The 41,282-nt window shown below is 53.7% G+C and carries 38 protein-coding genes and 1 tRNA gene; 26 read left to right on the top strand and 13 right to left on the bottom strand.

Annotated features, from left to right (window positions below; all coding sequences use genetic code 11):
- Positions 1-284: 284 nt before the first annotated feature.
- Together sapB and sapA are read right to left on the bottom strand one after the other, a co-directional pair.
- Positions 285-1,250, bottom strand: coding sequence for a putrescine export ABC transporter permease SapB (gene sapB / locus J8X26_RS25225; RefSeq protein ID WP_152325752.1), 966 nt, complete (start codon positions 1,248-1,250; stop codon positions 285-287).
- Positions 1,247-2,911, bottom strand: a complete 1,665-nt coding sequence (gene sapA / locus J8X26_RS25220) for an ABC transporter substrate-binding protein SapA (protein WP_152325753.1) — start codon at positions 2,909-2,911, stop codon at positions 1,247-1,249. The genes sapB and sapA overlap by 4 nt, the downstream gene beginning before the upstream one ends.
- Positions 2,912-3,132: 221 nt before the next feature.
- Here sapA and zigA point away from each other — a divergent pair, with 221 nt between their 5' ends.
- Positions 3,133-4,320 (top strand): zinc metallochaperone GTPase ZigA, encoded by a 1,188-nt coding sequence (gene zigA / locus J8X26_RS25215; RefSeq protein ID WP_208952323.1) that lies wholly within the window; start codon positions 3,133-3,135, stop codon positions 4,318-4,320.
- A 225-nt stretch (positions 4,321-4,545) separates the two neighbouring features.
- On the opposite strand, the gene pspF is transcribed toward zigA, so the two are convergent.
- A complete protein-coding gene (gene pspF / locus J8X26_RS25210; protein WP_208952322.1) occupies positions 4,546-5,550 on the bottom strand; it encodes a phage shock protein operon transcriptional activator in 1,005 nt (334 codons plus the stop codon).
- Between the two features lie 234 nt (positions 5,551-5,784).
- Between pspF and pspA the strand changes: the two genes are divergently transcribed.
- From pspA to J8X26_RS25180, 6 genes are all read left to right on the top strand, one after another.
- Positions 5,785-6,456, top strand: coding sequence for a phage shock protein PspA (gene pspA / locus J8X26_RS25205; RefSeq protein ID WP_152325756.1), 672 nt, complete (start codon positions 5,785-5,787; stop codon positions 6,454-6,456).
- Between the two features lie 80 nt (positions 6,457-6,536).
- Positions 6,537-6,764 carry an envelope stress response membrane protein PspB gene (gene pspB / locus J8X26_RS25200; RefSeq protein WP_152325757.1) on the top strand — a complete coding sequence of 76 codons (228 nt, stop codon included), beginning with the start codon at positions 6,537-6,539 and terminating at the stop codon, positions 6,762-6,764.
- Positions 6,764-7,123, top strand: a complete 360-nt coding sequence (pspC, locus tag J8X26_RS25195) for an envelope stress response membrane protein PspC (protein ID WP_152325758.1) — start codon at positions 6,764-6,766, stop codon at positions 7,121-7,123. The genes pspB and pspC overlap by 1 nt, the downstream gene beginning before the upstream one ends.
- Before the next feature lie 82 nt (positions 7,124-7,205).
- Positions 7,206-7,457, top strand: a complete 252-nt coding sequence (locus tag J8X26_RS25190) for a phage shock protein PspD (protein ID WP_152325759.1) — start codon at positions 7,206-7,208, stop codon at positions 7,455-7,457.
- The gene (locus J8X26_RS25185) at positions 7,432-8,829 is read left to right on the top strand and encodes a YcjX family protein (RefSeq protein WP_208952321.1); all 1,398 of its coding nucleotides are present in this window, start codon (positions 7,432-7,434) and stop codon (positions 8,827-8,829) included. Before J8X26_RS25190 ends, J8X26_RS25185 begins: the two co-directional genes overlap by 26 nt.
- Entirely contained in the window at positions 8,826-9,893 is a 1,068-nt protein-coding gene (locus tag J8X26_RS25180) for a YcjF family protein (RefSeq protein WP_152325761.1), read from the top strand. The genes J8X26_RS25185 and J8X26_RS25180 overlap by 4 nt, the downstream gene beginning before the upstream one ends.
- A gap of 92 nt (positions 9,894-9,985) precedes the next feature.
- On the opposite strand, the gene J8X26_RS25175 is transcribed toward J8X26_RS25180, so the two are convergent.
- Positions 9,986-10,147 (bottom strand): chemotaxis protein, encoded by a 162-nt coding sequence (locus tag J8X26_RS25175; protein WP_244370854.1) that lies wholly within the window; start codon positions 10,145-10,147, stop codon positions 9,986-9,988.
- A gap of 453 nt (positions 10,148-10,600) precedes the next feature.
- Between J8X26_RS25175 and J8X26_RS25170 the strand changes: the two genes are divergently transcribed.
- The 3 genes from J8X26_RS25170 to hemB all read left to right on the top strand — a co-directional run bounded on the left by J8X26_RS25170 (position 10,601) and on the right by hemB (position 15,160).
- Positions 10,601-11,887 (top strand): HlyD family secretion protein, encoded by a 1,287-nt coding sequence (locus tag J8X26_RS25170; protein WP_152325762.1) that lies wholly within the window; start codon positions 10,601-10,603, stop codon positions 11,885-11,887.
- Positions 11,874-13,973, top strand: coding sequence for a peptidase domain-containing ABC transporter (locus J8X26_RS25165; protein WP_152325763.1), 2,100 nt, complete (start codon positions 11,874-11,876; stop codon positions 13,971-13,973). The genes J8X26_RS25170 and J8X26_RS25165 overlap by 14 nt, the downstream gene beginning before the upstream one ends.
- Positions 13,974-14,185: 212 nt before the next feature.
- On the top strand, positions 14,186-15,160 hold the full coding sequence (gene hemB, locus J8X26_RS25160) for a porphobilinogen synthase (protein ID WP_208952320.1): 975 nt from the start codon (positions 14,186-14,188) through the stop codon (positions 15,158-15,160).
- 46 nt (positions 15,161-15,206) lie between these two features.
- On the opposite strand, the gene J8X26_RS25155 is transcribed toward hemB, so the two are convergent.
- The 3 genes from J8X26_RS25155 to dalD all read right to left on the bottom strand — a co-directional run bounded on the left by J8X26_RS25155 (position 15,207) and on the right by dalD (position 19,465).
- Entirely contained in the window at positions 15,207-16,502 is a 1,296-nt protein-coding gene (locus J8X26_RS25155) for an MFS transporter (RefSeq protein WP_208952319.1), read from the bottom strand.
- Positions 16,503-16,593: 91 nt separating this feature from the next.
- On the bottom strand, positions 16,594-18,057 hold the full coding sequence (gene xylB, locus J8X26_RS25150) for a xylulokinase (RefSeq protein WP_208952318.1): 1,464 nt from the start codon (positions 18,055-18,057) through the stop codon (positions 16,594-16,596).
- Between the two features lie 10 nt (positions 18,058-18,067).
- Positions 18,068-19,465 (bottom strand): D-arabinitol 4-dehydrogenase, encoded by a 1,398-nt coding sequence (gene dalD / locus J8X26_RS25145; RefSeq protein WP_208952317.1) that lies wholly within the window; start codon positions 19,463-19,465, stop codon positions 18,068-18,070.
- 207 nt (positions 19,466-19,672) lie between these two features.
- Here dalD and J8X26_RS25140 point away from each other — a divergent pair, with 207 nt between their 5' ends.
- Positions 19,673-20,617 carry a sugar-binding transcriptional regulator gene (locus J8X26_RS25140; RefSeq protein ID WP_208952316.1) on the top strand — a complete coding sequence of 315 codons (945 nt, stop codon included), beginning with the start codon at positions 19,673-19,675 and terminating at the stop codon, positions 20,615-20,617.
- Between the two features lie 2 nt (positions 20,618-20,619).
- On the opposite strand, the gene J8X26_RS25135 is transcribed toward J8X26_RS25140, so the two are convergent.
- On the bottom strand, positions 20,620-20,835 hold the full coding sequence (locus J8X26_RS25135; protein WP_152325768.1) for a YgdI/YgdR family lipoprotein: 216 nt from the start codon (positions 20,833-20,835) through the stop codon (positions 20,620-20,622).
- Positions 20,836-21,268: 433 nt separating this feature from the next.
- Between J8X26_RS25135 and J8X26_RS25130 the strand changes: the two genes are divergently transcribed.
- The 6 genes from J8X26_RS25130 to opgB all read left to right on the top strand — a co-directional run bounded on the left by J8X26_RS25130 (position 21,269) and on the right by opgB (position 29,017).
- Positions 21,269-22,393, top strand: a complete 1,125-nt coding sequence (locus J8X26_RS25130; RefSeq protein WP_208952315.1) for a branched-chain amino acid ABC transporter substrate-binding protein — start codon at positions 21,269-21,271, stop codon at positions 22,391-22,393.
- 79 nt (positions 22,394-22,472) lie between these two features.
- A complete protein-coding gene (locus J8X26_RS25125) occupies positions 22,473-23,387 on the top strand; it encodes a branched-chain amino acid ABC transporter permease LivH (RefSeq protein ID WP_152325770.1) in 915 nt (304 codons plus the stop codon).
- 10 nt (positions 23,388-23,397) lie between these two features.
- Positions 23,398-24,687: a high-affinity branched-chain amino acid ABC transporter permease LivM gene (gene livM / locus J8X26_RS25120; protein WP_152325771.1), complete on the top strand. Its 1,290-nt coding sequence runs from the start codon at positions 23,398-23,400 to the stop codon at positions 24,685-24,687.
- Positions 24,684-25,574 carry an ABC transporter ATP-binding protein gene (locus tag J8X26_RS25115; RefSeq protein WP_208952314.1) on the top strand — a complete coding sequence of 297 codons (891 nt, stop codon included), beginning with the start codon at positions 24,684-24,686 and terminating at the stop codon, positions 25,572-25,574. Before livM ends, J8X26_RS25115 begins: the two co-directional genes overlap by 4 nt.
- Before the next feature lie 8 nt (positions 25,575-25,582).
- On the top strand, positions 25,583-26,287 hold the full coding sequence (locus J8X26_RS25110; RefSeq protein ID WP_244370855.1) for an ABC transporter ATP-binding protein: 705 nt from the start codon (positions 25,583-25,585) through the stop codon (positions 26,285-26,287).
- A 420-nt stretch (positions 26,288-26,707) separates the two neighbouring features.
- The gene (gene opgB / locus J8X26_RS25105) at positions 26,708-29,017 is read left to right on the top strand and encodes a phosphatidylglycerol--membrane-oligosaccharide glycerophosphotransferase (protein ID WP_165056957.1); all 2,310 of its coding nucleotides are present in this window, start codon (positions 26,708-26,710) and stop codon (positions 29,015-29,017) included.
- 131 nt (positions 29,018-29,148) lie between these two features.
- Here the strand turns inward: opgB and J8X26_RS25100 are convergent, their stop codons facing one another.
- Complete coding sequence (locus J8X26_RS25100; RefSeq protein ID WP_165056959.1) at positions 29,149-29,544, bottom strand: hypothetical protein; 396 nt, start codon at positions 29,542-29,544, stop codon at positions 29,149-29,151.
- 154 nt (positions 29,545-29,698) lie between these two features.
- Here J8X26_RS25100 and J8X26_RS25095 point away from each other — a divergent pair, with 154 nt between their 5' ends.
- From J8X26_RS25095 to J8X26_RS25080, 4 genes are all read left to right on the top strand, one after another.
- Entirely contained in the window at positions 29,699-30,508 is an 810-nt protein-coding gene (locus J8X26_RS25095; RefSeq protein ID WP_244370853.1) for a helix-turn-helix transcriptional regulator, read from the top strand.
- A 178-nt stretch (positions 30,509-30,686) separates the two neighbouring features.
- Positions 30,687-31,529 carry a MetQ/NlpA family ABC transporter substrate-binding protein gene (locus J8X26_RS25090; protein WP_152325776.1) on the top strand — a complete coding sequence of 281 codons (843 nt, stop codon included), beginning with the start codon at positions 30,687-30,689 and terminating at the stop codon, positions 31,527-31,529.
- Positions 31,530-31,541: 12 nt separating this feature from the next.
- Entirely contained in the window at positions 31,542-32,696 is a 1,155-nt protein-coding gene (locus J8X26_RS25085; RefSeq protein ID WP_208952312.1) for a methionine ABC transporter ATP-binding protein, read from the top strand.
- Positions 32,677-33,348: a methionine ABC transporter permease gene (locus J8X26_RS25080; RefSeq protein ID WP_208952311.1), complete on the top strand. Its 672-nt coding sequence runs from the start codon at positions 32,677-32,679 to the stop codon at positions 33,346-33,348. Before J8X26_RS25085 ends, J8X26_RS25080 begins: the two co-directional genes overlap by 20 nt.
- Before the next feature lie 51 nt (positions 33,349-33,399).
- Here J8X26_RS25080 and J8X26_RS25075 read toward each other — a convergent pair whose 3' ends face one another.
- Positions 33,400-34,713: an FAD-binding oxidoreductase gene (locus J8X26_RS25075; RefSeq protein WP_208952324.1), complete on the bottom strand. Its 1,314-nt coding sequence runs from the start codon at positions 34,711-34,713 to the stop codon at positions 33,400-33,402.
- A 337-nt stretch (positions 34,714-35,050) separates the two neighbouring features.
- Between J8X26_RS25075 and J8X26_RS25070 the strand changes: the two genes are divergently transcribed.
- On the top strand, positions 35,051-35,203 hold the full coding sequence (locus J8X26_RS25070) for a Hok/Gef family protein (protein ID WP_165056965.1): 153 nt from the start codon (positions 35,051-35,053) through the stop codon (positions 35,201-35,203).
- Between the two features lie 124 nt (positions 35,204-35,327).
- Here the strand turns inward: J8X26_RS25070 and J8X26_RS25065 are convergent.
- Positions 35,328-35,417 (bottom strand) — tRNA-Ser (locus tag J8X26_RS25065).
- Between the two features lie 397 nt (positions 35,418-35,814).
- Between J8X26_RS25065 and J8X26_RS25060 the strand changes: the two genes are divergently transcribed.
- From J8X26_RS25060 to J8X26_RS25045, 4 genes are all read left to right on the top strand, one after another.
- Positions 35,815-37,296 carry a peptide MFS transporter gene (locus J8X26_RS25060; RefSeq protein WP_165056968.1) on the top strand — a complete coding sequence of 494 codons (1,482 nt, stop codon included), beginning with the start codon at positions 35,815-35,817 and terminating at the stop codon, positions 37,294-37,296.
- 125 nt (positions 37,297-37,421) lie between these two features.
- A complete protein-coding gene (gene ghrA, locus J8X26_RS25055) occupies positions 37,422-38,363 on the top strand; it encodes a glyoxylate/hydroxypyruvate reductase GhrA (protein WP_152325780.1) in 942 nt (313 codons plus the stop codon).
- Between the two features lie 67 nt (positions 38,364-38,430).
- The gene (locus tag J8X26_RS25050; protein ID WP_152325781.1) at positions 38,431-39,171 is read left to right on the top strand and encodes a phosphatase; all 741 of its coding nucleotides are present in this window, start codon (positions 38,431-38,433) and stop codon (positions 39,169-39,171) included.
- Positions 39,172-39,231: 60 nt separating this feature from the next.
- Positions 39,232-39,789, top strand: a complete 558-nt coding sequence (locus J8X26_RS25045) for a molecular chaperone (RefSeq protein ID WP_208952310.1) — start codon at positions 39,232-39,234, stop codon at positions 39,787-39,789.
- A gap of 114 nt (positions 39,790-39,903) precedes the next feature.
- Here J8X26_RS25045 and J8X26_RS25040 read toward each other — a convergent pair whose 3' ends face one another.
- Both J8X26_RS25040 and J8X26_RS25035 read right to left on the bottom strand, forming a co-directional pair.
- On the bottom strand, positions 39,904-41,043 hold the full coding sequence (locus tag J8X26_RS25040) for a phage integrase Arm DNA-binding domain-containing protein (RefSeq protein WP_208952309.1): 1,140 nt from the start codon (positions 41,041-41,043) through the stop codon (positions 39,904-39,906).
- A partial coding sequence (locus J8X26_RS25035) for an excisionase (RefSeq protein ID WP_208952308.1) occupies positions 41,018-41,282 on the bottom strand: 265 nt, incomplete at its 5' end. The genes J8X26_RS25040 and J8X26_RS25035, both read right to left, overlap by 26 nt.

The following is a 41,282-nucleotide window of genomic DNA, read 5'->3' as shown; positions in this document are numbered from 1 at the left end:
GAAAGATGTTTTGAGAATTACGAACTCACCGAAGGCGCTATGTGCCGTTTGAAAGTCAGTCAGCAAGCGCATGCCGCCGAACTCGTCTTTGTTTTTCATATGATGATCGCTCATGCAAATATACTGTGTATGTATACAGTATATCCACATGAGGAATTGGTCAAAGAATTATGCTGGATTCACAAATACACTGTGTACATGAATGTGTGTTTTAATGCATGATTTAGGTATGAATATTATTCAATAAATTGATTTAATTGATATTAATTTAAATTCAGCATCACCTATCGAAGGGCATACCATTCCTTATGTTTCAATGGGTTCATCAGGGCACCGAGAATGTCTGAAAGCACGTTGACGACTATCACCAGTGAGCCTACCACCATCACACCGGCGGAAATCGCGGCATAATCTTGCTGGCGGATCGCGTTTATCAGCCAGCGGCCAATGCCCGGCCAGTTAAAGACCACCTCCGTAATCATCGCCAGCGTCAGCATGGTGGAAAATTGCAGACCCAGTTTTGGGATAATCGGCGGCAGCGCATTGTGTAAAACATGACGACGGATAATGGTAAAGCGCGACAGCCCGCGGGTTGCAGCGGCTTTCACGTAGTTTTTCGCCAGGACGTCATCAGTCGAAATCCGCATCAGGCGGATCACTTCAGTGGTCGGCGCAACGGCCAGCGCGGCAATCGGCAAAATCATATGGCGGATGGCGCTGATAATCATCTCGTGGCGATACGGCGAATGTGAAAGCCAGGCATCGACCAGCGTAAGGCCGGTCACGGTTTTCAACTGATACAGCAAATCAAGACGACCAGAAACCGGTAGCCAGCCGAGCTGTAAAGAGAAGAACAACATCAGCAGAACGGCCAGCCAGAAAACAGGGATCGAGAAACCGAGTAGCGCCAGGCTGCTGATCGCCACATCCGGCCATTTTCCGCGCATTACGCCCGCCAGAATCCCCAGAGGGATCCCGACGAACAGCGCCAGCGCAAAGGCCAGAACGCACAGTTCCATGGTGGCCGGGAAGACCGCTTTCAGCTGATAAGTAATGCTTTCGCCGTTGATGCTCGAGACGCCAAAATCAAACTGGCACAGCCCCATGAAATAAAAGCGATAGGCATCCCACAAAGACGCACCGCGCAGCGGTGCATTCGGCGTGAAATAGCTCAGGCTGAACGCTACCAGACTGAGGAAAAACAGCGTGACCAGCAGCAACAAAATGCGGCGTAACGTGAAGATAATCATGGTGCTTTCCTTCCTTCGTCATCACGGAAGACGCCTGCGAATGAAGAGTTGCCGAACGGACTCAGAACCAGCCCTTTGATGTCGTAACGGTAAGCCTGAAGACGCAGCGAGGAAGCCAGCGGCAGCACGGGTAATTCCTGCTCGAGGATTTTCTGAGCTTGCTGATAAAACTCAATGCGCTGCGAAAGCTGCTGCGACAACAGGCCCTGACGCAGCAATTCATCAAACGCCGGATCACACCAGTGAGCATAGTTGGTCTGCGAATGAATCGCTGCACAACTGAGCATCGGGCGGAAGAAACTGTCCGGGTCATTACTGTCCGTGGACCAGCCGGTCAGCGTCAGGTCATGGTTCATCTCCATCAGCTTGGCTTCCTGGAAACGGCCTTCAACCGGCACAATCGTCACTTTAATCCCAACCTGTGCTAAATCCGCCTGAATAAGTTCAGCGGTTTTCAGCGGGCTCGGGTTAAACGACTGCGACGCCGTCGGTACCCACAGATGCAGATTCAGTTTCTCCTGTCCGAGATCTTTGAGGATTTGCCTGGCTTTAGCCGGATTGTATTCCGTCACCTGCGCATTGCTGTCATACGCCCACGAGGCGCGCGGCAAGATTGACGCCGCTGTTTCTGCCGTGCCGTAATAAATTGACTGCATCAGACGCTGGTTATTAATAGAAAGCGCAACGGCCCGACGGATACGTGGATCGTTGAGCGGCGCTTTATTGGTATTAAACGCCAGATAGGCGACGTTCATTCCCGGACGCAGGGAAAGGCGCAGACGCGGATCTTCACGCAAAATCGACAGCTGGCTGGCCGCCGGATACGCCAGAACATCACACTCACCAGTGAGCAATTTAGACAAACGTCCGGTACCGCCGACGCCCATGTCGATCACCACCTGCGCCATGCGCGGCGTGCCTTTCCAGTATTGTCCGTTGCGTTCAAGACGCACGTACTGGCCGGTGCGGTATTCGCCCAACTGGAACGGGCCGGTGCCGACAGGCTGACGGTCTATTTCTTCTTCATTGCCTGATTTCGTCAGACTGGCCGCATATTCAGCGGAAAGTACCGGTGCGTAATGGGTCGCCAGATGCCAGAGGAAAGAGGCATCGGGATTGTTCAGGCGAAACTCGACTGTGTAGTCATCGAGCTTTTTGATGCTCTTCACCGTTTTGGCAAACTGCAAACTGTCGAAATACGGATACTCTTCGCCGTTAACGCCGTGGAAATGATTATTCGGATCAATGATGCGCTGGAAGCTGAACACCACGTCATCGGCGTTCATTTTACGTGAAGGTACAAATCCGCTGGTTTTCTGAAAAGGTACATCTTTGCGCAGATGGAAACGGTAGGTTGCGCCGTCGTCGAGCACTTCCCAGCTTTGCGCCAGTTCAGGGATCAGGCGATAGGTATACGGGTCAACGTCCAGCAGACGGTCGTAAAGCTGTGCAGCGAGCGTATCAATAATCAGCCCGCTGCTGGCTTTTTGCGGATTGAAGGTATTGACCATGCCGTTGACGCAATAGACAAAGCCGCTCTGGCGAATATCTTTGACTGGCGCGCTGGCCACCGTCGGGCTGGCATGTGTTGGAGCAGTCTCAGCAAAAACTGCTGTGGACAAACTGCTCAGTAAAAGCATCCACAAAGTTAGACGACGCATAAAGGCTTCAAAGTTAAGGTGCAATGTCTCAAGTGTACCGTACTCTGCGAGGTACCCCAATCCATTGCACAAAACAGGGTGAAATCCTGCGGCACTTGGCGCAGATTTTATCCGTTCTTCCAGAAAACCCTTGAAATCGCGCTGACATTGTTATGTTATATTATAACAATAATCGCAGGCGAAGTATTTTGCCTGCGCGGTCTTCTGATTCGAGGTTAACTATGTCTTTACTGCCCGTCACCGTGCTTTCCGGCTTTCTGGGCGCGGGGAAAACTACCGTGCTGAACCACATTCTCAACAACCGTGAGGGCATGCGCGTAGCGGTGATCGTCAATGATATGAGCGAAGTAAATATTGATGCGGCACTGGTCGCTAACGAAATTACGCTCGACCGCCAGCAGGAAAAACTGGTGGAAATGAGCAACGGCTGCATCTGCTGCACGTTGCGGGAAGATTTACTGATCTCCGTGCGCGAACTGGCGCAGGCGGGGCGGTTTGATTATCTGCTGATTGAATCGAGCGGGATCTCAGAGCCGCTGCCGGTGGCGGAAACCTTTACGTTTGAAGATGAAAACGGCGAAAGCCTTTCACAATTTGCGCGGTTGGATACGCTGGTCACCGTCGTGGATGGCGTCAATTTTATGCAGCAATATCAGGAAGCCCGCAGCGTTCAGGAGGCGGGTGAAAGTCTGGGCGAGGATGACGCGCGCAGCGTGACTGATCTCCTGATTGACCAGATTGAATTTTGTAACGTCTTACTGGTAAGCAAAACGGATCTGCTCGACAGCCATCAGCAGCGTGAAGTGATTGCGTTACTGAAAAGCCTGAACCCGGAAGCGCAAATCATCCCTATATCACCAGGCAGTTTGCCGCTGGAAAATGTGCTCAATACCGGTCTTTTTGATTTTGCCAAAGCGCAGCAGGCTCCGGGCTGGCTGAAGGAACTGCGTGGTGAACATACGCCGGAAACCGAGGAATACGGCATCAGCAGTTTTGTGTACACCGCGCGCCGGCCGTTTGATCCGGATAAATTTTATCGCGTGGTACACGGCGACTGGGGCGGCGGGACCCTGCTGCGGTCGAAAGGTTTTTTCTGGCTGGCGACGCGTCCGCGTTTCGCCGGGCAGTGGAGCCAGGCGGGCGGGATCGCGCGTTATGGCATGGCGGGGATTTTCTGGCGCGCATTGCCCGAAAATGACTGGCCGCAGGATGAAGAAACCCGCCAGCAAATCATGGAAAAGTGGGTTGAGCCGTTTGGCGATATGCGTCAGGAGTTGGTATTCATCGGCCAGCATCTGGATAAAGAAGAGATTATTCACCGGCTGGATGCATGTCTGCTGAGCGAGCAGCAAATGGCCGAAGGGATCGACAGCTGGATCGCGATGGCCGATCCTTTCCCGGAATGGTAGTCCGTAATGACGATAAGGTTGTTCAAAAAGTAGCCGTAAAAACAGTGTGGTAATGAGAAATATTCTCAACAAAACACTTTACAGACGATACTGAGAACCATTATCATTCTTTTCACCGGACGAGAGGTGCCCCGCCAGGGGCGTTAATCGCGAGGTACGACATTGCTCACATTGCTTCCAGTATTACTTAGCCAGCTCGGGTGCTGGCTTTTTTTTGCCTGTTATTCAGTCACTTTCCTGCGTATTCACCTGTATCCCGTGCTTTTTCAACATTCCGCGTAACTGATGATACGTCACGTTAAGCAGCTCAGCGGCCTTGCGCTGGTTGAAACGCGCCTGCCGCAACGCCTGTTCAATCAGATTTTTTTCCTGACCGGTGACCCACTGTTTTAAATCCAGCGGCAATGCTGGTAACGAAATACTCTCATGCGGTTCCTCCGGTGCGGAATACGCTGCCCGCTGAGCAAACGGATTCAGAATAATGTTATCCAGCGGAAAATCGCTGGTGCCGTGCCGGTACATCGAACGCTCCACGACGTTTTTCAGTTCGCGGATATTGCCCGGCCAGCGATAGCGCATCAGCGTTTCGCGGGCATGTTCGGTAAAACCGGGGAACAGCGGCAGAGAAAGTTCGCGGCACATCTGGATGGCAAAATGCTCAGCCAGCAACATGATGTCCTGCTGGCGCTCACGCAGCGGCGGAAGCTGAACGACGTCAAACGCCAGGCGGTCAAGCAAATCCGCGCGGAATTTTCCGGCGGCGGCCAGTGCCGGAAGATCATCATTCGTCGCACATACCAGCCGCACATCGACCTGTAACGGCTGGCTGCCGCCGACGCGTTCCAGATGTCCGTATTCGATCACGCGTAATAATTTTTCCTGCACCAGCATCGGCGCGGTCGCCAGTTCATCGAGAAACAACGTTCCGCCGTCCGCGCGTTCAAAGCGTCCGAGATGACGTTTCTGCGCGCCGGTAAACGCGCCCGCTTCATGGCCGAACAGTTCGGAATCCAGCAGGTTTTCATTGAGCGCCGCACAGTTGAGCGAAATGAACGGCCCCTGCCAGCGCGGCGACAGATAATGCAGACGGTGCGCAATCAGCTCTTTACCACTGCCGCGTTCACCGGTCACCAGTACCGGCTTATTCAGTTTCGCCAGCTGCGAAACCTGTTCCAGCACCTCAATAAAGGCGTTGGCTTCACCGAGCAAATTGTCTGTGTTATCCGTCATTTGGCATTCCTTGTGTGGTGAAACACACTAACTCTTAGTGAAATTACTCATCTCGAAAAATAAGCATAGCAGAGACGAAGATAAAAAATTCAATTTATTCATGCAGATAATGATTTTAAAAAGTTGGCACGGATCCTGATATAGGTTTATCGCCGCAGTTGAAAAATTTTCCTGCGGATTTGACCGGTAATCATTTGGCCGGAAACCAAACAGAAACAAAGAGGAATTTCGATTATGGGTATTTTTTCTCGCTTCGCTGACATCATTAACGCCAACATCAACACCTTGCTGGATAAAGCAGAAGATCCGCAAAAACTTGTTCGTCTGATGATTCAGGAAATGGAAGACACGCTGGTGGAACTGCGTTCAACCTCCGCCCGTGCGCTGGCAGAAAAGAAACAGCTGATCCGCCGCATTGATCAGGGTGAATCCCAGCAGATTGAATGGCAGGACAAAGCCGAACTGGCCCTGCGTAAAGACAAAGACGATCTGGCGCGTGCTGCGCTGATTGAGAAACAGAAATTGACCGAGCTGGTGGCGACGCTGAAGAACGAAGTGACCGTCGTAGAAGAAACGCTGGATCGCATGAAGTCCGAAATTGGTGAACTGGAAAGCAAACTGACTGAAACCCGTGCCCGCCAGCAGGCGCTGACGTTGCGTCACCAGGCGGCAGCCTCTTCGCGTGACGTTCGTCGTCAGCTCGACAGCGGTAAAATTGATGAAGCGATGGCGCGTTTTGAGCAGTTCGAACGCCGCATTGATCATATGGAAGCAGAAGCGGAAAGCGTCAGTATTGGCAAAAAGAAATCGCTGGATCAGCAGTTTGCTGAGCTGAAAGCCGACGATGAAATCAGTGCGCAAATTGCTGCCCTGAAAGCCAAAATGAACGGTAATCAGGACGCGTAATTTTCCGGTAAACCTGCCTGTCCGCAGGCAGGTTGCGGAGTTCCTGCACCCATAAGACTCATCAGAATTAAGGATAAATAATGAGCTTCCTGTTTTTAGCAATTCCGCTGACTATTTTTGTTTTATTTGTGGCCCCTGTCTGGTTGTGGCTTCACTACAGCAATCGCCAGCAAAATGGCAGTCAGCTCAGTCAGCATGAGATACAAAATCTCACCAGCCTGACGCATGAAGCGCAACGCATGCGCGAACGTATTCAGGCGCTGGAAGAAATTCTCGATGCCGAACATCCCGGCTGGAGGAATTCATAATGGCGAACCGAATGTCTGAACGAAAACTCTACCGCGTGCCGGAAGAGGGCGTGATAAAAGGCGTTCTGGCCGGGCTGGCGCACTATCTGGGCGTACCGGTAAAACTGCTGAGGATTATGGCGGTATTGTCTGTGTTTTTCGGCTTATTCATGTTCACTTTTGTGGCGTACGTGATCCTCAGCTATGTGTTGGATCCGATGCCTGCCAGTGAATTTGAAGGCGAGAATGCGCCTTCTCCGCGTAACCTGCTGGAAGAAGCTGACCGCGAACTGAAAGCCAGCGAACAGCGTTTGCGACAGGTTGAGCGTTACGTGACCTCGGAAACCTTCGGCGTACGCAGCCGTTTCCGCCAGCTCTAATTTTCTCTTCACCGCTTTACCTCTGCTGCCGGACATTGTTCCGGCTGCTTTTTCCCTCTCACGTCCCGCTTAAGGAATCTTTATGACCCGTTACCTGAATTCCTCGCTGCCGGGTAAGCGCAGCCTGTTTTCAAAAATTTTCAGCGTTATCATTACGCTGGCGCTGACGTTCGGTCCTGCCGGGCTGGCAGCGCGTGTGCTGGGCGTGGTGGGAAAAGGGCCACTCCGGTATGTTTTAGCACTATTATTAGAACCGTTATTCAAACGTATTCTTACCGCGCTGTTTGGGCGCTACGCCAGGGAGAGCAATGAAAAGACTACAAAACGACTTTAATTCACTGATCAATCGCGGCATGGACAGGCATCTGCGGCTGGCTGTTACCGGATTAAGCCGCAGCGGTAAAACCGCTTTCATCACCGCCTTCGTTAACCAGCTTTTACATATGCACAGCGGCGCACGTTTACCGCTGTTTTCGGCTGCCCGCGAGGAGCGGCTGCTTGGCGTGAAACGCGTCCCGCAGCGGGATCTGGGTGTGTCGCGCTTTGCTTATGACCAAGGGCTGGCAGCACTTTACGGTACGCCGCCTGCATGGCCAACGCCGACCCGTGGCGTCAGCGAAATCCGGCTGGCGCTGCGTTATCGCTCCAACGATTCCCTGCTTCGCCACTTCAAAGACACCTCGACGCTGTATCTGGAAATTGTCGATTATCCGGGCGAATGGCTGCTGGATTTGCCGATGCTGGAGCAAAATTATCTCGACTGGTCACGCCAGATGGCGGGGCTGTTGCAGGGTGATCGCGCACAATGGGCGAAGCCGTGGCTCGAACTGTGCCAGCAATGCGACCCGCTGGCATCTGCCGATGAAAATCTGCTGGGCGCGATTGCGCAGGCGTATACCGATTACCTGATCCGCTGCAAAACCGAAGGCTTGCACTTTATCCAGCCGGGGCGTTTTGTTTTGCCGGGGGATTTAGCCGGCGCGCCCGCATTGCAGTTTTTCCCGTGGCCGGAAATGCATCAGTACAGCGACGCACAGCTGGTGCAGGCGGATAAAAATAGCAATCTCGGCATGCTGCGCGCGCGGTTTGATTATTACTGCCAGAACATCGTGAAAGGTTTTTATAAAGATCACTTTGTGAAATTTGACCGTCAGATCGTGCTGGTGGATTGCCTGCAACCGCTTAACAGCGGGCCGCAGGCGTTCAACGATATGCGCCTCGCACTGACGCAACTGATGCAAAGTTTCCACTACGGCAAACGTACGCTGTTCCGCCGCCTGTTTAATCCGTGCATCGACAAACTGATGTTTGCGGCCACCAAAGCCGACCACATTACCGGCGATCAGCATGCGAACCTGGTGTCGCTGTTGCAGCAACTGGTGCAGGAAGCCTGGCAAAATGCGGCCTTCGAAGGCATCAGCATGGATTGCGCCGGGCTGGCCTCCGTTCAGGCGACAGAAACCGGCAGGGTGGAATATCAGGGGCAAAGTTTGCCAGCGCTGAAAGGCCAACGCTTGCAGGATGGCGCGCCGCTGACGGTGTTTCCCGGCGAAGTGCCTGCGCGTTTGCCGGGCGCGGCGTTCTGGCAAAAACAGGGGTTTCATTTTGACGAGTTTCGTCCGCGCGAAATGAGCGTGGACACGCCGTTGCCGCACATCCGTCTGGATGCGGTAATGGAGTTTTTACTGGGAGATAAAATGCGATGAGCGAACCGATAAAACCGCGTATCGATTTTGAAACGGAATTAAAAGCGCCTGCAGATCCGGTGATCAGACCGGCGCTGACCTTTGACGAAATGATTTCAGAACGCTTTACTCCGGTGACCGTCGAAACCGACGAACAGCAGGAAGAGGGCGAAGCCGAAGCCGTACTCAGCCGTGCGCTCAAACCGCGCCGCAGTTTATGGGGCAAAATTGTACGTCTTGGCGTTGCGGTGCTGGGCATCAGCGTGGTCGCGCAGGGCGTGCAATGGGTGCATCAGGCGTGGGTTCAGCAGGATTGGGTGGCGCTCGGTGCCTGCACGGCGGGCGGCCTGATTATCGTCGCCGGTGTTGGATCCGTGGCGACTGAATGGCGTCGCCTGTATCGTCTGCGTCAGCGTGCCGATGAGCGCGATGAGGCGCGTGAATTGATGCACAGCCACGGAACAGGAAAGGGGCGGGCGTTTTGCGAAAAACTGGCGGCACAAGCCGGGCTCGATAACAGCCATCCGGCGCTGCAACGCTGGCAGGCGTCACTGCACGAAACGCAAAATGACCGCGAAGTGGTCGAGCTTTATGCCCGTCTGGTTCAGCCGGTACTCGACGCACAGGCGCGTCGCGAAATCAGCCATTCGGCGGCCGAATCTGCGCTGATGATTGCCGTCAGCCCGCTGGCGCTGGTCGATATGGCCTTTATCGCCTGGCGCAACCTGCGTCTGGTCAACCGCATCGCCGTGCTTTATGGCATTGAGCTTGGCTATTACAGCCGCATTCGCCTGTTCCGTCTGGTGCTGCTGAATATGGCTTTTGCCGGTGCGTCCGAACTGGTACGCGAAGTGGGGATGGACTGGATGTCGCAGGATCTGGCGGCGCGGCTTTCTGCCCGTGCTGCACAGGGCATCGGTGCCGGATTGCTCACTGCACGTCTGGGTATCAAAACCATGGAGCTCTGCCGTCCGCTGCCGTGGCTTGAAGGCGATAAACCCAAACTGGGTGATTTTCGCAAAGAACTTATCGGCAAGCTGAAAAACAGCATGGTGAAGAGCGATAAAACCAAAGCGGGCGTTTGATTGTCCGTGGATATAAAGATTTCCTGCTGATATAAAAAAGCCCCGCGTGAGCGGGGCTTGTATTACTCTGAATAACCTTTAAAGACTGAAAACTAGGTCGTCAGATAGTTCTGTGCTTTAGCAAGACCATCGGAAATTTGTGAATACGCTTTGTTCACCGCATTACTGGTGTCACTTACCGCGTCCTGACCAAAGCTTGATAGGCGATCGGCAACTTTATTCACATCTTCCGACCAACCCGCACCATTAACCATTTCAATATCATGTTCTGTTAATTATTTCATCTTAGGCCTTCCTTTTAATCTGTTAAAGCAAGTCCCCTTAAAAACCGGGGGCGATGAAAACATTGAGTAATGCTATGGAGATAATTTCTACGCAATGTCTTCACGGGGATTAAGCCTAGAGCACTGGCGGCGGAATTTGACTAGGAATAATCTCCTAAGTGGAATATTATACGCAACTCATTGTTTCTATATATAAAAAATACTTTATAAAATCTGATTTATTAATTTCACGTATAAAAATAATCGAATAACTCCGGGTGAATAATGCCTGTGACAAAAAGTTATTTAATATTACGGCGTAACTGTCTCTGTGCGTTAATACCTCCGGGCGATGTTTCAGAGTAATCGCGGTGGCAGGAGGCTTTCAGGCTGCTATCTTTCAACGATTCTGTTTTTACAGCCTGTGCTTCCGGAACCAAAAATATGCTCTTTCGCAAAGAGGTCAATGAACATCAGCAAAACCACTGGACGGGTAAAGCATTATTACTCGCTGGCTGGCCGTTATGGATTGTGACCTCGCTGACCACTCTTTTTCTTATTTCTTTACTGATATTCCTAATCTTCACTAATTACACCCGGCGTATAAACGTCAGCGGTGAAATTATCACTCAGCCGCACAGCATTAATTTGTTCAGCCCGGAACAGGGGGTGATCACTAAACTGTATGTCGATACCGGCAAGCCGGTGAAAAAGGGTCAGCCGCTGTATGAAATTGACGTCAGCCGCGTGACGCAGGCAGGCAATGTCAGTACCACCACGCTCGCCGCCATCAAAAAACAGCGTGAGCAAATTGACTCGATTGTCGCTCAGCTTGAGCACAATAAGCAGGAAACGCTGCAAAACCTGCAACAGCAGTTAGAGCAGTATGAGAAAGCGCATCAGGTTTCGCAGAGCATGGTCGATTCCGCGCAGGAAGGGCTGGATGCCATGAAAAAAAGCATGCAGAACTACGGCGCGTATCAGAAGAAAGGCCTCATCAATACCGACCAGCTGAATAACCAGCGCTACCTGTTTTACCAGCAGCAAACCTCGTTCCAGAGCCTGAACACTCAGGCGATTCAGGAAGCCTTGCAGATCACCAATCTGCGCAGCGAACTGGTGACGCGCGCCGCCGAGTTTGATAATCAGATTTCGCAGTACGGCTACCAGCGCAACGATCTGGAGCGTCAGCTGGCGCAGGCCGATGCGAAAGGTTCCCTGCTGATCACCGCGCCGACCTCCGGTAAAATCTCCTCGCTGAGCGTCACTCCCGGACAGATGGTGAATGCAGGCGACAGTCTGGCGCAGCTGGTGCCTGCCAGTAATTCTCCGTTCTTCCTCGTTGCCTGGTTGCCCAATGAAAGCGTGCCTTACGTCAAAGCCGGTGAGCACATCAATATCCGTTACGAAGCCTATCCGTTTGAAAAATATGGTCAGTTCCCCGGTAAGGTGGAATCGATCTCTTCTGCACCGGTTTCTGAGCAGGAACTGAATTCCTACGCCAGCGCGCCGCGTACGGCAAACGGCACGGTCAGCGGACCTTATTACAAAGTGATTGTTTCACTGGATAAAAAAGCGATGGACTGGCACGGCGAGACGCTGAACTTATCCAGCGGCATGAAAGCCGAATCAACCTTATTCCTGGAGAAAAGGCCGCTGTATCAGTGGATGTTGTCTCCGTATTACAGCATGAAGAAAAGCGTGGTGGGGCCAATTAATGAATCTCGATAACGTACGGGAGCTGGCTGACCGCCTGCACTTTAGCTGGCGCCACCGGGTGCCGCAGATTATACAAACAGAAGCCGCTGAATGCGGGCTGGCCAGTCTGGCGATGGTGTTTGGCTATCACGGAAAACATGTTGATTTGCAGAGTCTGCGTCAGCACTACGGCATTTCATCGCGGGGTGCGACGCTGCGCACGCTGATGGATATCGCCACGGCGAATGAGATGAAATCCCGCGCGCTGAAGCTCGATATTGACGAACTGAATGCGCTGAAAACGCCGTGTATTTTGCACTGGGATCTCAATCATTTCGTGGTACTGGTCGGCGTGAAGCAGGGCAAGGTGGTTATTCACGATCCGGCGTTTGGCCGTCGCTCGCTGGGCATGCGGGAGGTTTCCGAACACTTCACCGGCGTGGCGCTGGAGTTGTGGCCGGATAACGGTTTTACCTCTGAAAAACCGCGCGTACGGCTCGATTTGCGCAAAATGATGGGCAACGTCAGCGGGCTTATTCCGGCGCTGACCAAAATCTTCTGCCTGTCGCTGATGATCGAATCGGTCAATCTGTTGCTGCCGGTCGGCATGCAGCTGGTGATGGATCACGTGATCCCGGCGAAAGACCCGGATTTACTGACGCTGATTTGCCTCGGCTTGCTGTTCTTCATCATTTTCCGCACCGGCGTCAGTATGCTGCGCGCCTGGACCTCGCTGGTGATGAGTACGCTGATTGACGTGCAGTGGAAAGCGCGGCTGTTCGACCATCTGCTCAAACTGCCGCTCGATTATTTTGAAAAGCGCAAACTCGGCGACATTCAGTCACGCTTCACCTCGCTCGACACGCTGCGTACCACGCTGACCACCAACGTCGTCAACAGTATTATCGACGGTATTATGTCGGTCGGGCTGATCGTGATGATGGTGTTGTACGGCGGCTGGCTGATTTGGGTGATCCTCGGCTTTACGGCGATTTACGTGGTGTTCCGTCTGACAACCTATAACGCCTACCGCCAGGTGTCGGAAGAACAAATCGTTAAAGGTGCGCGTGCCGGCTCGCACTTTATGGAAACGCTTTACGGCATCAGCACGCTGAAGGCGCTCGGTTTATCGAAAGCCCGCGCCAATTTCTGGCTGAATCTGAACATTGATAACGCCAATGCGACGGTGCGCAAAACCAAATTTGAAATGATGTTTACCGGCGGTAATACGTTGATCGCCACGCTTGATCAGGTCGCGCTGCTATGGCTCGGTGCAACGCAGGTGATTGACGGGCATATGACGCTTGGGATGTTCGTCGCATTTAACACTTATCGCGGGCAGTTTTCCGAACGTGCGGCCAATCTGCTGAATATGATGTTGCAGTTGCGGATGTTGTCCCTGCATCGCGACCGTATCGCCGATATCGCACTGACGGAGACTGAAAAATCCCTGCCGGAACGTGAATTGCTGCGGGCGGGTGAGGCAGCGTCACTGGATGTGCGGGATCTGGTTTTCCAGTACGACAGCCTGTCCGCACCGCTGATTAACGGCCTGAATCTGTCGGTGGCGGCGGGGGAAAGCGTGGCCATCACCGGGCCGTCGGGGCAGGGCAAAACCACGCTGATGAAAATCATGACCGGTTTGCTGACGCCGACCGAAGGCCGCATTCTCATCAACGGAATGGATATCACCACCGCCGGGCTGAACAATTACCGCAGCTGCATCGCCTGTGTGTTACAGGATGATACGTTGTTCGCCGGTTCCATCGGCGAGAACATTGCCAGCTTTGATGAGCAGAAAGACGAAGCGCGGATTATCGACTGCGCCCGCCGTTGTAATATTCACGACGATATCGAACGTATGCCGATGGGCTATGAAACACTGATCAGCGAACTGGGCGGCAGCTTGTCCGGCGGGCAGAAACAGCGCTTGCTGATTGCCCGCGCGTTATACCGTCGTCCGGCGATCCTGTTCCTCGATGAAGCCACCAGCCATCTGGATCTGGACAACGAAATGCGCATCAACCAGGCGATCAGTGAACTGGATATTACGCGGATATTTATCGCGCACCGGCCATCGACGATTGCTTCAGCAGACAGGGAAATTAAGCTGGGATAACACGTTCCGGCGATCCCGAGAATTGGGATCGCCTTTCCAATAATGCCGCCTCTGTTACATCTCCTCACGGAAAGTTCATCATTTGTTTAAAAGTTATTATAAAATGCGGGCTTCATCGTCTGACGGCGCTGCATTGCCTCCTGCCGTCTGAACTGTCTGCGCTCCTGTTTCTAAAAAATATCAGCGCAACAGACTAATTTTTAGGAGTTTTCATGTCGAATCAGTTCCCGAGCTCACGCCTTCGCCGCCTGAGACAGTCCGAATCCCTGCGCACTCTCTTTCAGGAAACTGAATTTAGCGTCAACGATCTGGTACTGCCGATTTTCGTAGAAGAAGAGACCTCTGAATACGTACCGATCGAAGCCATGCCTGGTGTGCTGCGCATTCCTGAATCCCGCCTGGCGTTTGAAATCGAACGCTACGCCCGCGCCGGTATCCGCTCGGTCATGACGTTTGGCATCTCGCATCATATGGATGCCACCGGCAGCGACACCTGGAACGAAAACGGTCTGGTCGCCCGTATGGCGCGCATCTGTAAAGACACCGTGCCGGAAATGATCGTCATGTCCGACACCTGTTTCTGCGAATACACCTCGCACGGGCACTGCGGCGTGCTGCACGACCACGGCGTGGATAACGACGCCACGCTGATCAATCTCGGCAAACAGGCTGTGGTTGCCGCTGCCGCCGGTGCAGATTTCATTGCGCCATCCGCCGCACAGGACGGTCAGGTGCAGGCCATCCGCAGTGCGCTGGATGAAGCCGGATTTATTGACACCTCGATCATGGCGTATTCCACCAAGTTCGCATCCTCAATGTACGGGCCATTCCGTGAAGCGGGCGGCAGCGTGCTCAAAGGCAACCGCAAGCAGTATCAGATGAACCCGATGAACCGCCGTGAAGCCGTGCGTGAGTCGCTGATGGATGAGCAGGAAGGGGCGGATGCGCTGATGGTGAAACCCGCTGGCGCGTATCTGGATGTGATCCGCGATATCCGCGAGGCTTCCCGCCTGCCACTGGCGGCGTATCAGGTCAGCGGCGAATACGCGATGATCAAGTTCGCGGCTCAGGCCGGTGCCATCGACGAACGCGCCGTGGTGCGTGAAAGCCTGGGCGCGATTAAACGTGCAGGCGCAGATATTATTCTGACGTACTTTGCGATGGATATTGCCGGGCAGGGGCTGTAATTTCTGCTCCCGCTGCAAACAAAAACCGGGCTTTCGCCCGGTTTTTTTATGTCCTTGCGGCAGAACCGGCGGGCAGGGTTCCGCTTCTGACTTTGGCAGGATGTCCCGGTTGCTCCACTTTGACCATCACCGTCAGCACGGCGGCGACCAGATAAAGCGCGGTATAGACCCAGACCACACCTTCTATGTCGAAGAACGGCAGCACAATCGAGGCAATGGCTGGTGCAACAAAATTACTCAGGCCCGCGGAAAGGTTATAAATCGAGATTGCCGCGCCTTTGTGATTGGGTTCCAGAACCGGGAAGACGGCGGTCATCGGCACGAAAGCCGCAACGGTGATACCCAGCATGACGGCGGGGATCAGCGCCACCCAGAAGTTATGTCCTGCCCAGACCGGCAGATAATAGAATGCCAGGCTGGATATCGCGCAGCCGATACAACCGAACCAGCGCACCTGCCGCAGCCAGCCAATTTTCTCCCCTAACACGCCCCACATCACGTTGGTAAAAATCGTCACGAAGAAGAATACCGCCCAGATTTGCAGCCATTCCGACATGGTAAAACCCAGCCGTCCGACAAACAGCATCGGCATGATCACCGCAAAACCGAACAGGGAGATCGTATTAATAATGCGGATCAGGCATGACATAAAAATATTGCGGTTGGTGAATAAAATCGTCACCGCGCGGCTCAGTTCGCCGAGCTTTTCTTTCGGTGTCAGACTGGCTTTACTGCCGGGTTTCCCAACATTGCGTAGCAGGATCATCGCCATGAGTCCGCCAGCAACCACCCACGCAATCGCAAACCATAACGTGCCGGTTTCGCCCATAAAGGGAATGGTGAAACTGGGCAGATAACTGCCGATACATCCGATGCCAATGGAGTACATCGCCCAGAACCAGCCCATCGCCGAGGAGAGATTTTGTTTCGGCACGGTCTGCACAACCAGCATTACAAAGGAGTAAATAAACAGCGGATAGGCCAGCCCGCGGATACCATAAAACAGCAGCATCAGCGGATAATTTTTCATCCCCAGACCAAACAGCATAAACAGCACATGCATCACCACCCAGAGTATAAAGCCGATGCGCATCGCTTTTTGCGGCGTAATGATTTCCGCCACCACGCCGGAACTCCACGCCGCCAGCGCCGCCGCCAGACCGTAAACCGTAAAGACCACGGCAGATTCAGAGGCGGTGAAACCCATATCAATAATATGTTTGGAGAGGAACGCCATTTCGAAGCCGTCGCCGCTCATGAAAAGCGCAATGGCGATATAGCCCCAGAAAAGATTCATCGGCAGACCGAACCAGTGGGTGCGCGGTTTGTGTAGATCGTGCATGTCAGACTCCTCTGCGAAAGATTTCGCAGCTGGTTATGTTGTCAGGGTCAGAGACGGGGCGCTCAGGCGCCCCCGGTGGTTATTACATCGTTCAGGCGTTACGCAGGTCGACCTGCTGCTGATAGAGCTGACGCCAGGTTTTCAGGCGCTCAGCGAGCATGTCGCGGGTTTGGGCATCAGGGTAAAAGTGCTGCGCCACCGGCGGTTTGCGGCACACGTCCCGAAAGTCTCCGCCCGCTGCCAGCCAGCCCAGCCGTGCGGCGCCCAGTGCGCCACCGGCCTCGCCGCCGCTGTGGGTGACGACCGGCAGATTCAGTGCGTCACTCATCAGCTGCGCCCAGCGGTCACTGCGCGCGCCACCGCCCACCAGCGAGCATTGCTGTAATTGCGTTCCGGCCTGCTGCATCACATCGCGTCCGTCAGCCATGCCGAATGCCACGCCTTCCAGCACGGCATAACCCAAAGCGGCGCGGTCCGTGGTGTGCGTCATGCCATGAAATGCCCCGGTGGCATAAGGATCGTTATGCGGCGTGCGTTCGCCGGAAAGATAAGGCAGGAACAGCGGCGCCTGACGCTGTTGCGACGGATTAAGCTGGGTGATTTCTGCCAGCAGCGTGGTTTCGTTACTGCCCACCAGATTGCAATACCAGCGCAGCGCACTGGCCGCGGTGAGCATCACGCTCATCTGGTGCCAGCGGTCCGGCAGGGCGTGGCAGAATGCATGCACTGCCGATTGCGGGTTAGGACGGAAGCGGTCATTAACCGCAAAAAGTACGCCGGACGTGCCGAGAGAAATAAAAGCATCGCCGGGATCGACCGCGCCGATACCGACGGCGCTGGCAGCATTATCCCCGCCGCCTCCGGCGATCACCACGTCGTCGCGCAGGCCCCAGGCGCGGGCAATGTCATTTTTCAACGTGGCGCTGACATCGCTGCCTTCCGCCAGACGCGGCATGTGATCACGCGTCAGGCCGCAGGCGGCGAGCAGATTATCCGACCAGTCACGTTTCGCCACGTCGAGCCACAGGGTGCCCGCCGCGTCTGACATATCAGAGACTTTCTCGCCGCTCATCATCCAGCGCAGATAATCTTTAGGCAGCAGGACGGTCGCCGTTTGTTCAAAAATCTCCGGTTCATGTCGCGCCACCCACAAGAGTTTCGGGGCAGTAAAACCAGGCATAGCCAGATTTCCTGCAACCTGATGAAGCTGCGGTGCGCTTTGCGTGAGTTGTGCGCATTCCGCTGCGCTGCGGGTGTCATTCCATAAAATGGCAGGACGCAGTACCCGGCCTTCGCGGCTGAGAAGAACCGCGCCGTGCATTTGTCCGGATAAACCGATGGCGCAGACCTCTGACCATCGTTGCGGCAACTTACTGCGCAGGCTCGAAATCACCCGCTGCGTGGCCTGCCACCACTCTTGCGGATCCTGTTCTGCATGATGCGGATGCGGGCGGCTGACTTCGAGCGGCTCACCGGCACTGGCCAGTAACCGGCCCTGATCGTCAATTACGACCGCTTTGATTTCCGACGTCCCTAAATCCAGTCCGAGATACATAGAGTGCTCCTCAGACGCGTTTTGCGTCATTCAGCCAGTGACGGACGCGCTCAACGGACTGGCGCATCAGTTCGGTAAAGGCCTTATCGCCCGCCAGTCCGGCAAACAGCTTTTCATCGGCGGCAAATTGCGCCACCGGATCAGCGCTGCTGAACAGGGCATGTACCGCCGGAGCGTCGAGAATACCGTCCTGATATTCGTAAGGCAGAAGACCGAGATGCCATTGCTGCATGAAAACGAAGAACAGCGCAGGCAGCATGGCAGTGGCCCGTGGCGTCTGACCGCGCTGATAACATTCCTGCAAGGTCGGGGTTATGAATCCCGGAATTTTAGAGAAACCATCGGCGGCAACACGCTGATTTGTGTCCTGAATGTGTGGATTACTGAAACGCTCGAGCACGACATCGCGGTAGCGCGCCAGATCTAACGGACTTGGCGTCAGGGATGGGATCACGTCTTCCGTGACGTAGTCATACGCCATCTGGCAAATGGAGGGAGTACGCGTGCTTTCATCGATAAAGCGCTGACCGGTCAGCGTCCCCGCCCAGGCGATGCAGCTGTGGCTGGCATTGAGAATGCGGATTTTTGCTTCTTCATACGGCAGAACGGACTCCACCATTTCTACGCCAGCCTCTTCCAGGTGCGGGCGACCCGCGATGAAATCATCCTCGATTACCCACTGAATGAAAGCCTCGCCCATAACCGGCACCCGGTCTTCAAATCCGGTTGCCTGAGCCACACGCACGGCGACGTCCGGTGACGGACGCGGGGTAATGCGATCCACCATCGTGTTCGGGCTGCGGGTGTGATTTTTTACCCAGTCGCTGATGTCGTGTTGCTGGCGCAGGGCCAGAAATTGCAGCAGACCGTGACGGAAACGTTCGCCGTTATGGCGAAGATTATCGCAGTTCAGCAGGGTGATATCGCCACCCTTAAGCGCAATCCGACGCGCCAGAATATGGCCGATGGCACCATAAATCGTGCGGCATCCGCCCTGCAAATCAGCCTGAATATCAGCATTTTGCTGGTCGAGATTGAACTGGTTATCAAGGTAATAACCGCCTTCGGTCACGGTAAAGGAAATCACTCTGATGTGCGGATCTGTCCCCTGAGCCACCAGCGCGGCCAGTTCGTTATCCCACGCAATGATTTTCTGAATGGAAGTGATGGTTTCATATTCACGCTCACCCTGCGGAGTGACAGTTTCCAGCACGTATTTACCGCCCTGCGCCTGCAACGCGTTCAGCAGCGGAACGCCATCTTCGCGAATGTTACCCAGTGCGATTGACCAGCTGTTATCTCCCTTCGCCAGTAAGCGGTGCAGATACCATGCCTGATGGGCCCGGTGGAAAGAGCCGCTGCCGATATGCAGCCAGACAGACGATTGCGGTTGGTGAGCATTTTTCATCAGATTCTCCACAAAGTGATTATTGATTTGATGTGAGCTTAAGCCCTTTTAGTGGGCTTTTGCTCGATTGCGGTTAATCTAATGGAATATTTGCCCGTTAAATGGGCTTTAGCTCACACATTTCGTGGAGCGATGTATTTAGCGATCACAGGAAGAGGCGAAAAACGATAAAATCTCGCCACTGAAAACACCGGCTGGAATGCGCGCATGAGTAAGAACGACAAGAAAATGGATCTGGCTGCCCGGGCGGCGTGGATGTATTACGTCGCCGGGCAAACCCAACATGAAATCGCCGAAGCCTTAGGCGTTTCGCGGCAGGTCGCCCAGCGGCTGGTAGCCAGCGCGATCGATAACGGGCTGGTCAGCGTTCACATTTCCCATTCGGTGGGGCGCTGTATGGAACTGGCGGCGCAATTACAAAAGCGTTTCGGGCTGGATATTTGCCAGGTGGTGCCGGGGCAGGGTATGACGCCGTCGGGCATCAGCCACGCCATTGCGGTGGCGGGAGCGCAAGTGATGACGCAGTTTATCCGCAGCGATGAACCGATGATTATCGGCGTGGGTTCCGGGAGAACGCTGAAAGCGGCCATCGACGAACTGGCGGATATAGAAAGACCGCAGCACAGCAGCGTTTCGCTGATTGGCGCGATTGCGTCGGACGGCTCCTGTACCCGTTACGACGTGCCGCTGCTGATGGCGCAAAAAACACAGGGGCGCTATTTCATCCTGCCTGCACCCCTGTTTGCCGACGGCGAAGACGATCGCGCGATGTGGTGCAATCATCGTATCTACCGCACGGTCAGTGAAAAGGCCAGTCAGGCCAACGTGACGTTTATCGGTATCGGCACCATTGAACCGGGGTGCCCGCTGCACAAGGACGGATTTATCAGTCTGGAAGAAGTGGAAAAACTCGCGAAAAGCGGGGCCGTGGGAGAAGTGCTCGGGCACTTTATGGGACAGGACGGACAGCGCATCGACAGTGTGCTGAATTCGCGCCTCACCAGCGTCGGACCGCATCCGCATGATGATCAACCGGTGATCGCGCTGGCCGGTGGCGCAGATAAGCAGATTGCTATCCGCGCCGCCCTCGAAGGTCGCTGGATCAACGGGCTTGTCACCGATGAGTCCTGCGCGCAGGCGTTGCTGGTTTAACCCTACTTCTTCACAATCCCCGCGATATCATTGGTGTTCATCAGATGATAATCGCCGTTCATGTCGGTATAGCTGGTCATACCGGTATCGCGGTCGCGATCCGGTTCGCCATGGGCGAAAAGCTGATCGCCGGCTTTGGTATTGATCACGTAATCGCCGGCGCAACCCGTCAATGTCAGCGCCAGAACCACAGCCATCAGGCAGGATAATTTCTTCATTGTTCAGTAGTTTCCCGTTGCAATCATCTGCCCGCATTACAAAACAACCTGCCGCAAGAAGCAAAGGATAAAAATGTCACCAGGCGTAATTGTGTGAACGGAGTGACTGATTTATCACGGCTCATTTTGGTGCACGCCGTTTCGCTATCCTCATTTTCTTCGCTTTTTAGCACCAGCCCAGTGCGGTGTGATCCCGTCGTCGTTTCTGTCAGTTGCCCGTAACGCGGGCTGAGCGCTATCTATACTCACAGAACCCGACACATTCTCAGGGCATTGGAAACACTGGCAGATATTTTGCTTATGTTTCTTACCTTTGATTAAACCTCGGGAAACCTTTCGTCTTTTGGCGTCAGCCGTGAATTTCAAAATCAAGCTTCAGAATTTTCTTTTTAGTTCAGGTTTCTACTCAAACACAGTGCTAAGGATCATGACGATGTCGATGAAATTTATGAAAAGTCCGCTCTCTTTGTTGCTGGCCGGTTGTCTGGTTACCGCTTTCTCCGCGCGTGCGGATATTTTGATTGGCGTTGCGGGTCCGTTTACCGGGCCGAATGCGACTTACGGTGATCAGTACTGGCACGGGGCCACGCAGGCTGCCGAAGACATTAATGCCGCAGGCGGGATTAATGGCGAGAAAATTAAACTGGTCCAGGGCGATGACGCCTGCGAACCGAAACAGGCGGTGGCGGTGGCTAACCGTTTAGTCGATCAGGATAAAGTGCAGGCCGTGGTCGGACATTTCTGTTCTTCCTCCACCATGCCTGCCTCCGAGGTGTATAACGACGCCGGAATTATCGCCATCACGCCGGGCTCCACCAACCCGCAAATCACCGAACGCGGCATGAGTGACATGTTCCGCATGTGTGGCCGTGACGACCAGCAAGGATTAGTGGCGAGCGATTACATCATCGATAAACTGAAAGCCAAAAAAGTGGTCATCATCCACGATAAAGATACCTACGGTCAGGGTCTGGCGGACGCCACCAAAGCGGCGCTCAACAAACGTGGCGTGAAAGAGGTGATGTATGAAGGCCTGTCGCGCGGAGAAAAAGACTTCAACGCGCTGGTGACAAAAATCAGTGCGCAGAAACCAGATGTGGTGTTCTTCGGCGGCTGCCATCCGGAAGCCGGTCCGTTAGTCCGCCAGATGCGTGAGCAGGGCGTTCAGGCGACCTTCTTCTCCGGCGACTGTATCGTTAACGAAGAAATGGTGACCGCAGCCGGCGGCCCGCAATACACCAACGGTATTCTGATGACCTTCGGTAAAGACCCGCGTCTGATCCCAGACGGCAAAGCCGTTATCGATAAATTCCGCGCCGGAAAATTTGAACCGGAAGGTTATACCCTCTATTCCTACGCGTCCGTTCAGGCCATTGCTGCCGCATTCAAAGCCACAGGCGGCAGCGATTCCGCCAAAGCCAGTGCCTGGCTGAAAGCCAACAGCGTCGATACCGTCATGGGTAAAAAATCCTGGGACAGTAAAGGCGACCTGAAAGTCTCTGATTACGTCGTATATAAATGGGATGACAAAGGCAAATATCAGGAAGTGAAAGAATAAAGCTGTTTGATTTGCCATTTTGAACCCGTGTCAGACCGCGCCTTAGCCAGGCGCGGTCACAAAAAGAGACAGCGTATTTATGGATTCTTTCTTCCTGCAACAACTGTTTAATGGCATCACGCTCGGTGCGGTTTACGGTCTCATCGCCATCGGCTACACCATGGTTTACGGCATTATCGGCATGATCAACTTTGCTCACGGCGAAGTGTATATGATTTCCGCCTACCTCTGCGCCATCGCGCTGGCGTTGCTTTCCTTCTTCGGGTTGCACTCCTTTCCGCTGCTGATCCTCGGCACGCTGGTGTTCACCATCGTGGTCACCGGCGTCTATGGCTGGGCGATTGAGCGCATTGCGTATAAACCGCTGCGAAACTCCACACGCCTTGCGCCGCTGATTTCGGCCATCGGTATGTCACTGATTTTGCAGAACTACGCACAAATCAGTCAGGGGCCGCGACAGCAGGGGATCCCGACCATGCTGGACGGTGCCATCCGTTTTCATATCGGCGAAAGCTTTGTCCAGATGACCTACACCAAGCTGTTCATTCTGGTGGCCTCGCTTCTCGGAATGCTGGTGCTGTCGTGGATTATCAGTAATACCAAGCTCGGTCGCATGTGTCGTGCGGTGCAGCAGGACAGAAAAATGGCTTCAATTCTCGGCATCAACACTGACCGTATTATCTCGCTGGTTTTTATGATTGGGGCCGCGATGGCCGGGCTGGCGGGTGTGCTGGTTACCATGAATTACGGCACTTTCGATTTTTACGCCGGATTTATCATTGGTATTAAAGCGTTCACGGCGGCGGTATTAGGCGGCATTGGTTCGTTGCCGGGGGCGATGCTGGGCGGCCTGATTCTGGGGATCGCCGAAGCGCAGTTCTCAGGCATGGTGAACTCGGATTACAAAGATGTCTTTTCGTTTGGATTGCTGGTGGTGATCCTCATTTTCCGCCCTCAGGGTCTGCTGGGCCGTCCGGTCGTGACGAAAGTGTGAGGGAAATAAAATGACGACACAAACTGCTGTGAGCAGCGGATTTTCGCTTAAACGCTGCCTGCTGGATGCCATTTTCGCCGGGCTGGTGGCGCTGATTATTTTCGGGCCCGTCGTGGGTGTGGTGCTGGACGGCTATAGCTTTACCTTCCATTCCCAGCGGCTTGTCTGGATTATTGCCGCCGTCATGCTCGGGCGCTTTTTACTCAGTGCGTTCCTGGAAACCGCGAGCGGGCAGAGAATGCGCGCGCGCTTCGAATCCGACAGCGCCGGTGTGTACGTTCGTCCGCCTGATTACAAAAGCAATCTGCGCTGGATATTGCCTCTGCTGATGGTGCTGGCAGTCTTCTTCCCGTTCGTGGCCACGAAATACATTCTGACCGTGGCAATTTTAGGGCTGATTTACGTGCTGCTGGGTCTCGGGCTGAATATTGTGGTCGGGCTGGCCGGGCTTTTGGATCTGGGATATGTCGCTTTTTATGCCATCGGCGCTTACGGGCTGGCGCTGGGATATCAGTATCTCGGCCTCGGATTCTGGTCGATGCTGCCGCTGGCTGCCTTGATGGCCGCGCTGGCGGGCGCGTTACTGGGCTTTCCGGTGCTGCGTATGCACGGCGATTATCTGGCGATTGTAACACTCGGTTTCGGCGAAATTATCCGCCTGGTGCTGACTAACTGGCTGTCGTTTACCGGTGGCCCGAACGGTGTCTCCGCGCCGCCACCGACGTTTTTCGGTCTGGAATTTGGCCGGCGGGCGAAAGAGGGCGGCGTGCCGTTCCACGAGTTTTTCCATCTGACTTACAACCCGAACATGAAGTTTATTTTCATCTATGCAGTACTGGTTCTGGTGGTGTTGCTGGTGCTGTATATCAAACATCGTCTGACCCGCATGCCAATTGGCCGTGCGTGGGAAGCGCTGCGTGAAGACGAAATCGCCTGTCGTGCCATGGGGCTGAACCATGTGCTGGTAAAACTTTCGGCGTTTACGCTCGGCGCTTCAACCGCCGGGATCGCGGGCGTGTTCTTCGCCACGTATCAGGGATTCGTCAACCCGACCTCTTTTACCTTCTTCGAATCTGCGCTGATCCTCGCCATTGTGGTGCTGGGCGGAATGGGCTCGACCCTCGGCGTGGTGCTGGCGGCGTTTGTGCTCACCGTTGCGCCGGAGCTGCTGCGCAGTTTTGCCGAATATCGCGTGCTGCTGTTCGGTGTGCTGATGGTGGTGATGATGATCTGGCGTCCGCGCGGGTTAATCCGTATCAGCCGCAGCGGGTTTACCGTGCGTAAAGGAGTCGCGCCATGAGTGAAGCGTTAGCAGATAACAATATTCTGAGCGTCGAGCATTTACGCATGCATTTCGGCGGCATCAGAGCGTTAAACGATGTGAATCTGGCGGTTAAACGCGGCTCAATTACCGCGCTGATAGGCCCGAATGGCGCGGGGAAAACCACGGTATTTAACTGTCTGACCGGATTCTACAAAGCTTCTGGTGGCAATGTTTTCCTCAATACCCGCCGTCGCACCACCAATGTGATTCAGGTGCTTGGACAGAAATTCCAGCCAGATGACTGGATAAAACCCGCGCAACTGGGTAAGCGGATTTTCTACAAAATGTTTGGCGGCACGCATCTGGTGAACCGTGCAGGACTGGCGCGTACTTTCCAGAATATCCGGCTGTTTCGCGAAATGTCGGTGATCGAAAACCTGCTGGTCGCGCAGCATATGCAAACCAACCGTAATCTGATCGCCGGTGTGCTCAATACGCCCGCTTATCGCCGTGCGGAAAATCAGGCACTCGACCGGGCATTTTACTGGCTGGAAGTGGTGGAACTGGTCGATTGCGCCAACCGGCTGGCGGGCGAAATGTCATACGGTCAGCAACGGCGTCTGGAAATCGCGCGGGCGATGTGTACCGCGCCGGAGATGATTTGCCTCGATGAACCGGCGGCAGGGCTGAATCCGGTGGAAACGCGCACGCTGAGTAAAATCATCCGTTTTCTGCGCGATCACCACGACATCACCGTCCTGCTGATTGAACACGATATGGGCATGGTGATGGAAATTTCCGACCACATCATCGTGCTCGACCACGGCGATGTGATTGCCGAAGGTTTGCCGCAAGCCATTCAAAATGATGAAAAAGTGATCGCCGCTTACCTGGGCGCCAGTGAAGATGAGGTCAGCCTGTGAGCAATGCGATGCTGGAGTTTCGTGAGGTCGATGTTTTTTATGGCGCGATTCAGGCGCTGCAAAAAGTATCGTTGCAGGTTAACGAGGGTGAAACCGTGGCGCTGATCGGGGCGAACGGCGCAGGGAAATCGACGCTGCTGATGTCAATTTTCGGGCAGCCGCGCGTGCAGAGCGGGCAGATACTGTTTCGCGGAGAAGATATCAGCCGTAAATCCACGCACTTTGTGGCGTCGGCCGGGATTGCGCAATCGCCGGAAGGGCGGCGCGTTTTCCCCGATATGACCGTCGAGGAGAACCTGCTGATGGGCACCATCCCGGTGGGAAATAAATATGCAGCGGTAGATTTGCAAACCATGTTCGATTTATTTCCCCGCCTGAAAGAGCGACGGAAACAGCGCGCGATGACCATGTCCGGCGGTGAGCAGCAGATGCTGGCGATAGCGCGTGCGCTGATGAGCCGTCCGAAACTGTTATTGCTCGATGAACCCAGCCTCGGGCTGGCACCGATTATCGTTAAACAGATTTTCCAGACGCTGCGTGAACTGGCGCGCAACGGCATGACGATTTTTCTGGTTGAGCAAAATGCGCATCACGCCCTGAAGCTTTCCGACCGGGGCTATGTGATGGTCAACGGGCAGATACGTCTGAGCGGAAGCGGGGAAGCATTGTTGCATAATCAGGAGGTGCGTAAAGCCTACTTAGGCGGAATCTGATTTTCCTTCTTTATGCCCGTAATGCCGCGTATTGCGGGCTTTCCCACAAATTTCTTTCTCAATTTTGCATCTCCCTCCACATTTCGCTCATACTGTTTGGCTATCATGCAATTCTTACAAATTGGTGACTGGAAAGTTAAATTTCTGAGTTATCATGCAGAGTTACCCATCAAAAATTTGTTAAAGATGAGTTTTTTAGGATGAATCAATGACCTGACGCAGTGTTAAAGCGTTGACCCTCAGGGGGCAACGGGCTATATAACGCTGTCCGTTTTTGGCATGAATTTTCCTGTCTCAAGGATCAAGGATGAAGTGAATGGCGAACGGGCCATTCATTCGATGAGTTGAACCGTCGGCGCTGCTCGTAAAACAGCAGAAATGGGTCGTAGCGTTTATTGTTTAATCAGACAGGGTGCTGAAATGGCTTCTGAGATAATTTCTTTTGTTTTATTTCTTTCCTCTATCTTTTTCTACGTCACCCGCGCGTCGGCCAGCCGTATCTGGTTTTCGCTCGTTCTGTTTTTCCTCGGGCTTTACGTCATCCTCAACGTCATTTTGATCGGCAGTAATTATTTTACTGGCGAAGGCATTACTGACGCCGTGCTTTACACCGTCACCAGCAGCCTGAAAGGCGCCGGGCTGAACAAATATATCCTGCCATTCATCGGTTTACTCGCTGGTCTGATTGCCGTTTTTGCCCTGCTGGCGTGGTGTCTGAAACAGCGTCGTGCTAAAAACAGCAGCGCGGTCTACAGCGTACTGGCCGTGGTGCTGGCGGTGTTCTCGGTCGGATCCACACAGGCTTTCCAGAATATTTCCCGTCTGGTAAAAACGCAGATCAGCGGCAATGGCGCGGACTTCGACACGTATTACAAAGTGCCGGAGAAAGTGGTGAAAGGCGCGAAAAAGCCGAATCTGGTTTACATCTATGGTGAAAGTCTGGAACGCACTTATTTTGATGACAAAGTGTTCCCCGGGCTGACCACCGAATTAAGCCGCCATAAAGCGCAAAGTATTGATTTTACCAATACCAAGCAGGTTCCCGGCACCGGATATACCATCGCCGGCATGGTGGCTTCACAGTGTGGTATCCCGCTGTTTGCCCCGTTTGATGGCAATGCGTCCAGTGCATTAGCCACGTTCTATCCGGAAAACGTCTGTCTCGGCGACGTGCTGAAAGGTGCGGGTTATACCAACTATTTCTATCAGGGTGCGGAACTGGCATTTGCCGGTAAAGGCACTTTCCTGAAATCTCACGGTTTCGATCATCTGTATGGCTACAACGAACTGCGTCCGACCGTGGCTGACCCGGCGTATAAAAATGACTGGGGCTGGTATGACGACACGCTGCTTGACGAGGTTTATAAAAAATTCATCACGCTGAGCAAAGAGGGCAAGCCTTTCTCGCTGTTCACGCTGACGGTCGATACGCATCACCCGGACGGCTTTATTTCCCGTGGTTGTACCCGCAAAGACTATAAAGTGAACGGGAAATCCAATCAGTCACTGAGCGCGGTATCGTGCAGTCAGGAGCTGATTTCGGCATTTATCGACAAGATTAAAGCGTCAGGTTATTTCGATAACACCATCATTGTGGTGTCTTCCGACCATCTGGCGATGAACAACACCGCGTATAACATTCTGACCAAGCAAAACCGCAAGGACTTGTTCTTTGTGCTCGATGGCCGTAAACCGGTTGGCGATCTGAATGCCGCGAAACGCAGTACTCTTGATAACGGTGCCACGGTGCTTGATATCATGGGAGGCGACAACTACATCGGCCTGGGGCGTAGCGGTTTTTCCGCGACTTCCATGACCGCGCAGTTCCTCAATATTGATGACAAGGTGAATGCCTGGAAACCTGCGGTTATCAAACAGTGGGGCTTCCCGAACAGCATTAAAAATTACACGGTCAACAACAAGGACAACAGTTTCACGTTCTCCGGTATGACCATCAAAACGCCGTTCATCCTGAAAGTGACTGGCGAAAAAATCGAGCCTATGTTCGACGTCTATCTCTCCACGCCGCTGAAAAAACAGCTGGCCGGACTGGCAACCAGTGACAACTTTGTCTGGGTGGATAAATGCTACGAAATGGGGCGCGTCTGGGCACCGGAGCTTTCGCTCAATACCGGTCTTTGCGTGGCTTCCGGTAACCTGGGTGCGAAACCTTCTATCGTGCAGGCAACCGGCGACACCTTCAAAGGTAAAGTTGATTTCGCCAAAGACACCTCAGGCAGTAATGCGATTTACCAGCAAACGCTTCAGGCGCTCAATATTGACGATGAAGCAACGAAGTATCAGTCTCCGGCCATCGCTTTTATGGTGCCGGGTTTACCGGAGCAGGTGAAAGCGATTACCGGGGTTTCCACGGTGGAAAACTGGGGACGCTGGTCGGATGCGAATCTGGCGCCATCGGTGAAAATCGATTACGTCAAACCGTTGCCCACTACGTTTGATGTGGTGATCCGCGCGCGTGCTTACGGCAATAACATCGATAAGCCGGTCTCTGTCCGCGTGGGCGATCAGGAGCAATTTGTCACCTTCGGCGATCAGGACGGTATTGTGAAAGTGCAGTTCACCAACCCGGAAGCGGCGCAGAGTATTGTTATCACGCCACCGGCGCCGACCGAACCCACCGAAGGCACCAGTGGCGGTTTCCAGCCACGTAAACTGGGCATCGGCATGGTATCACTGGAAGTTCAGCCGGTTGAAGAGCCGCAATCCTGATAAGCGCGTGTGAGGCATTACGGCTGAAATGAAAACCCGCTCCGGCGGGTTTTTTTATAGGCTTTTGCAGAGGGGATTTCACACTGGACAGCGGTTAGGTGTCACTGTTATTGTGATAATGAGAATCACTATCAATTATTATCGGTCAAAATTTTATGTGCCAGGACGAGCGCTTCCTGTTCGTCAGCCACCATCAGCATCCGGTAGCCCCAGAATTTTTCATAGGTCAGGGCGAAATCTTCTGCCGCAATCCGGTTGGCGGTGTCCGGTTCGATGTAAATACTGGCTTTAACAAGGGTGCGCAGCGCCACGCGGTTCACTTTTCGCCATTGCACGATAGCCTGCATTTCTTCTTTCGATTGCTCATGGCGCTCATTGCCAAGACCTTCATCATTGATGAAAACGAAGGGCTGATTGCGTTCCAGCAGGGCATCAAAGTGGGCAAAAGGAGAGGAGTTGCTGCCATCAACCGGGGTGGCTTTAAACTGCAAGCGGACGACGGGAAACTGGTCGGCATTAATAAACATGGTGTTGCTCCTGGAATATAAAGTGGCAACGCGGGGGGGCGCTTCCCGCAGAGGTGCTTACCTTACCCGACCCGCTTGCGCACAGTCATTGCACAGAATCGCCAGACTATTGTTCATTCCGGCCAGATCCGGTTCCTGTTGAGGAGACACTTTTATGATGTCGGTTTCACTGAGCGCCACATCCCGCAACCAGCCTTCCGTCACCTTTGACGTGGATAACGTGCCGCGCCCGGTTGTATTGCTCAATGCCACGGTTGCCTCACAAAACTGGGAATATGCCCGCCACAGTCACCGCCGTGCGCAACTGTTCTATACCCTTCGCGGCATCCTGAATTGTGAAATTGAACAGGGCGTATGGATTGTGCCGCCGCAATGCGCGGTGTGGATCCCGGGTAATCTGCCGCATGTGGCAAGGGGGACGGAGGAAACCGAATGCTACTGCCTGTTTATCGAACCGGGAACGGCGGCGAATTTACCGCAAAGCTGTTGCACGATAGCGGTTTCACCTTTGCTGCGTGAGCTGATGCAGAAGGCGACACAATTTCCTGAGCTGTATGCTGAAGAAGGGCGGGAAGGGCGACTCATTGCCACCTTGATCGATGAGATTTCCGCAGCACCCGCTGAGGGGCTCAATCTTCCGATGCCAAAAGATGCGCGGCTGAAGCGGCTGACCACATTGCTGCTGGCCAATCCCTCAGACAAAATCCGGCTCCGTGAATGGGCCACGCGGATTGGCATGAGCGAGCGCAATATGAGCCGGTTGCTGATGCAGGAAATAGGGATGAGTTTTGGTCGCTGGCGGCGTCAGTTGCATGTGATCCTCTCCCTGCAGCGACTTTCACAGGGCGAAAGTGTGCAGACCGTCGCGCTCGATCTGGGCTATGAAAATGCCAGTGGTTTTGTCACGATGTTCCGTAAAGCCGTCGGAAAACCCCCCGCCAGATACCTTGCAGAACACGAATAAATCCGCCATGAGGCCTTAGCTCTTTTATCGAATTACTATCCCGTTTTAGTTATTCGTTTTCGAAATATGTATCATTAAAACAATATTATAAAGAAATAAGCCGATGGGTATACTCGCCAAATTCCTGCACTAAAACACAGCCCGGTGCAGGCCTCTCATCACACTTTTGGGGATACCTATGCGCAAGACATTAAACACAGCTAAGACCCGTATTAACCGTGCATTTTTGCTGGCCGCCATGTCTGCGGCCATTCTCTCCGGTACCGTGCTGGCGCCGCTGAGTGCGGCACACGCCGCCGATAAAACCACTATAAAAGTCGGCATTATCAGCGGGGAGGATGAAGATGTCTGGCGTGAGGTGGTGAAGCAGGCGGCTGCGAAAGGGCTGACCGTGAAACCGGTTATTTTCAATGATTACAACCAGCCGAACGAAGCGCTGCAAAATGGCGAAGTCGATGCCAATGCCTTCCAGCATCAGCCATTCCTTGATAATCAGATCAAAGTGAATCATTACAACATCGTGCGCGTTGGCGATACCGCCGTGTGGCCAATCGGTTTGTATTCCAAAAAAGTAAAATCAGCCGATGAACTGAAAGAAGGCGCGGTGATTGGTGTACCCAACGATCCGTCAAATGAAGCCCGTGGCCTGATCCTGCTCCAGCAGTCTGGCGTCATTAAGCTTAAACCCGGTGCCGGTATTTTTGCGACTACCGCTGACATCACCGAGAACCCGCGCCATGTGACCATTAAGGAGCTGGATTCCGGCATTATTGGCCGTTCCGTCCCTGATTTAGACGCGGCGATTGTGAATACCGACTGGGCCCTGAAAAGTGGTCTGACGCCTGCCGATCGAATCGCGCAGGAGCCGGTAAAAGGTAATCCTTACAACAACTTTATTGCGGTGAAAACAGAGAATGTTAACGCGCCGTGGGTGAAAACGCTGGTCAGTTCTTACCAGAATGATGCCGTCAAACAGGAGTTTGATAAGGTTTATAAAGGCACCGGCGTGACGGCCTGGTAAGGATGTAAAAGCATGACAATAATCACTGAGACCGGGGCGCAGTTTACCGCGACGTCCCCGGAAAAGGACAATGCCCGCCGCCCTCTGGCGGGCACTCCGGCACAGACTGACCGGATTGCTGACAAGGATGCTGCACAAAATGTGGTGCGGTTGCATCAGGTCAGCCGCCGGTTTGGGGAAACTCAGGCCCTGAACGGCGTGTCATTAACGGTAAAACGGGGCGAAATTCTTGGGATTATTGGCCGCAGCGGGGCAGGAAAATCGACCCTGATCCGCTGTCTTAACGGGCTGGAGCAACCGGATGACGGTGTGATCGAAATCGAAGGTCACGCCATCACCGGGCTGAGTGAAAAACAGTGGCAGTCGGTGCGCAGCCGCGTCGGGATGGTGTTTCAGCATTTCAATTTGCTGTCGGCCAAAACCGTTGAGCAGAACGTCGCACTGCCGCTGAAAATTGCCGGTTTCGACAAGGCACGACGTCAGGCGCGTGTCGCCGAATTGCTGGCGCTGGTCGGGCTGGAAGATAAAGCCAAAAGTTATCCGGCAGCATTGTCCGGCGGCCAAAAACAGCGTGTCGGCATTGCCCGCGCGCTGGCGGCCAGCCCGGCGCTGTTGCTGTGTGATGAAGCCACGTCGGCACTGGATCCTGAAACGACCCGCTCAATTCTCGCGCTTCTCCAGTCACTGAATCAGAAATTGGGGATCACGATTTTGCTGATCACCCATGAGATGGAAGTGATCAAGAAAATCGCCCATCGCGTGGCGGTGATTAACGCCGGTGAAATTATTGAAGAAGGCCCTGTGTGGCAGGTATTTGCCCATCCGCAGTCGCAACTCACCCGCACATTATTGCAGGGCCTTCTGCCTCAGTTACCGGAAGCGCTGGCCGATGAACTGACGACTGATCGTCAGGGGCAGGCGATTTACAGCGTGCAGTATGCCGGACAGGGCAGTCAGGGGGAGATCATCACCCGGATGGCGGCGGAATTACCGGGTAAGTTCCGGCTCATTCAGGGCGGTGTGGATCACATTCAGCATTACGCTATCGTGCGTTTTTTCTACTCGGTACCGGTGGCTGATACAGCCGCTGAGCAGGCCGTTTTACACTGGCTGCAACAGCGCCAGGCAACTGTGGAGCTGACGGGCTATGTCTCCGGTAATGCTTGATCTTTTATTCAATGCCGTCCAGGAAACGCTGCTGATGACGGCGGTTTCAGGTTTGTTTTCACTGATTGCCGGTTTGCCGCTCGGATTGATTCTGGTGATGAGCAGCCCGGGAGGGATTGCTGAAAATCACTGGGTTAACCGCTCGCTCGGGCTGGTGATCAACGGTTTCCGTTCATTGCCGTTCATCATTTTGCTGGTGGCACTGATACCGGTGACACGTTTTCTGGTCGGAACTTCCCTGGGCACGTGGGCGGCGATTGTTCCGCTTTCCATTACCGCCACGCCGTATTTCGCCCGTGTGGCCGAAGTGTCGCTGCGTGATGTGGATCGCGGGCTGATAGATGCCGTTCGTGCAATGGGTGCCAGCAAACTGCGTATTGTCTGGGACGTACTGATCCCCGAAGCATTGCCGGGAATTTTGTCCGGATTTGTCGTCACACTGGTCGCACTGATTGGGGCCTCGGCGATGGCGGGCGCAATTGGCGCGGGCGCAATTGGCGCGGGCGGATTGGGTGACCTGGCTATCCGGTACGGCTATCAGCGCTTTGAAACCGTGGTGATGGTGGAAGTGATTGTGGTGCTGATTGTCATCGTCTGCGGCATTCAGTGGCTGGGCGATCGCATTGTGGCGCGCGTGGACAAACGTCATTAAAAAAGCCGGTCGTCATCGGGCGACCGGCTTTATCAGATTGGCTCAAAAATGCTACATCTCACTGCGTGAACGCCAGCGCTCACGGGCCATAAAACTTTTGACACCCACATCCAGGAACGGGCGCGGCGGCAGATAATTGGCGCGTCCGACCGCTGCCATATCCGCCAGCAGCGGGTTATCTTCACCCAGCGCATGTTCTGCCAGCAAACGGCCAAACGCGCTTTGTTTCGAGCTGCCGGAGCCGTTACAGCCTGCCGACGAATAGACATTCTCCGATAAATTCCCCCACACCGGTGCGCCATTACGCGTAATGCTGATCAGCCCTGACCAGGTGTAGGCCATATTCACATCCTGCAATTGCGGGTAAATCCGCGCAAACAGCTGCTGATGACGGCGCGCGTGGCGGCCGGTTTCCACCGCACTGGTCACCAGACCCGGCGCAAAATTGACGTGCTCGCGGATCAGGAAACGGTGGTCTGAGGTATAACGCAACGTTGCGCCCGCCAGCGCATTCACCGGTGTAGATCCCCACGCAGAGATATTGCCAATAAGTCGGCGCTGTTCCGGTGTCAGCGGCTCGGTGAGCGTCGCAAACGTCGACATTGCGAATACGTTACCTTTGAACAGCGGCAGACCGCGGGCGGCACCGTTAATCGCCAGCATCAGTTTACGGGCGCGGACTTCGCCGTGCGGCGTTTCGGCGCGGATCGTACCCTGTGTATCAATCTGCAAAGCCGGGGAATGGGCATAAACCGTGACATTTTCCGGCAGTGTCGCCACTAAACCGCTGATCAGCGCCGCCGGATTGACCAGAATGCAGTTCGGCGTATACACCGCACTGCGGTAGAAACTTGTGCCCAGACGCTGTTTCAGGGCGGCGTTATCCAGATATTCAAAGTTTTCGCCGAGCGTGGTCAGCTCTTTCTGATAATGCGCAATCTCGCCGTCAAACTGTTCGCTCACGGCGCAATGGTATTTCCCCGAATTCAGCCAGTCGCACGCAATATCATGCTTATCGACGGTCTCTTTCAGATGATGCAGACCGTACTGCAACAAACGCCGGTACGCATTGGCGTGTTCCAGCTCAGCCGATGTGCTGCCCACGGTATGTGGTAAATCAATGACAAAGCCGGAGTTGCGCGCCGAGGCGTTATCGGCCACGTCGAGCGCCTCAAGCACCACGACATGCTCATGCGGACGAAGCTCTGCAATCCGGCGGGCAAAAGCCAGCCCGGCAAATCCTGCGCCGATCACCAGCCAGTCTGCCGTTACCTTGCTATGCAGGGCCGGATGACGTGTTGTGTCGCCACGCAGCGCCGCCCAGCCGTTGATATTCTGATCGAGTGGTAAGTTTTTAATTTTCATTTGCGACATCAAATTGTTATCCCGGGTGGTTCGATCCTAAGTTATGGACGTTTAGATGTCTAATGCACAATGATGATAAACATATATTCGTCTCACGGCAGGGCGAGCAGGCAGGCGAAAATCAGGACAAAGTGAATATTAAGTAACCAGATGGCGGGGAGGTTAACTTGCCAGAATGCGCGCGGGTGCTTGAGGCTTATGGGTCTTGAGCAGTGTTGTTCAAGGCGTAATAAGAAGAAAGCCCCGGGTTAATTTTTTCAATCAACCCGAGGCTACCCACCACGCCTAGACAACGTCAGGTTAGCCACATAGATGCAGAAATGCAACGGAGGTTAAGATGGCGCGAAAGCTGATTTTGTACGGGCTCATGGTGATTTTTTTCACGTTATTGGCCTGGACCTGGATGGTGCGTGATTCGCTGTGCGAGTTGCCTGTTAAGCAGGGAAATACGGAAATTGCGGCAGTCTTAAGCGACGAAATTAACGGCTAACCGTAAAGTGGAGTTCGCCCCACCTTTTCGGATGTTGCCAAAGCAGGTTGACCTCAGACATCCATTTGCAGAAAACGCAAAAACAAAAAGGCCCGAATTTTCATTCGGGCCTTCTCGTATTGTGTGGTGGAGAGAGAGGGGTTCGAACCCTCGATACGATTGCTCATATACACACTTTCCAGGCGTGCTCCTTCAGCCACTCAGACACCTCTCCAGTCGTCGGCTACACCGCAGTGCTGCTGACCGGCGCTAATGTAGGGAAAACCGCGTTCAGCGTCAACCTTCTTTTTGCAGGTTCTGTGCTGTTTAGACAAACTTAGAGCAGTTTGCTGATTTAGAGACCAAAAACTGTATTAAGGATGACCAGTTTGTCGTAAGTCACGCAACGTCATTAATTCCGCTTATGCTTGTGAATACATAATTAGATTAACTGCATAAAAGTGCGATTAAGCAGCAAACACTTCCCGTTACGGCTAAATAGCAAAATATGTTGTGAAAATAGCCAGTCTCGAAGGTATAACAATGGATTCCAAAAAAATGCTTCGTATAAAAACTGGGCTAGTTAAAACCAGAAGCAGAATAAATCCACACAACGGGACAGGGGTTCTTACTTGAGTCAGTCAAATAACGCGACAGCGTCGCAGCACCGCACGGCAATACCTGCCGGCGCGGGCACATTATTCTTCGTTCAGACTTTCGCGACGCTCGGCTTCGCGGTGCTGTATTCCACTCTGGTGCTGTATGCCACAAAAAAACTCGGTTTCAGCGAAGATAACGCCAACGCCATTATGGGCGTGTTCGGTGCATTCAACTATGGCCTGCATATGTTTGGCGGTTATCTCGGCGGTCGTTATCTGAGTAACCGTAACCTGTTTGTGCTGGGCATGGTGTTGCAGGTCTTTGGTTGTGCGCTGATTGCGCTGGAAGGTGTAACCGGCCTTTACTGGGGGCTGGCGATGTTCCTGACCGGCAGCGGGCTAAACGTGACTTGCCTGAATATGATGCTGACGCAGCGTTTTGCACCGGATGATGACCGCCGCGAATCGGCGTTCCTGTGGAATTATGCCGGGATGAATCTGGGCTTCTTTATTGGTTTCGCGGTTGCCGGTTATTTCCAGCTGAGCGAAAACTATCGCGCGCTGTTCCTGTTTGCCACGCTGGGCAACGTGGCGGCGGTGGTTGTGACGCTGTCTCGCTGGTCGATTCTGGCCGATATCAGCACGCCGCTTAAAGAAGCCAGCCGCGGTCAGTTGCTGCGCCGTATGGCTGCCGGTATCGCCATTTTAATCGTCCTCGTGCCAGTTATTCGACTGTTGCTAACCCACGCAGAGTTCAGCAGTTATTTTGTGGTTGCACTGGGCATTATCATTTTCGCGTTAATGACGCTGGTCACTTTCCGTCACCGCCAGGCTGATGAACGCCGCCGCATGAAAGCGTACCTGCTGCTGGCGCTGGGTTCGCTGGTGTTCTGGACGCTGTATCAGCTGGCCCCGATGGGGTTAATGCTGTTCTCTGAAAACAACATCAATCTGAACGTTTACGGCATCCGCGTGGCACCGCAGTGGATCCAGAATATTAATACCATTGTGATTGTTATCGGCGGCCCGCTGATGGCGCTGTGGTTCAATAAATTGCGTCAGCGCGGCTGGAAAATTGATGTTCCGGCACAGTTTTCGGCTTCTTTATTCTGCATGGGGCTGGGAATGCTGGTTCTGCCGCTGGGGATCCATCTGGCGGGCGGCGACGGGCTGGTGGCGTTTAAATGGATTGCCATCAGCTATCTGCTGCAAAGCATTGGTGAGTTGCTGATTTCTCCTATCGGTTACGCGATGATTGGCAAACTGGCCCCGGCGCGCTATCAGGGGGTGATGATGGGCTGCTGGATGATGGTGACCGGCGTGGCTTCGGTGCTCGCCAGCTACATCTCCGGCCTGATGCCGCAAAACGAAGGCAGTACGCCGGTGCTGACTAACCCGGGCTACAGCGAAGTCTTCAATGTGCTTGGCTGGGGTTCTGTTATCACCGGTGTGGTTCTTCTGGTTCTGATCCCGCTTTTACGCCGGATGATCCGCCGCGAGCCTGCCGTTGCCTGACCTGAACGACAACGCTATCAGTGAATCTTCAAGCCCCGATTTTCGGGGCTTTTTCTTTTTTCGGCCTCAGGGTTGCATCCTGATGATATTCAGGGAAATCTATCAGCTCACAGGAGGCGTCCCCGATGAACATTATTTTTTACCACCCGACATTTGATGCAAAGCCCTGGATTGACGGAATAACAAAACGCATACCGCAGGCCAGAATGCGCGTATGGAACGCCGCAGACCACGAACCCGCCGATTACGCGCTGGTCTGGCGGCCACCGCACGCCATGCTGGCCCCGCGCAAGATGCTCAAGGGCATTTTTGCCCTCGGCGCAGGCGTGGATGCCATTCTCACGCAGGAACAACGCCAGCCGGGCACATTGCCCGCCGGTGTGCCTCTGATTCGTCTTGAAGACACCGGGATGTCGTTGCAGATGCAGGAATACGCGCTGGCCAGCGTGTTGCGGTATTTCCGCCGCATGGATGAATACCAGTTGTTCCAGCAACAAAAACAATGGCGGCCACTGGCACCGCATTCACGTGGTGAATTTACTGTCGGTATTCTTGGCGCCGGCGTGCTGGGCAGCAGCGTAGCGAAAGCGCTGGTGGATCTGCAATTCACCGTGCGCACCTGGAGTCGTAGCGGGAAATCTCAGGACGGTGTGCAAAGCTTTTACGGAGACGATCAGCTGGGGGCATTTACGACCGGCTGCAAGGTGCTGATTAACCTGCTGCCGAATACGCCGCACACCGCCGGGATCCTCAATCATCAACTGTTCACAAATCTGCAGCATAATGCTTATCTGATTAACCTGGGACGCGGCGGACATCTGGTGGAAGGTGATTTGCTGCGCGCACTGGACAACGGGCAGATTGCTGCCGCCACGCTCGACGTTTTTGCCGAAGAGCCGTTGCCAGGCATGCATCCGTTCTGGTCGCATCCGCGCGTCAGCATCACGCCGCACGTGGGTGCGGATACTTTGCCGGAAGAAGCGATGGACAGCATAGCGGCGAATATTCTCGCTATTGAAGCAGGACGGGAACCGGCAGGGCGTGTCTGCCTCGACCGGGGTTATTAACGTTCATCTGCTAAAATTACTCATGTGGCGGCCATGCAGTCGTCACTGAATCACTTAAGGAGAGCACATGCCGTACCCCGTTGATTTGCATATGCATACTGTTGCCAGCACGCATGCTTACAGCACATTACATGATTATATTGATGAGGCGGCGGAGAAGGGCATTAAGCTGTTTGCCATCACCGACCACGGCCCCGATATGGCCGATGCCCCGCACTACTGGCATTTCATGAATATGCGGGTCTGGCCGCGTCTGGTGAACGGAATCGGCATCCTGCGCGGTATCGAATCGAACATCAAAAACATTCAGGGCGACATTGATTGTACCGGCCCGATGCTCGATGAAATCGACGTGATCATCGCCGGTTTCCATGAGCCGGTAATGCAACCGGTGGATAAAGAAACGCACACCGCGGCGATGATTGCTGCGATGGCGGGCGGCGATGTGCATATTATTTCGCATCCGGGTAACCCGAAATACCCGATTGATATTCCAGCCGTTGCGGCGGCGGCGGCGAAATATAACGTCGCGCTGGAGCTGAATAACTCCTCCTTCATCCACTCGCGTAAAGGCAGCGAACCCAACTGCCGTGCGGTTGCGCTGGCGGTGAAAGAAGCCGGTGGCTGGCTGGCGCTGGGATCGGATTCGCACATTGCGTATTCACTGGGCGGGTTTGAGCACTGCGAACGTATTTTGCGTGAAGTTGATTTCCCGGAAGACCGTATTCTGAACGTCAGCCCGCGCCGTTTCCTGGATTTTCTGGAGAAACGCGGGCGCGCACCAATTGCAGAATTAAGCGAACTGTGACATTGTCGCGGCCAATTTGCGGGGGATTGCCCCTTATCACCGACTGATCAGGTTATTGTTATGAATGAATTTTCAATTGTCTGCCGTATTCTGGGCACGCTGTTTTACCGCCAGCCGCAGGATCCGTTACTGGTTCCGCTTTTTGGCCTGATTCAGGACGGAAAATTGCGCGAACACTGGCCGCTGGAGCAGGATGCGTTGCTGATCCGTTTGCAGGAAAGCGCTGATCCTCAGGCGCTGGCAGCTGAGTTTAACCGTTTGTTTGTCGGCTCAGAATGTGCAGTTTCGCCTTTGCGCAGCGCTTACGTTGATGGTGCAAATGAAATGGATATCCGTACTTTCCTGCAACAGCGCGGAATGCCGTTAGGCGAAGCGCCTGCCGATCACTTCGGCGCGATGCTGCTTGCAGCGTCATGGCTGGAAGATCAGTCGGAGGAAGATGAAGTGGGCGCGCAAATCACCTTGTTCGATGATTACCTGTTCCCGTGGTGCGGGAAATTCCTCGGTAAAGTTGAAGCGCACGCCACCAGCGGTTTTTACCGCACGCTGGCTGAAATCAGCCGCGAAGCATTGCAGGTGATGCGCGATGAGCTGGAAGAGCATGTCTCGAAGCCGTAACCTATTGATTTCAGGCTTGTAAATTCTTTCCCCAAAATCACTCCAAAATACTCCCCCAAAACTGGAATAAGAATTCCTTGTTAGAGGGAGTATCACATTCAGCTTTGCCGCATCTCATACCGCCAGAGTAATCCAGTCCGCGCCGCGATCGTCATGATACTTTTCAGTCATGGAAGCGCTCTTATGTCCCAGCAAAATTTGCGTATCTATCCCGTGAGCACTATACAACCGTTCTGCCAGAGACCGCTGTTCGTGAAATGAAGGGGGCGTTGAGTCTTTATCGGATTTAAGTCCGGCCAGATCCCGCGCCTCTTTGAATGAACGGCTTAAGGACTTTTCCTCAATTCTGTCACCAGCCGCCGCAGAACCTATCCCGCGTGTGTGATGAATAAGATATTTGCTGAGAACACGATCCCGGCATCTTTTAATCACATCTTCGAGAGACATATTTATCTCTGGCAAAAATAAAGTTAATGGGAGTGCGAGCCGGCTTCCTGTCTTTTGCTGGGTTATATGCAAATGCCCATCCCACACGTCAGAAAACTTCATATTGCAGATGTCGCCGCGCCGCTGACCGGTTATCAATGCCAGAAGCATTGCATTCTGGAAATAAGGCTGGAGACTACCGGCGGATTTATAAACTTGTTTCCATTCCAAAATGCTAAGACGTGCACGGGTTACTTTTGATCTCGGCATGCGCGTGGCCATAGCCGGATTAAATCCCGGTTCAACCTCGCCAGAATGCTGAGCTTCTTTGAAAAGATCACTCCAATGTGACCGCAGCATTTGCGCAGTACGTGTTTTCCCCTCAGCTTTATATTCATCCATAATTGCTGCTAAAGACTTGGTATCAACATTTTTAAGTCTGACATTCGGAAGCTTATTAGATAAAACAAGCACACAAGTTTTTTTTATTTTAAAGGTCGATTTCCTTATTTCGCCATGCTCGACGCGTTCATTCTGGATCGCCAAATATTTATCCACCCAGTCTGAAACTCTTATCCCAGCATCTTTGTTGGTGGCATTTTTTACGGTCATATCAACAAGGAAATTAATCTGTTTCGATTGCTGTTCGGTGATCATGCTGTTGGCCGCGATTGCCGCTTCTCTGGCGGTATCCCCGTCGGTACCAAAACCAATAAATTTACCGGTTATCGGATGGCGATATTGCCAATACACCTTGCTGGTTCGACGGTCGAACTTGCAGTAAAGGTTGGGGATGTTGACTTTATGGGTGCGTGGTCTGGCTGCCATTTATCGTTTTCTCCAGTAATGCTTTGACAGAAGCGGAGAGGTGGTTAGGGATCTCCGCTTTTGCAATAACGCCGACGTACTTCGCATCTTCATCAACGACCCATTTGCTGCCTTGTTTAATCGGAGCAGGGATGATCTGGCCGGTTTTTGCATACCGATGAAGGGTTGCTGGCGCTGGTGGATATTTAAACCCTTTTGGACTGGATGCCCATTCCATCAAAGGTACGAGTTGGCCCATA

It is taken from the genome of Rahnella sp. ChDrAdgB13, assembly GCF_017655185.1.
In the GTDB taxonomy this organism is placed as follows: domain Bacteria; phylum Pseudomonadota; class Gammaproteobacteria; order Enterobacterales; family Enterobacteriaceae; genus Rahnella; species Rahnella contaminans.
The sequence above is the reverse complement of the archived record's forward strand: the minus strand, read 5'-3'. Positions and strand labels throughout refer to the sequence as shown.

Coding starts and splice junctions, on each gene's coding strand:
- J8X26_RS25135 (WP_152325768.1), bottom strand. CDS start 20,835: ATGAAGAAATTATCCTGCCTGATGGCTGTGGTTCTGGCGCTGACATTG.
- zigA (WP_208952323.1), top strand. CDS start 3,133: ATGTCTTTACTGCCCGTCACCGTGCTTTCCGGCTTTCTGGGCGCGGGG.
- J8X26_RS25175 (WP_244370854.1), bottom strand. CDS start 10,147: ATGGTTAATGGTGCGGGTTGGTCGGAAGATGTGAATAAAGTTGCCGAT.
- pspA (WP_152325756.1), top strand. CDS start 5,785: ATGGGTATTTTTTCTCGCTTCGCTGACATCATTAACGCCAACATCAAC.
- J8X26_RS25070 (WP_165056965.1), top strand. CDS start 35,051: ATGGCGCGAAAGCTGATTTTGTACGGGCTCATGGTGATTTTTTTCACG.
- opgB (WP_165056957.1), top strand. CDS start 26,708: ATGGCTTCTGAGATAATTTCTTTTGTTTTATTTCTTTCCTCTATCTTT.
- sapB (WP_152325752.1), bottom strand. CDS start 1,250: ATGATTATCTTCACGTTACGCCGCATTTTGTTGCTGCTGGTCACGCTG.
- J8X26_RS25115 (WP_208952314.1), top strand. CDS start 24,684: ATGAGTGAAGCGTTAGCAGATAACAATATTCTGAGCGTCGAGCATTTA.
- J8X26_RS25190 (WP_152325759.1), top strand. CDS start 7,206: ATGACCCGTTACCTGAATTCCTCGCTGCCGGGTAAGCGCAGCCTGTTT.
- J8X26_RS25090 (WP_152325776.1), top strand. CDS start 30,687: ATGCGCAAGACATTAAACACAGCTAAGACCCGTATTAACCGTGCATTT.
- dalD (WP_208952317.1), bottom strand. CDS start 19,465: ATGAAAAATGCTCACCAACCGCAATCGTCTGTCTGGCTGCATATCGGC.
- J8X26_RS25085 (WP_208952312.1), top strand. CDS start 31,542: ATGACAATAATCACTGAGACCGGGGCGCAGTTTACCGCGACGTCCCCG.
- livM (WP_152325771.1), top strand. CDS start 23,398: ATGACGACACAAACTGCTGTGAGCAGCGGATTTTCGCTTAAACGCTGC.
- hemB (WP_208952320.1), top strand. CDS start 14,186: ATGTCGAATCAGTTCCCGAGCTCACGCCTTCGCCGCCTGAGACAGTCC.
- J8X26_RS25050 (WP_152325781.1), top strand. CDS start 38,431: ATGCCGTACCCCGTTGATTTGCATATGCATACTGTTGCCAGCACGCAT.
- J8X26_RS25180 (WP_152325761.1), top strand. CDS start 8,826: ATGAGCGAACCGATAAAACCGCGTATCGATTTTGAAACGGAATTAAAA.
- sapA (WP_152325753.1), bottom strand. CDS start 2,911: ATGCGTCGTCTAACTTTGTGGATGCTTTTACTGAGCAGTTTGTCCACA.
- J8X26_RS25185 (WP_208952321.1), top strand. CDS start 7,432: ATGAAAAGACTACAAAACGACTTTAATTCACTGATCAATCGCGGCATG.
- J8X26_RS25130 (WP_208952315.1), top strand. CDS start 21,269: ATGTCGATGAAATTTATGAAAAGTCCGCTCTCTTTGTTGCTGGCCGGT.
- J8X26_RS25165 (WP_152325763.1), top strand. CDS start 11,874: ATGAATCTCGATAACGTACGGGAGCTGGCTGACCGCCTGCACTTTAGC.
- J8X26_RS25125 (WP_152325770.1), top strand. CDS start 22,473: ATGGATTCTTTCTTCCTGCAACAACTGTTTAATGGCATCACGCTCGGT.
- pspC (WP_152325758.1), top strand. CDS start 6,764: ATGGCGAACCGAATGTCTGAACGAAAACTCTACCGCGTGCCGGAAGAG.
- J8X26_RS25110 (WP_244370855.1), top strand. CDS start 25,583: ATGCTGGAGTTTCGTGAGGTCGATGTTTTTTATGGCGCGATTCAGGCG.
- J8X26_RS25095 (WP_244370853.1), top strand. CDS start 29,699: ATGATGTCGGTTTCACTGAGCGCCACATCCCGCAACCAGCCTTCCGTC.
- J8X26_RS25080 (WP_208952311.1), top strand. CDS start 32,677: ATGTCTCCGGTAATGCTTGATCTTTTATTCAATGCCGTCCAGGAAACG.
- J8X26_RS25100 (WP_165056959.1), bottom strand. CDS start 29,544: ATGTTTATTAATGCCGACCAGTTTCCCGTCGTCCGCTTGCAGTTTAAA.
- J8X26_RS25040 (WP_208952309.1), bottom strand. CDS start 41,043: ATGGCAGCCAGACCACGCACCCATAAAGTCAACATCCCCAACCTTTAC.
- pspB (WP_152325757.1), top strand. CDS start 6,537: ATGAGCTTCCTGTTTTTAGCAATTCCGCTGACTATTTTTGTTTTATTT.
- J8X26_RS25140 (WP_208952316.1), top strand. CDS start 19,673: ATGAGTAAGAACGACAAGAAAATGGATCTGGCTGCCCGGGCGGCGTGG.
- J8X26_RS25170 (WP_152325762.1), top strand. CDS start 10,601: ATGCTCTTTCGCAAAGAGGTCAATGAACATCAGCAAAACCACTGGACG.
- J8X26_RS25155 (WP_208952319.1), bottom strand. CDS start 16,502: ATGCACGATCTACACAAACCGCGCACCCACTGGTTCGGTCTGCCGATG.
- xylB (WP_208952318.1), bottom strand. CDS start 18,057: ATGTATCTCGGACTGGATTTAGGGACGTCGGAAATCAAAGCGGTCGTA.
- J8X26_RS25045 (WP_208952310.1), top strand. CDS start 39,232: ATGAATGAATTTTCAATTGTCTGCCGTATTCTGGGCACGCTGTTTTAC.
- ghrA (WP_152325780.1), top strand. CDS start 37,422: ATGAACATTATTTTTTACCACCCGACATTTGATGCAAAGCCCTGGATT.
- J8X26_RS25075 (WP_208952324.1), bottom strand. CDS start 34,713: ATGAAAATTAAAAACTTACCACTCGATCAGAATATCAACGGCTGGGCG.
- pspF (WP_208952322.1), bottom strand. CDS start 5,550: ATGACGGATAACACAGACAATTTGCTCGGTGAAGCCAACGCCTTTATT.